At 72.9% G+C, this 42,106-nt stretch carries 39 protein-coding genes, 3 tRNA genes and 1 pseudogene; 25 read left to right on the forward strand and 18 right to left on the reverse strand.

Annotation, left to right across the window (positions count from 1 at the left end):
- Window positions 1-95: 95 nt before the first annotated feature.
- Together GA0070564_RS28080 and GA0070564_RS28085 are read right to left on the reverse strand one after the other, a co-directional pair.
- On the reverse strand, window positions 96-1,670 hold the full coding sequence (locus tag GA0070564_RS28080; RefSeq protein WP_176730885.1) for a sugar transferase: 1,575 nt from the start codon (window positions 1,668-1,670) through the stop codon (window positions 96-98).
- Between the two features lie 267 nt (window positions 1,671-1,937).
- The gene (locus GA0070564_RS28085) at window positions 1,938-2,798 is read right to left on the reverse strand and encodes an Fpg/Nei family DNA glycosylase (protein WP_091616063.1); all 861 of its coding nucleotides are present in this window, start codon (window positions 2,796-2,798) and stop codon (window positions 1,938-1,940) included.
- Between the two features lie 24 nt (window positions 2,799-2,822).
- Here GA0070564_RS28085 and GA0070564_RS28090 point away from each other — a divergent pair, with 24 nt between their 5' ends.
- Window positions 2,823-4,106: a glycosyltransferase family 4 protein gene (locus GA0070564_RS28090; RefSeq protein WP_091616067.1), complete on the forward strand. Its 1,284-nt coding sequence runs from the start codon at window positions 2,823-2,825 to the stop codon at window positions 4,104-4,106.
- A gap of 198 nt (window positions 4,107-4,304) precedes the next feature.
- On the opposite strand, the gene GA0070564_RS28095 is transcribed toward GA0070564_RS28090, so the two are convergent.
- From GA0070564_RS28095 to GA0070564_RS28120, 6 genes are all read right to left on the reverse strand, one after another.
- Window positions 4,305-4,640, reverse strand: a complete 336-nt coding sequence (locus GA0070564_RS28095) for a type II toxin-antitoxin system PemK/MazF family toxin (RefSeq protein ID WP_091616071.1) — start codon at window positions 4,638-4,640, stop codon at window positions 4,305-4,307.
- Window positions 4,634-5,053, reverse strand: a complete 420-nt coding sequence (locus GA0070564_RS30095; protein WP_245670339.1) for a hypothetical protein — start codon at window positions 5,051-5,053, stop codon at window positions 4,634-4,636. Before GA0070564_RS30095 ends, GA0070564_RS28095 begins: the two co-directional genes overlap by 7 nt.
- A gap of 64 nt (window positions 5,054-5,117) precedes the next feature.
- Window positions 5,118-5,837 carry a CDP-alcohol phosphatidyltransferase family protein gene (locus tag GA0070564_RS28105; RefSeq protein ID WP_091616079.1) on the reverse strand — a complete coding sequence of 240 codons (720 nt, stop codon included), beginning with the start codon at window positions 5,835-5,837 and terminating at the stop codon, window positions 5,118-5,120.
- Entirely contained in the window at window positions 5,812-6,879 is a 1,068-nt protein-coding gene (locus GA0070564_RS28110; RefSeq protein WP_091616082.1) for an iron-containing alcohol dehydrogenase family protein, read from the reverse strand. Before GA0070564_RS28110 ends, GA0070564_RS28105 begins: the two co-directional genes overlap by 26 nt.
- Window positions 6,867-7,598, reverse strand: a complete 732-nt coding sequence (locus GA0070564_RS28115) for a phosphocholine cytidylyltransferase family protein (protein WP_091616085.1) — start codon at window positions 7,596-7,598, stop codon at window positions 6,867-6,869. Before GA0070564_RS28115 ends, GA0070564_RS28110 begins: the two co-directional genes overlap by 13 nt.
- A gap of 69 nt (window positions 7,599-7,667) precedes the next feature.
- Entirely contained in the window at window positions 7,668-8,486 is an 819-nt protein-coding gene (locus GA0070564_RS28120) for a helix-turn-helix domain-containing protein (protein ID WP_245670340.1), read from the reverse strand.
- Between the two features lie 121 nt (window positions 8,487-8,607).
- Here GA0070564_RS28120 and GA0070564_RS28125 point away from each other — a divergent pair, with 121 nt between their 5' ends.
- The 3 genes from GA0070564_RS28125 to corA all read left to right on the forward strand — a co-directional run bounded on the left by GA0070564_RS28125 (window position 8,608) and on the right by corA (window position 11,664).
- Window positions 8,608-8,997: a CBS domain-containing protein gene (locus GA0070564_RS28125; RefSeq protein ID WP_091616090.1), complete on the forward strand. Its 390-nt coding sequence runs from the start codon at window positions 8,608-8,610 to the stop codon at window positions 8,995-8,997.
- A gap of 122 nt (window positions 8,998-9,119) precedes the next feature.
- Window positions 9,120-10,214 (forward strand): aminotransferase-like domain-containing protein, encoded by a 1,095-nt coding sequence (locus GA0070564_RS28130; RefSeq protein ID WP_091616093.1) that lies wholly within the window; start codon window positions 9,120-9,122, stop codon window positions 10,212-10,214.
- A 298-nt stretch (window positions 10,215-10,512) separates the two neighbouring features.
- A complete protein-coding gene (corA, locus tag GA0070564_RS28135; RefSeq protein ID WP_091616097.1) occupies window positions 10,513-11,664 on the forward strand; it encodes a magnesium/cobalt transporter CorA in 1,152 nt (383 codons plus the stop codon).
- Window positions 11,665-11,794: 130 nt separating this feature from the next.
- Here corA and GA0070564_RS28140 read toward each other — a convergent pair whose 3' ends face one another.
- Window positions 11,795-12,598 carry a hypothetical protein gene (locus GA0070564_RS28140; protein WP_176730883.1) on the reverse strand — a complete coding sequence of 268 codons (804 nt, stop codon included), beginning with the start codon at window positions 12,596-12,598 and terminating at the stop codon, window positions 11,795-11,797.
- 116 nt (window positions 12,599-12,714) lie between these two features.
- Between GA0070564_RS28140 and GA0070564_RS28145 the strand changes: the two genes are divergently transcribed.
- Both GA0070564_RS28145 and GA0070564_RS28150 read left to right on the forward strand, forming a co-directional pair.
- The gene (locus GA0070564_RS28145) at window positions 12,715-13,245 is read left to right on the forward strand and encodes a peptidylprolyl isomerase (protein WP_091616105.1); all 531 of its coding nucleotides are present in this window, start codon (window positions 12,715-12,717) and stop codon (window positions 13,243-13,245) included.
- 110 nt (window positions 13,246-13,355) lie between these two features.
- The gene (locus GA0070564_RS28150; protein WP_091616177.1) at window positions 13,356-14,267 is read left to right on the forward strand and encodes a rhomboid family intramembrane serine protease; all 912 of its coding nucleotides are present in this window, start codon (window positions 13,356-13,358) and stop codon (window positions 14,265-14,267) included.
- Between the two features lie 41 nt (window positions 14,268-14,308).
- Here the strand turns inward: GA0070564_RS28150 and GA0070564_RS28155 are convergent, their stop codons facing one another.
- Window positions 14,309-14,752 carry a PH domain-containing protein gene (locus GA0070564_RS28155; protein ID WP_091616110.1) on the reverse strand — a complete coding sequence of 148 codons (444 nt, stop codon included), beginning with the start codon at window positions 14,750-14,752 and terminating at the stop codon, window positions 14,309-14,311.
- 90 nt (window positions 14,753-14,842) lie between these two features.
- Between GA0070564_RS28155 and GA0070564_RS28160 the strand changes: the two genes are divergently transcribed.
- From GA0070564_RS28160 to GA0070564_RS28185, 6 genes are all read left to right on the forward strand, one after another.
- Window positions 14,843-16,015, forward strand: a complete 1,173-nt coding sequence (locus tag GA0070564_RS28160; RefSeq protein ID WP_091616114.1) for a thiolase family protein — start codon at window positions 14,843-14,845, stop codon at window positions 16,013-16,015.
- Between the two features lie 64 nt (window positions 16,016-16,079).
- On the forward strand, window positions 16,080-17,075 hold the full coding sequence (locus GA0070564_RS28165) for an aminoglycoside phosphotransferase family protein (protein ID WP_245670341.1): 996 nt from the start codon (window positions 16,080-16,082) through the stop codon (window positions 17,073-17,075).
- Between the two features lie 106 nt (window positions 17,076-17,181).
- On the forward strand, window positions 17,182-17,658 hold the full coding sequence (locus tag GA0070564_RS28170; RefSeq protein WP_091616118.1) for a hypothetical protein: 477 nt from the start codon (window positions 17,182-17,184) through the stop codon (window positions 17,656-17,658).
- A gap of 53 nt (window positions 17,659-17,711) precedes the next feature.
- The gene (locus GA0070564_RS28175; RefSeq protein ID WP_091616121.1) at window positions 17,712-18,404 is read left to right on the forward strand and encodes a response regulator transcription factor; all 693 of its coding nucleotides are present in this window, start codon (window positions 17,712-17,714) and stop codon (window positions 18,402-18,404) included.
- Window positions 18,397-19,845 (forward strand): sensor histidine kinase, encoded by a 1,449-nt coding sequence (locus GA0070564_RS28180; protein ID WP_091616124.1) that lies wholly within the window; start codon window positions 18,397-18,399, stop codon window positions 19,843-19,845. Before GA0070564_RS28175 ends, GA0070564_RS28180 begins: the two co-directional genes overlap by 8 nt.
- Before the next feature lie 56 nt (window positions 19,846-19,901).
- On the forward strand, window positions 19,902-20,507 hold the full coding sequence (locus GA0070564_RS28185; RefSeq protein ID WP_091616128.1) for a hypothetical protein: 606 nt from the start codon (window positions 19,902-19,904) through the stop codon (window positions 20,505-20,507).
- A gap of 42 nt (window positions 20,508-20,549) precedes the next feature.
- Here GA0070564_RS28185 and GA0070564_RS28190 read toward each other — a convergent pair whose 3' ends face one another.
- Entirely contained in the window at window positions 20,550-22,604 is a 2,055-nt protein-coding gene (locus GA0070564_RS28190; protein ID WP_091616131.1) for a hypothetical protein, read from the reverse strand.
- A 122-nt stretch (window positions 22,605-22,726) separates the two neighbouring features.
- Here GA0070564_RS28190 and GA0070564_RS28195 point away from each other — a divergent pair, with 122 nt between their 5' ends.
- On the forward strand, window positions 22,727-23,425 hold the full coding sequence (locus tag GA0070564_RS28195; protein WP_091616186.1) for a glycosyltransferase family 2 protein: 699 nt from the start codon (window positions 22,727-22,729) through the stop codon (window positions 23,423-23,425).
- 56 nt (window positions 23,426-23,481) lie between these two features.
- On the opposite strand, the gene GA0070564_RS28200 is transcribed toward GA0070564_RS28195, so the two are convergent.
- Window positions 23,482-24,363 (reverse strand): transketolase family protein, encoded by an 882-nt coding sequence (locus tag GA0070564_RS28200; protein WP_091616189.1) that lies wholly within the window; start codon window positions 24,361-24,363, stop codon window positions 23,482-23,484.
- A gap of 5 nt (window positions 24,364-24,368) precedes the next feature.
- The gene (locus tag GA0070564_RS28205) at window positions 24,369-25,061 is read right to left on the reverse strand and encodes a transketolase (protein ID WP_091616134.1); all 693 of its coding nucleotides are present in this window, start codon (window positions 25,059-25,061) and stop codon (window positions 24,369-24,371) included.
- Between the two features lie 47 nt (window positions 25,062-25,108).
- Here GA0070564_RS28205 and soxR point away from each other — a divergent pair, with 47 nt between their 5' ends.
- Window positions 25,109-25,573, forward strand: a complete 465-nt coding sequence (gene soxR / locus GA0070564_RS28210; protein WP_091616139.1) for a redox-sensitive transcriptional activator SoxR — start codon at window positions 25,109-25,111, stop codon at window positions 25,571-25,573.
- Here soxR and GA0070564_RS28215 read toward each other — a convergent pair.
- A complete protein-coding gene (locus tag GA0070564_RS28215; protein WP_091616143.1) occupies window positions 25,560-26,537 on the reverse strand; it encodes an NAD(P)H-quinone oxidoreductase in 978 nt (325 codons plus the stop codon). The two genes, soxR and GA0070564_RS28215, sit on opposite strands and share 14 nt — an antisense overlap.
- A gap of 306 nt (window positions 26,538-26,843) precedes the next feature.
- Between GA0070564_RS28215 and GA0070564_RS28220 the strand changes: the two genes are divergently transcribed.
- Together GA0070564_RS28220 and GA0070564_RS28225 are read left to right on the forward strand one after the other, a co-directional pair.
- A tRNA-Ser gene (locus GA0070564_RS28220) sits at window positions 26,844-26,930 on the forward strand.
- A gap of 107 nt (window positions 26,931-27,037) precedes the next feature.
- Window positions 27,038-27,571 (forward strand): YbhB/YbcL family Raf kinase inhibitor-like protein, encoded by a 534-nt coding sequence (locus GA0070564_RS28225; RefSeq protein WP_091616146.1) that lies wholly within the window; start codon window positions 27,038-27,040, stop codon window positions 27,569-27,571.
- Between the two features lie 63 nt (window positions 27,572-27,634).
- Here GA0070564_RS28225 and GA0070564_RS28230 read toward each other — a convergent pair whose 3' ends face one another.
- Entirely contained in the window at window positions 27,635-28,345 is a 711-nt protein-coding gene (locus GA0070564_RS28230) for a class I SAM-dependent methyltransferase (protein WP_088968921.1), read from the reverse strand.
- Window positions 28,346-28,562: 217 nt separating this feature from the next.
- On the opposite strand from GA0070564_RS28230, the gene GA0070564_RS28235 reads away from it, so the two are divergent.
- The gene (locus GA0070564_RS28235) at window positions 28,563-30,380 is read left to right on the forward strand and encodes a DUF6311 domain-containing protein (protein WP_091616149.1); all 1,818 of its coding nucleotides are present in this window, start codon (window positions 28,563-28,565) and stop codon (window positions 30,378-30,380) included.
- A 27-nt stretch (window positions 30,381-30,407) separates the two neighbouring features.
- On the opposite strand, the gene GA0070564_RS28240 is transcribed toward GA0070564_RS28235, so the two are convergent.
- Window positions 30,408-31,187 (reverse strand): IucA/IucC family C-terminal-domain containing protein, encoded by a 780-nt coding sequence (locus tag GA0070564_RS28240; RefSeq protein WP_091616153.1) that lies wholly within the window; start codon window positions 31,185-31,187, stop codon window positions 30,408-30,410.
- A gap of 308 nt (window positions 31,188-31,495) precedes the next feature.
- Between GA0070564_RS28240 and GA0070564_RS28245 the strand changes: the two genes are divergently transcribed.
- Window positions 31,496-33,016, forward strand: a complete 1,521-nt coding sequence (locus tag GA0070564_RS28245; RefSeq protein ID WP_091616157.1) for a peptide deformylase — start codon at window positions 31,496-31,498, stop codon at window positions 33,014-33,016.
- A gap of 130 nt (window positions 33,017-33,146) precedes the next feature.
- On the opposite strand, the gene GA0070564_RS28250 is transcribed toward GA0070564_RS28245, so the two are convergent.
- Window positions 33,147-34,265, reverse strand: coding sequence for a globin domain-containing protein (locus GA0070564_RS28250; protein WP_091616162.1), 1,119 nt, complete (start codon window positions 34,263-34,265; stop codon window positions 33,147-33,149).
- A gap of 147 nt (window positions 34,266-34,412) precedes the next feature.
- On the opposite strand from GA0070564_RS28250, the gene GA0070564_RS28255 reads away from it, so the two are divergent.
- Window positions 34,413-35,189 carry a CPBP family intramembrane glutamic endopeptidase gene (locus GA0070564_RS28255; RefSeq protein WP_091616193.1) on the forward strand — a complete coding sequence of 259 codons (777 nt, stop codon included), beginning with the start codon at window positions 34,413-34,415 and terminating at the stop codon, window positions 35,187-35,189.
- 12 nt (window positions 35,190-35,201) lie between these two features.
- Here the strand turns inward: GA0070564_RS28255 and GA0070564_RS29655 are convergent, their stop codons facing one another.
- Window positions 35,202-36,233, reverse strand: coding sequence for a hypothetical protein (locus tag GA0070564_RS29655; RefSeq protein ID WP_218105017.1), 1,032 nt, complete (start codon window positions 36,231-36,233; stop codon window positions 35,202-35,204).
- Window positions 36,234-36,915: 682 nt separating this feature from the next.
- Here GA0070564_RS29655 and GA0070564_RS28265 point away from each other — a divergent pair.
- The 6 genes and pseudogenes from GA0070564_RS28265 to GA0070564_RS28290 all read left to right on the forward strand — a co-directional run.
- Window positions 36,916-37,006: transfer RNA gene (locus GA0070564_RS28265), tRNA-Ser, on the forward strand.
- A gap of 35 nt (window positions 37,007-37,041) precedes the next feature.
- Window positions 37,042-37,114, forward strand: a tRNA-Arg gene (locus GA0070564_RS28270).
- Window positions 37,115-37,881: 767 nt separating this feature from the next.
- On the forward strand, window positions 37,882-38,361 hold the full coding sequence (locus tag GA0070564_RS28275; protein ID WP_091616165.1) for a peptidase inhibitor family I36 protein: 480 nt from the start codon (window positions 37,882-37,884) through the stop codon (window positions 38,359-38,361).
- A gap of 89 nt (window positions 38,362-38,450) precedes the next feature.
- Complete coding sequence (locus GA0070564_RS28280; protein ID WP_091616168.1) at window positions 38,451-39,149, forward strand: ABC transporter ATP-binding protein; 699 nt, start codon at window positions 38,451-38,453, stop codon at window positions 39,147-39,149.
- Between the two features lie 2 nt (window positions 39,150-39,151).
- The gene (locus GA0070564_RS28285; protein WP_091616171.1) at window positions 39,152-41,419 is read left to right on the forward strand and encodes an ABC transporter permease family protein; all 2,268 of its coding nucleotides are present in this window, start codon (window positions 39,152-39,154) and stop codon (window positions 41,417-41,419) included.
- A gap of 495 nt (window positions 41,420-41,914) precedes the next feature.
- Window positions 41,915-42,106, forward strand: a pseudogene (locus tag GA0070564_RS28290) (IS701 family transposase); the annotation flags it as partial.

Here is a 42,106-nt window from a genome sequence, read left to right on the forward strand (position 1 = left end):
ATGATGTGTCCACAACGCACAGACGATCACGCGGTGGCCGCCTCGCGTCCACCCCGGTTCACCAGCAAGATCTCAAACGGCGGCTGCCGTACTAGTCAGTACGCGCCCTTGCGGGCCAGCACCACGCCCACCGTCCGCCACAGGATGCTCAGGTCGTACGCCAGCGACCAGTTGTCGACGTAGTAGAGATCCAGCCGGACCGCCTCGTCCCAGGACAGGTCGGAGCGGCCGGAGACCTGCCACAGCCCGGTGATGCCGGGCCGGACCAGCAGCCGGCGTCGCACGTCGCCCAGGAAGTCACCGTCGTCGGCGGGGAGCGGACGCGGCCCGACCAGGGACATCTCCCCCCAGAGCACGTTGATCAGCTGGGGCAGCTCGTCCAGGGACGAGGCGCGCAGGAAGCGGCCCACCGGGAAGACCCGCGGGTCCTGCTTCATCTTGAACAGCAGGCCGTCGGTCTCGTTCTGGTCGACCAGGCCGGCCAGCCGGTCCTCGGCGTCGCAGTACATGGTCCGGAACTTCCAGACCCGGAAGGTACGCCCCTCGTGGCCCACCCGGGGCTGCCGGAAGAAGACCGGGCCCGGGTCGGAGAGGCGGATCGCCACGGCGACGGCGAGGAAGAGCGGGACCAGCAGCAGCAGGCCCAGCCCGGCGGCGACCTTGTCCATCACGTTCTTGGCCAGCAGCGCCGGCCCGGACAGGGTCGGCTCCTCGACGTAGAGCAGCGGCAGGCCCTCGATGGGGCGGATGTGCACCCGGGGGCCGGCGATGTCGGTGAGCTGCGGGGCGACCACCAGGTCGACGCCGGAGCCCTCCAGCTGCCAGGCCAGCCGGCGCAGCTCGCCCGGCTCGGCGCTGGCCGAGCCGCAGACGGCGATGGTGTCCCCGCCGACCTCGCGGACCAGGGCGAGCACGTCCCGGCCGGCGTAGACCGGGACGGGCGTGCGCATGCCCCGGGCGGCGGCGTAGCCGTCGGTGATCTGGATGGCCACCGGCACCAGTCCGGCGCCCGGGTTACGGGTCACCGCGGTGTAGACGTCCAGGCACTCGGGCAGGGTGCCGACCAGCACCATCCGGTGCCCGGCCTGACCGGCCCGGGCGCGGACCAGGTGCAGGACCAGCCGGGCGAGCATCCGCCCGAGCAGGATCAGCAGCAGGGCACCGAGCAGGGCCGTGCCGACCGTCCAGCGGGACAGGTTGGTGGTCTTGGTGGCGAAGGCGAGGAAGGAGACCGTCGCGGCGACCGCCACCCCACCCCGGGTGACCCGCTTGAACTCGTCCGGGCCGAGACCCAGGTAGCGCCGGTCGTACGCCCGGTTGCCCCAGAGCAGGACCAGCCAGCCGAGCGGCAGCAGCAGGAACGCGACGGTGTAGAACCAGGTCGGATCCTCCCCGGCGTTGTAGAAGCCGGAGGAGGCCTGCTGGAAGATCTGGATCGAGATGAAACTCGCCAGGGCCGCCGCGCCGAAGTCGAGCAGCAGCAGCGCGGCGATGTAGGGGCGGTGCCAACGGGACACCCGACGGCGGGCCCGGGCCCATGCCGACCGGGGCACGCCGTTGTGCGACGGCGGTGTCGGCGGCTGGATCTCGAAGCTGTCGACGTGCCGCACTTCTTTGCTCCGGCCTGTGTAGGTTCCCGGGCGCTGGAGGCTTGTCGTCACCTCACCCATGTCCTCCCGCATGACTCGCGTCGCTCACTCGCCGTGAGGACACGGGTCGCCCACCGTTCCAGTCTCCCACGTGCACCCGACCCTCACTGAGGTCCGGAAGGACCTCGTCCACGCCGTCGTCTGCCTGGGATCCGGCCGGCTCCGCGCATTTCTGGTAGCCGGGGACCGGGCCACTATACCGATGGATGGTGGGCCCGCCAGGGGTGCGGATGGGCAGGTTCGCCCCGGTCGGGGCGATATCTCTGCGTAACCGGGGAGTGGTGTCACTCACCGTACGAGTCGGGACAACCGACGGTCAGCGAGCGGTTTACCGCCGGTCTGGCAGGTGGGGCAGTACTGGAGGCTGGAGTCGGCGAACGAGACCTCCCGCACCGTGTCGCCACAGACCGGACAGGGCAGCCCGGTCCGGGCGTGGACCCGCAGGCCGGAGCGCTTCTCGCCCTTCAACTCGGCCGCCCGCTGCCCGGCGGAGCGGGCGACCGCGTCGCCGAGCACCTGCCGGGTCGCGGCGTGCAGCGCGGCCACCTGGTCGTCGGAGAGCCGGTCGGTGATCGCGAACGGCGACAGCTTCGCCGTGTGCAGGATCTCGTCGGAGTACGCGTTGCCGACCCCGGCCAGCACGGCCTGGTCGGTCAGCACCCCCTTCACCTGACCGCGTCGGCTGCGGATCCGCTCGGCGAAGGTGGCCAGGTCGGCGGCGAGCGCGTCCGGGCCCAGCTTCGCCACCCCGGGCACCACGGCCGGATCGGTCACCAGGTAGGCGGCGAGCTTCTTCTGGGTGCCCGCCTCGGTCAGGTCGAAGCCGGAACCGTCGTCGAGGCGGACCCGCACCGCGATCGGACCCTTGCCGGGGCGAAGCGGGGTGGTCGACCCGAACGCCTCCCGGTAGTGCAGCCACCCGGCCCGGGCCAGGTGCACCACCAGGTGCAGGTCCCCGTCGAAGAGCACGTCGAGGAACTTGCCGTGCCGGCCGGCGCCGATCACCGTCCGACCGGACACCGCGCTCGGCGGCGGATCGTACGTCTTCAGCGCGTTGATCGCGGCGACCTCGAGGCGTTCGACACGCCGGCCCACCGCCCGCTCGCGCAGGTAACCGGCGAGCGCTTCCACCTCCGGTAGTTCGGGCACCGTACAACGGTAGCCTTCTTTCCCGTGAGAATCGTGGTGGCGCACAACCGGTACCGGGAGGCTCAGCCGTCCGGCGAGAACACCATCGTCGACGCGGAGATCGCCCAGCTCACCGAGGCCGGGGTCGAGGTGCTGCCGTTCCTGCGCAGCTCCGACGAGATTCCGTCGATGTCGAAGGCGGCCAAGGCGCTGCTGCCGATCTCTCCGATCTGGGCGCCGAAGGCCCAGCAGGACCTGGGTCGCCTCCTCGACGAGCACCGACCGGACGTGCTGCACCTGCACAACCCGTACCCGCTGCTCTCGCCCTGGGTGGTGCGGACCGCGCACCGGCACGGCGTGCCGGTGGTGCAGACCGTGCACAACTACCGGCAGGTCTGCTCCTCCGGGCTGTACTTCCGCGACGGGGTGATCTGCCAGGACTGTCGGGGTCGGGCGCTGGGCGTGCCGGCGATCGTGCACCGCTGCTACCGCGGCTCCCGGGCGCAGAGCGCGCTGATGGCGACCACCCTGGCGGTGCACCGCCCCACCTGGCGGTCGGTGGACCGGTTCATCGCGCTGACCAGCGCGGTCGCCGACCACCTGCGCGACTACGGCGTCCCGGACGAGCGGATCGTGGTCAAGCCGAACGCCGTCGGAGACCCGGGCGTGCCGGCGCCGCTCGGTGACGGGTTCCTCTTCATGGCTCGGCTGAGCCCGGAGAAGGGGCTGGACCTGCTGCTGGAGGCGTGGCGACGGCACCCGGTCGGCGCCCTGGGTCAGCTGCGGGTGGCCGGCGACGGCGAGCTGCGTCCGCTGGTCGAGGCGGCCGCCGCCGAACGCGCCGACGTGACGTACCTGGGCCAGCTCGACCGGGCCGGGGTACGCGCCGCTCTGTCCGCGAGTGCCGTGGTGCTGGCCACCTCGACCTGGCACGACGTTCTGCCCACGGTGATCATCGAGGCGCTGGCCAGCGGCCGGCCGGTGCTCGGCACCGCGCTCGGCGGCATCCCGTACCTGGTCGGCGCGGACGCCCCCCGCGAGCCGGCCGGCACCGGCCCGGCGTTCGCCGCCTCCGCCGTCGCCGGTCACGTGCCGCCGCCGGCGGGTCCGCCGGCACTGCTGGCCGGGCTGGTCACCGGCGAGGCCGGCTGGGTGGTCCCGCCCGACGCGGCGGCGCTGGCCGCCGCGCTGCCCGTCGCCCGGGCCGGCGCACCCCGGCTCGCGGCGACCGCCCGGTCCCGCTACGAGCGCACCTTCCACCCGGATGTGGTCATCAAGCAGCACCTCGACATCTACGCCGCACTGACCCGCAAGGGGGGCGTGGAGTGAGTGCCCTGTCGCCGTCGGCTTCAGGAACGCTCGGCAGATACGAGTCCCTGGTGGCCAAAGGGGTGATCCGTCTCAGAACTACCACCATGAGTGACATCCCCCGGTACGACGTGCGGCTCGATTTCTCGCCCCTCGAGCTACTGCTGACCGAGCGCGAAGACGATCAGCGGTGATCCAGTGGGCTTCATGGAGCCGATGTCAGAGGCCGAGGATCTGCCGGATGCGCTCTTCGACGTGACGCAGCTCGGCGGGTGCCAACCGGCCAAGTCTTCGGCGGAGGCGAGGTTTGTCAACGGTGTGCAGGTCCGTGCAGTTGATGTACGACTGGTCGTATCTGGTGAGGCCAACCTCGCGCCCAACCGGTACGTGGGTGGCCGGGGGTCCGGCGGTGCCGGTCACCAGCGCGACCGTGACTGACGACAGGGGCAGGGCAATGCGGTTGGCGGTCAGCACGAGCGCAGGGTGTGGCCCGATCGGCTGAGGCATCGCACACACCCACACCTCACCTCGCAGGGCGGTCTCGACAGCTACCACTGAGTATCGTCCGCTGCACGTAGCTCGGCCTCAGTGGCAGGGACAACGCCGTCGGGGCGGGAAGCCTGTTCACCGTGGTAGTACGCGCGAATCTCCTCCGCTGCCCGCTCTTCCGCCGCCTCGCGGACCAGCAGGCGCAGCCCTTCCCGTAGGGCTTCGGAGGTGGAGCCGAGGTTCAGGTGGCGCACCACCATCTCCAGGTCGGCCACCTCATCCGCTTGGAGGCGGACCTGAGCGACCTTGCTGCCGGAAGTCGCGCCTTGTCCTTTCCCGCGTGCAGCGCGGCCTTCCTCGCGCTTCTTGGCCACCCGTCCAGCAGCCGCCCCGCCGTGTCCCAGCTTGGTGGTGCTCTTGGCTGACTTGCGAGCCTTACCGCTGGTGGCGGCGGGCTGGTCTTGTCGTACAGGTGTCATACGGCAAGTGTGGCGCGGTCCGGCCAGTCCGGCAACCACCCCGCCAAAGCTGGTGCCGCTCTCCCTACAGCGAGGCGCGGGCGGAGAAGGCGATGCTGGCCAGCAGGAACCCACCGTTGACGATCGTGAACGCCACGATCACCCAGAAGGTCAGCGCCGGGGCGAAGATCAGCACCAGGCCGGCCACGAAGATCACCGCGCCGTAGTCACGGACCAGCTTCACCACGCGGACCGGAAACGAGGTCGAGGTGACCATGCTGGCCGCGTTCGGGCCGGCCTGCATCACCGAGGTGACCAGGTTGACCATCCAGGTGCCGGCGAAGACCGCGACCAGCCAGGTCGGCATTGACGGGCGCTGCGCCACGGCGGTCGCCGACAGGGCCGCCACCAGGGCGATCTGGGCCGCCACGTCGCAGAGCACGTCGACCCGGGCGCCCGCCGCGCTGCCGGTGCCGGTCACCCGGGCCAGCTGCCCGTCGGCGCAGTCCAGCGCGTACGCCACCTGCCAGCCGACCAGCGCGACCAGCCCGACCACCCAGGCCGGCACGTCACCGGCGGCGACCTTCGGTGCGAGTGCCACCACGGTGGCGGAGGCGGCCAGGCCGAGCACCAGGTTGGCGATGCTCAGCGCGGTCGGCCGCAACCCGAGCCGCTGGGCGACCAGCGCGAAGACCGCGCCGAGCCGCTGGCTGACCGACTCGCTGAACAGGCCGCCACCCCGGTTCACCCGGTAGAAGTCGGCAACGGTGGGACGGGCCTCAGCCACGCTGGTCGCGGATTGCACCGGCGTAGTCTGCCAGCCGCTCCCGCGTCCCGGTAGGCGACAGGGCCAGGTGTTCGAGGATCGTGTACCGGTCCGGCCGGGTGGCCGGCGCGAACTGCACCGCCTCGACGAACTGCTCGTCGGTCAGCCCGACGTCGCCGGGCAGCCGGGGCAGACCGTGCCGGTGCAGGCAGGCCGAGATCTCCGCGAACCGGCGCTCGTCGCCGCGCAGGAAGGTGCAGAACAGCGCGCCGAGCCCGGCCAGCTCGCCGTGCGAGGCGGTGCCGGGGAAGAGCGCGTCGACGGCGTGCATGATCTCGTGGCAGCCGCCGCTGGCCGGGCGGCTGGTGCCGCAGACCGCCATCGCCAGGCCGCTGGAGATCAGCGCCTCGGCCAGCACCGTGACGAACGCGTCGTCGTTCATGTCGCCCCGGTGGGCGAGCACCGCCTCGGCACCCATCCGGGCCAGCGAGGCGGCCAGCCCGTCGACCGGCTCACCGCGTACCTGCCGGGCCAGCTCCCAGTCGGCCAGCGCGCTGATGTTGCTCACCACGTCGCCGATGCCGGCCCGGTTGTGCCGCTCCGGCCCGGACTCGACGAAGTCCAGGTCGACGATCACCGCGATCGGGATGTGCACCCCGTAGGAGCCCTTCACGCCCTCGTTGAGCAGGCTGGCCACCGGGGAGGCGATGCCGTCGTTGGCCAGCGCCGTCGCCACGGTCACCATCGGCAGCCCCCGCCGGGTGGCGGCGTACTTCGCCACGTCGATGGTCCGGCCGCCGCCGATCCCGACCACCGCGTCGTACGAGCGCTGGCGCAGCTTCACGCCCAGGTCGTCGGCGGCGTCCAGGGTGCCGCCGGCCACGGTGAACACGTCCGCCGTACGCAGTGACGGCCGGATCAGCTCGGCGATCTGCTCACCCTGCCCCGGGCCGACCACCACCGCCACGTCCCCGCCGGCCGAGATCCGGCCGTCGACCAGGATCGTGGCCAGGTCCGCCACCGCGCCCCGCCGCACGTCGATGTGCAGCGGGGTGAGGACGGTACGGGCTAGTAGTGGCACGCGATCTCCCGCGCCCGGGCCAGGTCGGCGTGGTTGTCGACCTCGACCCAGGACACGTCACCGATCGGCGCCGCCCGCACCTCGCCACCGCGGTCGGAGAACTCCTGGTAGCCGTCCTCGTAGTAGAGGTTCGGGTCGCGCCGCCAGGTCGCCTCCAGCGCGTCGGCGAGCGGGTCGGCCACCTGCGGCTCGATCAGCGTCGCGCCGATGTACTCCCCGTACGCCTCGCCCGGGTCCATCAGCTTGGTGATCCGGGTGAGCTGGCCGGCGGCGTCGAAGGTGGTCTTCATCTCCTCCTCGGCCAGCGGCTTGATGGTGTCCACCGCGAGCAGGATGCCCGGGCCGCGCTCGGCCAGCAGGGTCTTCTCCACGCTCACCGGGTGCACGGTGTCGCCGTTGACCAGCAGCACACCCCGGGCGAAGTGCTCCCGGGCCAGCCAGAGCGAGTACGCGTTGTTCCACTCCTCGGCCCTGTCGTTGTGCACCAGGGTGATGGTGACGCCGTACTTCTTCTCCAGGTCGGCCTGGCGGTCCCGGACCGCCTCCGCGGCGTACCCGACGACGATCACCACCTCGGTCAGCCCGACCTCGGCGAGGTTGCGCAGCGCGATGTCCAGGATGGTGATCTCACCGTCCACCGGCACCAGGGCCTTGGGCAGGGTGTCGGTGTACGGGCGCAGTCGACGCCCCGCACCGGCCGCGAGCACCATCCCGATCATGCGGAACTCCTGTTCGTCCGGGTCCGGGTCACCGGTGGAGGATAGCTCCGGGGGAGATCGGCGCTGAGGTCAACCGGGCAGCGCGGCCAGGTCGGCGAGCATCGCCAGCCGCTCCTGCGCGGTCAGCACCGCGTACGGGCCGGCGGCCCGCCGGTCGGTCTCCAGCTCGATCGCCCGTCGTTCCGGCCCCGGCGGCAGGCCGGCCACGCTGGTCGCGGTGTGCCCGGCGGCGGTCCACGCGGCGGCGTGCGCGTCGGCCCGGTGGTAGCGCAGCGCGCCGAGCCGGTTGAGCAGCAGCACCCCGTCGGGCGACCCGTCCGGCTCCCACGGCGGGGCCATGGTGGCGAAGGCCGGTCCCGGTTCGGCGTCCGGCTCCCCGGCGAGCAGCAGCGCGTACGCCAGCAGCCGCCCGCACGCCTCGACCAGCCGGGACACCCGGTCCTCGTGCCCGGCCCACAGCTCCTCGGTGACCTCGGCGTGCACCTGGTAGATCTCGGCCAGGAACCCGGCGCCGCGTTCGGTGGCGGTGAAGCCGCCGTCCGCCCGGCGGGTGATCATGCCGTGCGCGACGTGCTTGTCCAGCGTCCGTTGGGCGACCGCCGGTTCCCGGTAGCGGGTGACGGCGGCGAAGCCCGGCCCGTCGACCGTCCCGCCGGGCGCGGCCAGCCGGGTGCGGAACTCGACCAGCAGCCCGGTGGCGGCCGGCCCGCCGTACCGTTGGCTCAGCTCCGCGCCGCCGCCGTCGCGGCCGGCGAGCATGCCGGCGACGAAGGTCCGGTCGATCGCCGGGGCGACCAGCCCGGCGAACCGGTGCGGCGCCAGCTCGACGTCCTGGCTCACCGACCGGTCGATCAGCGCGCCTGCGCAGCGGAGGGGCTCGGTGGGCACGCCATCGACAGTAGCGAGACCGGCGGATTCCCGCCGCCGTGCCGGTGCCTCTTGTCCCGGTACGCATCGAGGGCCCACCATGTCAGCAGCGGTGCCGCCCTCGACGAAGAGGTGATGCGTGATGCAGGTTCGTGAAGCGATGTCCCACGAGGTGCTCGTCGTCGGACCGGAGCACACGCTCCGCCAGGCGGCCCGGATGATGGCGGCCCGCCGGGTCGGCTCGGCGGTGGTGGTCGATCCCGAGTCCGAGGGGGTCGGCATCATGACCGAACGTGACGTGCTCAACGCCATCGGGGCCGACCTGGACTGCGACACCGAGCGCGCCCGGGCGCACGTCAGCTGGGACGTCGTCTACGCCGGTCCGGACTGGACGGTGGAGGAGGCGGCCGCGGCGATGGCCCGCGGCGGGTTCCGGCACCTGGTGGTGCTGGACGGCCGCGAGGTGGCCGGCGTGATCTCGGTACGCGACCTGATGCGGGTCTGGTCGGAGCAGCGGCTGGCGGTCCGCTGACCCGCCCACGACCGGCCGGAACGTGACCGTCGCTCGGGTCCGGCCGGTGTTCCGCCGCCCACCTGTTGAACTTGGCGTGTATGCCGGTCGGAGCGCGGGGGGCAGGCCCTAGGCTCGTGCGCATGACCGCCGAGCAGCTGATCTCGTTCGCCCGTGGAGCGCCCTCGCTGGACATCGTGGATGTCGAGGGGCTCAAGGCCGCCGCCGTCCGCGCCTTCGACGCCGACCCCGCCGGGGTGACCGCGTACGGCACCTCCGTCGGCTACCCGCCCCTGCGGAAGTGGATCGCCGACAAGCACGGTGTCGAGGCGGATCAGGTGCTGATCACCAACGGCTCGTTGCAGGCCGACGCGTTCCTCTTCGACCACCTGGTGCGGCGCGGTGACGCCGTGGTGGTGGAGCGCCCGACGTACGACCGGACGCTGCTCAACCTTCAGAAGATGGGCGGCGAGGTGCACGGGGTGACCATCCAGCCGGACGGCCTGGACACCGCCGAGCTGCGCAAGCTGCTGGAGTCCGGGGTGCGCCCCCGGCTGGCCCACGTCATCCCGAACTACCAGAACCCGGCCGGCGTCACCCTCTCCCTGGAGAAGCGTCGGGAGCTGCTCGACCTGGCCGCCGAGTACGAGTTCACGATCTTCGAGGACGACCCGTACGCGGACATCCGGTTCCGGGGCGAGCCGCTGCCGTCGATGCTCTCCCTGGACAACCGGGACGTGGTGGTGCACGCCTCCAGCTTCACCAAGACCGTCTGCCCGGGCGTACGGGTCGGCTACCTGGTCGGCCCGGCCGGCCTGATCGCCGACATCGCCAAGAGGGCCACCAACCTCTACATCTCGCCGGGCATGGTCTCCGAGGCGATCGTGCACCAGTTCTGCGTCTCCGGTGACGTCACCCGGTCGATCCAGACGGTCAGCCGGGCGCTCGGCGAGCGGGCCGGGGTGCTGGCCGAGTCGCTGCGCCGGCACATCCCGGAGGCGAGCTTCGTCGAGCCCGACGGTGGCTACTTCCTCTGGGTGGAGCTGCCCGAGGACGTGGACGTCGACCGGCTCGCCCCGGCCGCCGCGGAGCGGGGCGTGGCCGTGGTGAAGGGGAGCGACTTCATGGTCGACGGCGGGCGGCACGCCCTCCGGCTGGCCTTCTCGGCGGTTACCGCCGACCGGATCGACGAGGGCGTGCAGCGGCTGGCCGCCGCCATGGCGGCCGTCCGCGGCTGATCCCTCCGCCGGTTCGACGAGATCGGTCGCCCCGGGGGGCTTCCCTCGGGGCGGCCCACGGCCGCACAATGCTGCGAGCGTCACCCCGGGTCACGCCGGTCGGCCGACCACGCCCGGGCGACGCCCGCAGCATCACCCCCGCCCCCCGCGGCGCCGGGTGGGCCGTGTCGCCCCTCACCCCCCTGACGCGGCCCGGCCCGCCCGGCGCCACCCTGGAGTGACGCGGCCCACGTCCCGTCCGGCCGAACCTCGCGGCCCGGCGTAACCTGCAAGCCGCGGCATGCAGGGGAGGGGTGGGATGAGCGACCGGACGCAGCGGGGAAACTCGACACCGCAGGACGGCGGGCGGGTGCTCCGGCCCCGGGCGTGGGCGGCGCCGGTGCGGGCCATGACCCGCATCCTCAACGCCGACGGCTCGCCCCGCGACGCCACCGGGCCGGTCGATCCCCGGCGCAGCTCGGTGGTCGACTGCGCGCTCTACGTCGAGGGAGTACGGCAGCCGGGCGAGTGGACGTACACCGACGCGCTGGCCGCCGCCGCCCGGGAACCGGAGGGGTTCGTCTGGCTCGGGCTGCACGAGCCGGAGCTGGCCGAGATGACCGCCATCGCCGAGACGTACGGCCTGCACGAGCTGGCCGTCGAGGACGCGGTGAAGGCCGAGCAGCGGCCCAAGCTGGAACGCTTCGGCGAGGTGGCCTTCCTGGTGCTGCGGACCGCCCGGTACTGCGAGCACACCGAGCTGACCGAGACCTCCGAGGTGGTGGAGACCGGCCAGGTGATGCTCTTCATCGGCCCGAAGTTCCTGATCAGCGTCCGGCACGGCGACGCCTGCCGGCTCGCCCCGGTTCGGGCCGACCTGGAGGCCAAGCGCGACCTGCTGCTGCACGGGCCGTGGGCGGTCGCGTACGCGATCACCGACCGGGTGGTGGACCTCTACCTGGAGGTGGCCGACCAGATCGAGGACGACCTGGACGTGCTGGAGGCCGACGTCTTCGACCGGTCCGGCACCGGGCGGGTCCAGCGGATCTACCAGATGAAGCGGGAGCTGGTCGAGTTCAAGCGGGCGGTGGTCCCGCTCCAGCGGCCGATGTCCACCCTCACCTCACAGGTCAACCGGGACGTGCCCAAGGAGATCCGGCGGTACTTCCGCGACGTCCAGGACCACCTCACCCGCACCGTCGAGCAGGTCAACTCCTACGACGACCTGCTCAACTCGATCCTCCAGGCGCGGCTGGCCCAGGTCACCGTCGAGCAGAACAACGACATGCGCAAGATCGCCGCGTGGGCCGCGATCGGCGCGGTCTGGACGGCCGTCGCCGGCATCTACGGCATGAACTTCGAGAACATGCCGGAGCTGAAGTGGACGTACGGCTACCCGGGTGTCTGGGCGGTCAACCTGGCGCTCTCCTTCTTCCTGTACCGCTGGTTCCGCCGCAACGGCTGGTTGTAAGCAGGGGCCCCCTCTTAACGCCTCCGGTATAGCAAGGGCCCCCTGTTAACACCCCGGCAGACCGAGCCGGGACAGCCGGAAGCGCCGGCCGCGCGGGGTCTCCCCCGCACGCCGGCGCTTCCCGGAGGGGTCAGCGACCGCTGGCCTTGGCGCCGTTCCTGCCGGCGCCGACCGCCTTGCTGATGTCGTCGGCCGGCCGGCCGGAGACGTCCCGGGCACCCTCGGCGACCGAGGGGACCTTGTCGTTGGAGTGGATCACCGGCTGCGCGCCCACGGTGGTGGTGGAGGCGCTGTCGCCGCCGGCCACCGCCGAGCTGCCGGCGCCGGTCGGGCCACCGGCCACACCGGAGGAGCTGGACATGGTCGAGGCGTCGGTGACCTTCGCGCTCGGGTCCGGGGTCTCCACCACGATGGTGTCCTCGTCCTCCCGCATCGGCGACAGCGTCGCCGCCGGGTCGTACTCGGCCCACTCCTGCTGCTCGCGGCGGCGGCGCATGGCGACCGCGCCGGCCAGACCGGCGACGGTGCCGGCGGCCAGCAGGCCGGTCATCAGCCCGCCCCGCGACTTCTTCTGCTTCTTCTTCGCGGCCTTCATGTTCTTCGCCTTGACCTTCTTGCTCGCGGCGGCCTGCTTGGTGACGGCTGCCTTACGGTCGGCGAGCGCCTTGGCCGCACCCTGGGCCTGGGCGTTGCGCAGGGCCACGGCCAGCGGCGCGAGGGCCGCGGCGGTCGACGCGAAGCCGCTGGTGGCGCGGTCGCGCACCACGATCGCGGTGGGCGCGACGGCGCCCCGGGCTGCCTGGACCCGCGGGCCAACCGTGGCGCCGGCACCCCTCGCCGCGTACGTGGCAGCCTGCTTCAGGTGACCGATGCCCTGGTTCAGCTCGACCTTCGCGAGCTGCCCCTGGGTCTTACGCCGCCCGATTCCAAACACGGTCCCACCTCCTGGGAGTTGTCCTTCGTCATCCTCCACCTTCGGATGCCTCCGCGATGCCAGATCGGGCACATGGGAGGATCCGCATGGAACTGACCAACGAGTGAGGAGTACCCGTGGCCGAGGCTGTCTACGCCACCTTGCACACCAACGCTGGCCCGATCCGGCTGGAGCTCTTCCCGAACCACGCGCCGAAGACGGTCCGGAACTTCATCGAGCTGGCCGAGGGCACGAAGGAGTACACCGACCCGCGGACCGGCCAGCCGGGCAGTGGGCCGTACTACGACGGCACCATCTCGCACCGCGTCATCAGCGGCTTCATGGTCCAGATGGGCGACCCGACCGGCACCGGTCGCGGCGGCCCGGGCTTCAAGTTCGGTGACGAGTTTCACCCCGAGCTGCGCTTCGACCGGCCGTACCTGCTCGCCATGGCGAACGCCGGGCCGGGCACCAACGGCTCGCAGTTCTTCATCACCGTGTCGCCGACCCCGCACCTGAACAACCGGCACACCATCTTCGGTCAGGTCGCCGACGAGCAGTCCGCCAAGGTCGTCGACCAGATCGCCAACACCCCGACCGGCCCGAGCGACCGTCCGCTCCAGGACGTCGTCATCGAGCGGGTCGAGATCGAGCGGCAGGCTGCCTGACCCGCGCCGCGAGGTACCTTTGCTCGCATGACTGAGCGCCCCGGCCGGGTGGCCGGCAGCAGCCGGGTGGTGGGTACGCGATCCGCCGTCACCGTCGGGCGGTGCCCGTGGTGAACGAGTCGCCACCCACCACCCCGGTCTGCTATCGGCACCCCGACCGGGAGACGTACGTCCGCTGCACCCGCTGCGACCGGCCGATCTGCCCGGACTGCATGCGGGAGGCGTCGGTCGGGCACCAGTGCCCGGAGTGCGTCAACGAGGGCCGGCGCAGCGTACGCCCGGCGCGGACCGCGTTCGGCGGCGGCGAGACCGGCCGGCACGGCTACGTGACCAAGGTGCTCATCGGCCTGAACGTGCTGATGATGCTCCTCTCCATCGCCTCGGACCGGGGCGGTGACGCGGCGGCCGGCGGCTCCGGCTTCGGTGGCCTGCTCGGCGGCAGCACCCCGCTGACCGACTGGGGTTCGGTGCTCGGCCTCGCGGTCTTCTCCGACGGCACCGTGGGCGGCGTCGCCGACGGGGACTGGTACCGCCTGGTCACCGCGATGTTCCTGCACTACGGCGTGGTGCACCTGCTGCTCAACATGTGGGCGCTCTGGGTGCTCGGCCGGACCCTGGAGGCGGCGCTCGGCCCGCTGCGCTTCCTGGCGCTCTATCTGATCGCCGGGCTCGGCGGCAACGTCGCGGTCTACCTGTTCAGCCCGGTCAACCAGCCGTCGGCCGGCGCGTCGACGGCCATCTTCGGGCTCTTCGCCGCCATCTTCGTGATCATGCGCCGGCTGGGCCGGGACACCTCGGCCATCGTGCCGATCCTGGTGGTCAACCTGATCTTCACCTTCACCGTGCCGGGCATCTCGATCGCCGGGCACCTCGGCGGCCTGGTCGTCGGCGCGCTGATGGGGCTGGTGCTCGCGTACGCGCCGCGCAGCCGGCGGACCCTGTTCCAGGCGGCCGGCAGCGCGATCATCCTGGTGGCGCTGATCGGCGCGGTGCTGGTCCGCACCGCCGCCCTCACCGGCTGACCGTGACCTGTTAAGAAGGGGCCCCTGCCATACCGGAGGCGTTAATAGGGGGCCCTTCCTTCGCCTCGGGCGGCGCGGAGGGTGGCGGCGACCTCGGTGAGCGGGGCGTCGACGTCGTACCGGCCGACCACGTGCAGTGACTCGCCCGCGTCGATCTCCAGCGCCTCGGCGGTCAGCCCGCGCCGGGTCCGCCGGTCCACCGTGATCGCCTCGACCGCCGCCCACGGCAGCCGGCGCCGCCCGGCGAAGCCCTCGACCACGGTGATCCCCTCCGGGTCGACCGCCAACCGGACCGGAACCGCCAGGTCGCGTACGCCCCAGCCGGCGAGCGCCAGGCCGGCCGCGACGGCCAGCACCAGCTGGACCGGGTCGCCGTCGGCGAAGAGCAGGCCGATCGCGGCGATCACCACGGCGCCGGTCAGCTTGGCCGCCGGCAGGACGGTCGGTACCCGCCACTGCCGGACCGGGGACGACTCATCGACCATCGCCCCAGCATGCCAGCCGACGGCGGGGGAGGACGGCCGGGCCGACAACGACGTAGGATCTCAGCAAGCCGAGGTTACCGGGGAGTAAAGATGAGTGACGCGGTCATCGTCGCAGCGGTACGCACCCCGGTCGGCCGGCGCAAGGGCAGCCTGGCCGACGTGCATCCGGTCGACCTGTCGGCGCACGTGCTGCGCGCCCTCGCCGAGCGGACCGGCATCGACCCCGCCCAGGTCGACGACGTGGTCTGGGGTTGCGTGTCGCAGGTCGGCGAGCAGTCCTGGAACGTCGCCCGCAACGCGGTGCTGGCCGCCGGCTGGCCCGAGTCGGTCCCCGGCACCACCCTCGACCGGCAGTGCGGCTCCAGCCAGCAGGCCCTGCACTTCGCCGCCGCCACCGTCCTGTCCGGACAGGCCGACCTGGTGGTCGCCGGTGGGGTCGAGTCGATGACCCGGGTGCCGATGGGCGCCAGCATCGCCGGCGGCATGCCGTTCAGCGACGCGATCTTGGAGCGCTACCGGGGGGTCGAGGGCGTGGCCGCCGACTCTCCGCTCCCGTTCAACCAGGGCGTCGGCGCCGAGCTGATGGCCCGGCGCTGGCACTTCTCGCGTACCCAGCTGGACGAGTTCGCGCTGGCCAGCCACGAGAAGGCCGCTGCCGCGCAGGACGCCGGAGCGTTCGACCCCGAGCTGGCCCCGGTGGCGCTTGCCGACGGCGGCAAGTTCGCCGCCGACGAGGGCATCCGGCGGGACACCACCCTGGCCAAGCTCGGCGAGCTGAAGACCCCGTTCAAGGACGACGGTGTCGTCACCGCCGGCTCCGCGTCGCAGATCTCCGACGGCGCGGCGGCCCTCGCCGTGACCACCAGCGAGTGGGCCAGCCGGCACGGGCTGCGCCCGCTGGCCCGGGTGCACACCGCCGTGGTCGCCGCCGCCGACCCGGTCACTATGCTGACCGCGCCGATCCCGGCGACCGCGAAGGCGCTGCGCCGCGCGGGGCTGGGCATCGAGGAGATCGGGGTGTACGAGGTGAACGAGGCGTTCGCCCCGGTGCCGCTGGCCTGGCTGGCCGAGACGGAGGCCGACCCGGAGCGGCTCAACCCGCGCGGCGGGGCGATCGCCCTGGGTCACCCGCTCGGAGCGTCCGGCGCCCGGATCATGACGACCATGCTCCAGCATATGCGGGACAACGGGATCCGCTACGGCCTGCAGACCATGTGCGAGGGCGGCGGCATGGCCAACGCCACCATCGTCGAGCTGCTCTGATCCTCGGCGGGGCCGGGCGATATTCGCGTGCCCGAGCGGGCCGGGGTTGGCTAGCCTGCGCACCGTGACCACCGCCTCCACCACCGACCGGTCCAGCCCGCAGTGGCATGACGCCGCCCTGACCTGGGTCGGTGACGCGCTCGCCCGGCACGGCCGCCGGATCACCGGCCCGGTGCAGGAGCGGGTCCGCCCTTGGTCGCTGGTCTGGCAGGTCCCCACCGACGCCGGCGACGCCTGGTTCAAGGCCAACAACTCCGGCACCCGCTACGAGACGGGCCTGCTGGCCACCCTGTCCCGGCTCACCCCGGACGCGGTGCTGCACCCGCTGGCCGTCGACCCGGAGCTGGGCTGGACGCTGCTCCCCGAGGGCGGGCCGAGCCTGCGGGACGTGCTGGCCGGCGGGGACGACCGGGTGGCCCGGTGGGAGCGGGTGCTGCCCGCGTACGCGGAACTCCAGCGGACGGTGGCGCCGCGGGCGGGCGTACTGCTCGACGACGGGGTGCCGGACCACCGGCCGGAGCGGCTGCCGGGGCTGCTCGACGAGCTGCTGGACGACCGGGAGTCGCTGCGGCTCGGCCAGCCGGACGGGATGGACGCCGAGCTGCACGAGCGGCTGCGGGCGTACCGGGCCGAGTTCGGCGTGCTGTGCCGGCGGCTCGGCGGGACCGGGATCCCGGCCACCGTCCAGCACGACGACCTGCACGACGGGAACGTCTTCGCGGGCGCCGACGGCTACCGCTTCTTCGACTGGGGGGACGCCTCGGTGGCCCACCCGTTCGGCACCCTGCTGGTGACCCTGCGGTCGGTGGCGCACGCCGCCGGGCTGGCCGACGACGACCCGGCGCTGCCCAGGCTGCGGGACGCGTACCTGGAGGCGTGGACGGACCGGTACGACCGGGCGACCCTGCGCGAGGCGGCCCACCTGGCGACCCGGGTGACCACGGTGAGCCGGGCCCTGTCCTGGCGTCGCGCCCTGGCCACCGACGACCCGGCCCGGGCGGAGTACGCCGAGGCGGTGCCCGGCTGGCTCGGCGAACTCTTCGCTCCCGTCCCGATCTGAGCCACGCCGGCGGAGAGCCGCACAGCCGGTGCGACACGCACGCGTGGAACTTCCAAAAGTTCGGCGTGACCCACATCACCCCTGGTCACGGGTCGTTGGGCAGGTCATGGACGTGTTCTCCCGGACCTTCCTGCCCGCCGCCGCCGAGACCGGCCTGGCGGCCCAGACCGTCACCCGGCACATGCCGATCTTCCGCCGCTGCGTGGGCTCCGGCGACGCGCCGGTGCTCGTCACCCGGTGCAGCCGACCCGGCCGGCCGGTCGCCGGCGACTACCTGCTGCTGCTGACCCACCGTCGGCTGGTGGTGACCCGGCAGTCCCGGGTGCTGCACCGCCTCCAGCTGCACCTGAACACCGAGCTGCGCGAGCTGAGCAACGTCACCTGGAGCCCCGACCCGCGGCTGCACGCCGTCGAGCTGGCGGCCACCGCGATCGACGGCGTCCGCGAGCGTTTCCTGATCCGCACCGGCAACCCGAAGCAGGTGTGGCAGCTGGATCAGCTGCTCCACCACGCCTTCCGGACCCGGCTGCGCAGCCCCCGCGAGCGGGTGGTCACCACCGTCGGCGCCCGAGTCCTTACCTGATCCGAACACGCACCTGACGCCGGCCGCACCCACCGGTCGCGCATCATGGGCCGGTGACCGTCGACGTACCGCAGCGCGGCCTGGTCCTCGTCGTCGAGGACGAGCCGGCCATCGCCGACCTGGTCCGGCTCTACCTGAGCCGGGACGGCTTCGGCGTACACCTGGAACGCGACGGCGCGGCCGGGCTGGCCGCCGCGCGGCGGCTGCGCCCGGTGGCCTGCGTGCTGGACATCGCCCTGCCCGGCCTCGCCGGCACCGAGATCTGCCGGCGGCTGCGGGCGGCCGGTGACTGGACGCCGGTCATCTTCCTCACCGCCCGCGACGACGAGGTCGACCGGATCGTCGGGCTGGAGTTGGGCGCGGACGACTACGTGACCAAGCCGTTCAGCCCCCGTGAGCTGGTGGCCCGGGTCCGGGCGGTGCTGCGCCGGACGGCCGGCCCACCGGCCGGCGCGGAACAGCCCCGGACGGTCGGCCCGGTCACCCTGGACCCGGCCCGCCGCACGGTCACCGCCGCCGGAGCGCCGGTGCAGCTCACCTCGACGGAGTTCGACCTGCTCGCCCACCTGATGGCCCGGCCCGGTCGGGTCTTCACCCGGGAGGAGCTGCTCGCCGCCGTCTGGGGCTACGCCGCGCACGCCGGCACCCGCACCGTCGACGTGCACGTCGCGCAGGTGCGGGCGAAGCTCGGCCCGGCCGGGGTGATCCGCACCCACCGCGGCGTCGGGTACGCGGCCGATGCCTGAGCAACCCACCGTCGCGCTGCCGGTGCTCGGTGCGCGCCCCACGCCGGCGCCGGTGCGCCGCGGGCCGGGCCGGACGCTGACCGCCCGCGCGGTGCTGGTGACCTGCGCGGTGGCCCTGGTGTCGGTGCTGGTCACCGCCCTGGTGGCGGTGCCGCTGGCGGTCCGCGGCGCCGAACGGCGCGACCAGGAGGCGCTGGCCGCGCAGGCCCGGCTCGCCGCCGACGTGCTCCGGGTGCGCGCCCCCCGGCAACGGGACACCGCCGGGGACCGGCTGATCCGCCAGCTCCGCCAGCAGGAGATCGAGGTGTACCTCATCCGGGGCGGGGCCGCCGACCGGGCCGGCCTGCCCCGTCAGGTGGTCAACCGGGTGGCCACCGGCCATCCGGTCTCCGGCCGGCGGCTGGTGGCCGGGAAACGCGCCCTGGTGGAGGGTCGGCCGTTGTCCGGCGGCGACGGGGTGGTGCTCGCCCGGGCCACCGGCGGCGGGCCGTGGCGGTCGGTCCTGCGTACCCTCTGGCTGCCGTTGCTCGCCGGGTTGGCGGCCGGGGCGGCGGCGGGGCTGCTGCTGGCCCGCCGGCTGGCCCGGCCGATCCGGACCGCGGCCACGGCCGCCGCCCGGTTGCGGGCCGGCGACCGGACCGTGCGGGTGCCGGTCGAGCCGCCCGACGAGGTGGCCGACCTGGCGTACGCGTTGAACGGGCTGGCCGCCGCGCTGGCCACCAGCGAGGGCCGGCAGCGGGAGTTCCTGCTCTCCGTCTCGCACGAGCTGCGCACCCCGTTGACCGCGATCCGGGGTTACGCCGAGGCGCTCGCCGACGGGGTGATCGACGGCGACCGGGTGCCGGAGACCGGGCGGACCGTGCTGGCCCAGGCCCAACACCTGGACCGGCTGGTCAGCGACCTGCTGGCGCTGGCCCGGCTGGAGGCCGCCGACTTCCCGCTGGAACCGGTGCCGGTGGACCTCGCCGGGCTCGCCGCCGACGCCGCCCGCACCTGGTCCGACAGGTGCACGGCGGTCGGGGTGCCGTTCCGGCTGGAGGTGCCGGCGGCGCCGGTGCCCGCGTACACCGATCCGGGGCGGATCCGGCAGGTGGTGGACGGGCTGCTGGAGAACGCGCTGCGGGTCGTACCCCCGGGGGCGCCGATCGTGCTCGCGGTCCGGCCGGCCGGTCCCGACCCGGCGGCCGGCGGGATCGTCGAGGTCCGCGACGGCGGACCCGGCCTCGCCGACGACGACCTGGCGGTGGCCTTCGAACGCGGCGCGCTGCACCAGCGGTACCGCGGGGTACGCAAGGTGGGCAGCGGACTCGGGCTGGCGCTCGCCGCCGGGCTGGTCCGCCGGCTCGGCGGGGACGTCACCGCCGGCCACGCGGCGGAGGGCGGCGTGGCATTCACCGTCCGGCTCCCCGGCAACCCTTACCTGACCCGAACATCGGGCTGACGTTGCTCCCACCGGAGTGCGCGAGGCTGGTTGCACCACCGACGAGAGGGAGACTCATGGCACGTCACGGAATCGCCGCCGGGGCCACGTCACTGTTCGCAGCGGTCGCACTGGGGGTCGCCGGCTGCGGGCCGGCGCAGGTGGCCCAGGGCCCGGCGACGCAGACCGCGGTCGACGTGGCCGCCGCGATGGGCGTGGAGGGTCAGGCGCTCGCCGCGATGGGCTTCGACCCCGCCGAGCTCGACCCGAGCGGTGCGGCCTCGACCGACGCCGAGGATCCGGCCGGTGCGGCGCCCTCGGCCAGCGCGGCGCCCAAGGGCGAGCGGGTGAAGGAGTGGCGCAAGCGGCACGGGGCCCGGGTGCTGCTGCGGAGGAACACCCTGCACGGCGAGGCGGTCGTGCAGACCAAGGACGGCGGCACCCGGACCGTCGTGGTGCAGCGCGGTCAGGTCACCGCGATCGACGGCGACTCGATGACCGTGAAGTCCACCGACGGGTTCACCCTGACCTGGGCCTTCGGCGAGAAGCTGCGGGTGGTCGAGCGGCGGGCCACCGTGCAGCCGACCGCGGTGAAGGTCGGCACGACGGTCGGCGTGGCCGGCGCCAAGGACGGCGACCGCGACGTCGCCCGGCTGGTCCTGATCCCGCTCAAGCAGAAGTGAGCCAGCCGGAGGGCCCCCGTCCCGGGGGCCCTCCGTGCCGCGTCAGCGGCCCGGCGGCAGCGCGTACCCCACGTAGCCGCGCCAGCGGACCGTCCACCCGGGCGGGACGAGTTTCGTGCAGGCCGGACGGCTGCCGGTGCAGACGATCGCGTCCACCGAGGTCGGGTCGGCGGGCGGCCGGTCCGGCAGGACCGACTGCAGCGCCACCAGCTCCGGTGGCCGGCCACCGCCCTCGCGCAGCAGCACCCACCACGGGTACTCCCAGTTGTCGTACTGCTGGCCCAGGCCGACCCGGCGGGCGCCGCTGGCGCGTACCGCCTCCGCCGCCCAGCGGAACTCCGCCGCCCACTGCGGCCGTCGGACGAACCGGTTCTCCCAGTCCGACGAGGTGAGCACCGACGCCGAGCCGACCAGCCGGCGCGGATAGCCGTACACCAGGCTCAACGTCCCGGCCAGCGCCGAGGCGGCCAGCACCGCCACCACCAGCCCGGCTGCCACCGGCCGTCGCCCCGGCCGCGCCCGCCGGTGCAGCAGCGCGTCCAGCCAGAGCCCGGCCAGCGGGATCGCCAGCACCAGGGCGTAGAGCAGCAGCCGGTTCCCCCAGGTCTGCCACTTGATCAGGCTGGCGTGCAGCAGCACGGTGGTCACCGCGACCGCCGCGTACGCCCGCAGCTCACCCGCCCACCGCGGGCTGACCCGGCGCGGCCGGGCCAGCGCCAGCACCGCCCCGACCAGCGCCAGCGTGCCGGCCACCGGGAAGGCCGCCCGGTCCTCGTCCGGATACCAGGCGGGCACCGGGAACCGCTCGTTGCCGAAGGTGATCGCCCGGTCCTGCGGGTCCACCCCGATCGCCCGGGCGCCGTCGTCGATGGCCGTGGCCGCCGCCCGGCTCAGCGGGAACAGCGGCGTGTCCAGCGCGGTGTGCCCGGTCCGGGCCAGGTTGACCAGGATCGAGGCCGGGTCGTGCCGTTCCATCGGGATGGACTCGCGCAGCCGGGGCGGCCCGAGCGGATGCCCGAACTCGGCCGTCTCCCGGGCCAGGAACGGCCCGACCAGCACCGCCGCCACCAGCACGATCAACAGCGAGCCGCCGACCGTCCCGGCCATCGCCCGGCCCCGCAGGCCGCCGGCCGGGGCCTCCCCGTCGACCGGGGTACGACCCGACGCCCCGACCCGGGCCAGCCGCAGCTGCGCCACCCCCCAGAGCAGCAGCAGCGGGCCGACCGCGATCAGGCCGCTGGTCTTGGTGACCGCGGTGAGCCCGGTGGCCGCGCCGAGCGCCAGCAGGTCACCGAGGCCGGCCCGGCGGCGCAGCCCGTCCACGACCAGCGTGGCCGCTCCCGCCACCCAGGCGGCCACCACCAGGTCGGTCTGGGTGCTGGTCGCCTGAAGCACCACCATCGGCGTGCTGGCCAGCACGAACGCGGTCAGCAGCTGGGCCCGCCGGCCGCCGCCGAGCTGGGCGGTGATCCGGGTGACGGCCAGCAGGCAGCCCAGCCCGGCGCCCCACTGCACCAGGTTGTGCAGGGCGTCACCGCCGGTGAGCAGGCGCAGGTGCAGCAGCAGGTACTCCGCGCCGGGCGGGATGGTCACCTGCCGGTGGATCGCGGTCGGCCAGAACTCCAGACTCCGCTGCGCCACCCAGTGCTCCACCTTGGGCAGGTGGTAGGTCTGCGAGTCGTAGTTGTTCGGCGATGCCAGCAGCGCCACCACCAGCTCGACCAGGACCAGCAGCAGCACGGTGCCGGCCAGCAGCAGCTCGCCCCGCCCGGCCGTACGCCGGAAGTCGCGGACCTCCGTCGCGCGGGCCCGGACGATCCGCTCGGCGCCGGAGCGGACCCGGCGCCACCACGCCGCCAGCGCCACGACGGCGAGCAGGAGCAGCCAGGCCAGGGCGAAGGCCGGCAGCGTCAGCGCGTGCAGCGCGCCGAGCAGTTCCACGGTGAGCACGGCGAACGCCCCGACGGCCAGCGCGGCGCGCAGCACCGCCAGCCGGACCGGCGCCACCGCCTCCGCGTCGCGCGGTCGGAGCAGGGCGGAGAGGAGGGCCAGCGCCGCGACCGGCGCCAGGACGAGCAGGGACCCGGCCACGGACATGCGCGGAAGTAAACACCATCAACCTGCGGAGCGCGCGAATCCTCCCCCGGTGGGTGACTCCACCTCGACGGACGGCCAAGCTACGCTAGGGCCGACTTATCGTCGCCACCGTGGAGATCCCCGTGAAGCTCTCGATCCTCATGCCGGTCTACAACGAGGAAGAACGCATCGCGGATGCCCTCAAGCAGGCATTGGCGGTCGACTACCCCTGCGAGATCGAGCTGGTCGTGGTCGACGACGGCAGCCGCGACGGCACCGGCGAGATCCTCGGCCGGGTCGACGACGCCCGGCTGCGGGTGATCACCCACCAGCGCAACGCCGGCAAGGGCGCGGCGATCAAGACGGCGGTGGACTCCGCCGAGGGTGAGTACATGGTCATCCTCGACGCCGACCTGGAGTACGACCCGCAGGACATCCCGCGGCTGCTCGCCCCGGTCCTCGACGGCCACGCCACGGTGGTGTACGGAAATCGGACCTTCGGCAGCCACAGCGCCTACAGCTTCTGGTACGTGATGGGAAACAAGGGCGTCACCATGGCGGCCAATGTGCTGTTCAACTCGTACATCGGCGACCTGGAGACCTGTTTCAAGCTGATGCCGGTGGCGTTGTACCGCTCGCTGAACATCCGTTCCCGGGGCTTCGGCATGGAGGCGGAGGTGACCGGCAAGCTGCTCCGCCAGCGGATCCGCCCGTACGAGGTGCCGATCAGCTACCGCGCCCGGGGCCGCGAGGAGGGCAAGAAGATCACCTGGAAGGACGGCGTCGAGGCGATCTGGATCCTCGGCCGGGAGCGGGCCCGCCGCCGCCCCACCGCCGGCTGACCCGGCCCGATCCCGGCCGGCGGCGCGGACCCCCGTGCGCCCGCGCCGCCACCCGGTCAGTCCAGGAACGCGTCGATCGACCGGCGCAGCCCCGCCGCGTCCAGCCCGTGCCAGCGCTCGTGGTCGGCGGGGTCGCCGTACCGGCGCAGGTCGGTGGCGCCCACCCCGAGGGCCAGCAGCCGGTGCGGCACGTCGGCCAGCGCCCGGGCGGCCACCGCGGCCGACGTCCCGGCCAGGTACGGCTCGACCAGCACCACCTCGGTCCCGGCGAGCGCCCGCAGCCCCGCCGCGTCGAACGGGCGCGGCGTGTGCGTGTACGCCACGGTGACGTCCCGCCCCCGGGTGGCGGCCAGCGTGGCGGAGAGGGTCGGCCCGACCGCCACCACCACGGGCGCCCCCGCGCCGCCCCGACGCACCACCCGCAGCCGGTCGGCGTCCGGGTACGCGTCGCCGTTGCGTCGCTCGCTGAGCCGCAGGTAGACCCGGTCGTCGTCCCCGGCGGCGGCGCGCAGCAGCGGCGGCACCTCGTCCGGGTGACCGGGCACGTGCACCCGCCAGCCGTCGCCGAGCGAGTCGAGGAGCGCGACGTCCCCCGGTGACATGTGCGTCCGGCCCGACCGCGACCCGTCGTACGACGCGCCGACGCTGACCAGCACCGCCCCCACCCCCTGGTGCCCGAGGTCGAGCTTGATCTGCTCGTACGCCCGGTCGACGAGGAAGGTGGCGTACGAGTGGACGATCGGGCGCAGCCCGGTCAGGGCCAGCCCGCCGGCCACCCCGATCATCAGTTGTTCGCGGATGCCGACGTTGAGCACCCGGTCCGGGTGCCGCCGGGCGGCCGGGGCGAACGCGGTGGCGGAGATGTCCGCCAGCACCAGGGCGGTACGCGGGTCGGCGTCGAGCAGGTCGGCCGCGGTGTTCAGGAACGTGGTCCGCACGGCGGTCACCCCTGGCTCTCGACGCGGGCCACCACGACGTGCGGCCGGTCGGGCCGGTGGCCGGTGAGCGCGGCGTGCAGGGCGGTGTGGTCCCGGCCGTCGACCGTCTCGCCGGTCCAGCCGTTCACGGTGAACCGGGCGGCGATGCCGCCGGGCCAGCCGTGGGTGGCCGAGGCGTTGTCGACGACGATCGCGGTGACGGTGTCCAGGCCGGTGGCGCCGGCGTAGGCGATCGCCTCGTGGTTGGAACCCTCGTCGAGTTCGGCGTCGCCGAGCAGGACGTACACCCGGGGGTCGGTGCGGCCCTGGGCCCGCAGCCCGAGGGCGGTGCCGACGCCGAGCCCCAGCCCGTGGCCGAGCGAGCCGGAGCCGATCTCCACGCCGGGGACGAGCCGCCGGTCCGGGTGGTGGCCGAGTCGGCTCTCCGGTCCGGCGAGGTCGTCCAGCCAGTCGGCCGGGATGAAACCCTTCGCGGCGAGTACGGCGTAGTAGGCGGCCGGTCCGTGTCCCTTGGAGAGCAGGAAGCGGTCCCGGTCGGGGTCGTCGACGGTCTGCGGGGTGACCCGCAGCACCCGGTCGTAGAGGACCCAGAGGACGTCGAGGGTGGAGTGGGCGCTGGGCCCGTGCTTCTCGTCGCCGGTGATCCGGCGCAGCAGCGGCCCGAGTGGGGCGGTGCCGCTGGAGGTGAGGGTGTCCATGCGGATAGCGTGTGAGTTGAAGTGCGCTTCAACTCAAGGACCGGGTGATGCAGGACTCACTGACGATCGGGGAACTCGCCGCCCGCTCCGGGGTGGCGCCCTCCGCGTTGCGCTACTACGAGCGGCTCGGCCTGGTCCGGGCCGAGCGCACCGGCGGCAACCAGCGCCGGTACGCCCGCTCCGAGCTGCGCCGGGTGTCGTTCATCCGGATCGCCCAGCAGGTCGGCGTGTCGCTGGACGAGATCAGGGCGGCGCTGGAGTCGCTGCCCGCCTCGCGTACCCCGACCGCGTCCGACTGGGCGGAACTCTCCGCGAGCTGGCGCAGCCGGCTGGACGAGCGGATCCGGCTGCTCAGCAAGCTCCGCGACGACCTGGACGGCTGCATCGGCTGCGGCTGCCTGTCGTTGCAGCGCTGCACGCTCTACAACCCGGACGACAGCCTGGCCGCCGAGGGCACCGGGCCGCGGCTGATGCTGCCCCGCCCGCCGGGGGGTGCCGTCACGCCGTCGTGAGCAGCACCTTGCCCACGTGGTCGTTGCTCTCCACCAGCCGGTGCGCCTGCGCCGCGTCGGTCATCGGCAGCCGCCGGTCCACCACCGGGCGGACCTTCCCGGCCTCGACCAGCGGCCAGACCTCCTCGCGTACGCCCCGGACGATGGCCGCCTTGTCGTCGAGCGGCCGGGAACGCAGCGCGGTGGCCGCCACCGACGCCCGCTTGGCCAGCAGCGCGCCCAGATCCAGCTCGGCCTTGCGACCACCCTGCATGCCGATCACCACCAGCCGGCCGCCGTCGGCCAGCGCCGCCACGTTCCGTCCCAGGTAGGACGCGCCCATGATGTCCAGGATGACGTCCGCGCCGTGCCCGCCGGTGGCCCCGGCGACCTCCTCGACGAAGTCCTGTTCCCGGTAGTCGATGGTGTGCGCGGCGCCCAGCTCGCGCAGCCGGTCGTGCTTGGCCGCGCGGGCGGTGACCAGCACGGTCGCCCCGAGCGCCCGGCCGAGCTGGACGGCGAAGGTGCCGATCCCGCTGCCGCCGCCGTGCACCAGCAGCGTCTCCCCCGCAGCGAGCCGGGCCAGCCGCACCACGTTCGACCAGACCGTGCAGGCCACCTCGGGCAGCGCCGCGGCGTCGACCGGGTCGACGCCCGCCGGCACCGGCAGCAGCTGTCCGGCCGGGACGGCGACCCGCTCCGCGTAGCCGCCGCCGGCCAGCAGCGCACAGACCTCCTGGCCGACCGTCCAACCGGTCACGTCGCGGCCGATCGCGCTGATCACCCCCGAGCACTCCAGCCCCGGGTACGCGGGCGCGCCCGGCGGCGGCGGGTAGTGCCCCTGCCGTTGCAGCAGGTCGGCCCGGTTGACGGCGCTGGCCCGCACGTCGACCACCACCTCGCCGGGGCCGGGCTCGGGGTCGGGGACCTCCGCCCAGACGAGTGCCTCGGGTCCGCCGGGTTCCGGGATGGTGATCGCACGCATGGCTCGTTCATACCCGATCCGGCCCGCGGGGCACCTGGCACCCGCCGGTCGGCCCAAGTTCGGCGGTCGGCGTCTGGCGTCCGGCGGCGATGCTCGCGGGAGCGCGATGGCCGGCCGGGGACAGGTTTTCGGGCGAGCCTGATGACCGAGAGGCATATTGATGACCGAGAGGTATCACGCTCGCGGAGCAATCGACTTCCCGCAGCGTCGGGGCGGCCATGGTGTGCCGGGGCGGTGGCGCGGGCGGCGGCCGACACGTCATGGCAGACTAGGCACCGCCGCCGCGGCCCTCGGGACGCGGTGCCGGGAGGGTTCGCCTAGTGGCCGATGGCGCTGGTCTTGAAAACCGGTAAGGCAGCGATGTCTTCGTGGGTTCGAATCCCACACCCTCCGCCCATGGGCACCAGCCCCGACGCGACCGCGCGGAGTGCGTTCGACGAGGGGCTCGGGCGGGGTATGAAGAGCGCAGGATTCACGCGCAACCGGAAGGACCCGTCCCGATGACCTTGGAACGACCGATCGCCCCGGACCCGTACGAGCTGCTGCCGACCGTTCCGTCGTTCAACCTGACCAGCGACGACGTGGTCAACGGCGAGCCGATGGACGCCGCCCACGCGCACGGCAGCGCCGGCGGCGACAACGTCTCCCCGCACCTGGCCTGGTCGGGCTTCCCGGCCGAGACGCAGAGCTTCGTGGTGACCTGCTTCGACCCGGACGCCCCCACCGGCAGCGGGTTCTGGCACTGGGTGCTGGTGAACCTGCCCGCCTCGGTGACCGAGCTGCCCCGTGGGGTGGCCGAGGACAAGCTGGGCGGGGCGTTCTCCGTCCGCAACGACTACGGCGAGCAGGGCTTCGGCGGTGCCGCGCCGCCGCCCGGTGACCGCCCGCACCGGTACGTCTTCGCGGTGCACGCCCTCGACGTGGAGCGGCTGGACGTCGGCCCGCAGGCCAGCCCGGCCTTCGTCGGCTTCAACCTGGCCTTCCACACCCTGGCCCGGGCGGTCATCCGCCCGTCGTACCAGGTCAAGGAGTGAGCTGAAGGGTTTGCTGGGCCCCTTGTCGTCGCGCGGGCGTCGACGAGGGGCCCGACTCCGGTCTCAGGCGGGGACGCGGGCCACGGCGAAGACGGACTGCCCGAACGGCGGGCGGACCCGCTGCTCGGCGGCCTTGGTGACCGGGAGGACCAGGCTGTCGTAGACCTTGACCATCGGGCCCTCCTTCGGCATCAGCCGGAAGACCTTGGTCGCCATGAAGTAGCCGATCAGGCCGAGCGCGTTGGCGTAGTGCAGCTCCTCGACCTCCAGGCCCGCCTCGGTCAGCGCGGCGCCCAGCGTCTTCCTGGTGTAGCGCCGCACGTGGCCGGTGGCGATGTCGGCGGGGCCCATCGCGAACTGGAACGCCGGCACGATCAGCACGATCCGGCCGCCCGGCCGGACCAGGTCGCGCATGCTGCGCAGCGCCCCGACGTGGTCGTCGATGTGCTCGAGGACGTTGTACGACACGGCGGCGCTGTAGTCGCCGCGCTCCGAGTGCGGCAGCAGCATCTGCCGGACCTCGATGTTCGGCCGGTCGGCGAGGCGCTCCTTCAGCGAGACCAGCCGGTCCGGGTCGGCCTCGGTGGCGGTGAACCGGGGAAAGTGCTCCGCCCACTCCAGCGCGTAGTCACCCAGGCCGCTGCCGATCTCGATCGGGTTGTCACCAAGGTGGGGCACGGCCAGTTCGACGAACCAGCGGCGGTGGTTCACCGCCGTCGCGAGGCCTTCGAGCACCTCCGACTGGACGCGCTGATCACCAGTGATTTCTGCCATGCGTCGATTCCTCACGGTATGACTCGACCCGCGCCTGGACCGAATGAGTGAACCAGCTACCGGCACGGCAGCAAAATCGGGTCGGTCGGGACCGGATTTGTGGTCCCGGGGGCGGCACGAGATCGGCGGTCAGCGAACCCGGCAGATAGTACCCAGAAAGCCAGAAGGCCGAAACAAGTCACGGTCTGGTCATAGTCTGACTACGCTCTGAATTGTCATGACTGCTGCTGAATCGGACCGGCCGGCATTCGATTCGGAGGCCGGCCCGTCGGCCGCCCGCCGGGTCCAGCCGGCCGGCCCACGCTGGATCGACGCCGCCGCCGTCGCAAGCTTCGCGCTGCTCGCGCTCTGGGTCACCGCCCGCTTCTGGGTGAGTCCGGCTGCCGGCGTACGGGCGAACCCGGCCGATCAGGCGCAGTTCGAGTGGATGATGGCGCACGGTGCCCGGGTGGTCACGCATTTCGCATATCCGTTCGCCAGCAACCGGATGAATGTCCCCGACGGCGTCAATCTCATGGCAAATACCTCGGTATTGTCCATTTCGCTGCCGATGACACCGGTGACCCTGCTGTTCGGGCCGCACGTCACCTTTCTGCTGTTCCTCACCGGTGCGCTGTTCGCCACCGGTGTCACCTGGTATTTCGTGCTTTCCCGGGTGGTGGTCCGGGCCCGGGCGCCGGCCTGGCTGGGCGCCGGTTTCTGCGCCTTCGCGCCGGCGATGGTGTCGCACGCCAACGCCCACCCGAACATCGTCGCCCAGTTCCTGGTGCCGCTGATCGCCTGGCGGACCCTGCGCCTCGCCGAGCCCGGCCGGTGGCTGCGCAACGGGGTGCTGCTCGGGCTGCTGATCGTCTGGCAGGCCTTCCTCAACCTGGAGATCCTGCTGATGACGGCGATCGGGCTGGGCGTCCTGGTCGGGGCCCTCGCGCTGGGCCGTCCACCGCTGCGCGGGGCCGCCCGCCCCTTCCTCGCCGGCCTGGGGGTGGCCGCGGCGTTCTCCGTCGTGCTGCTGGCGTACCCGCTGTACGTGCAGTTCTTCGGGCCCGGCGCGTACCAGGGGCTGTCCCGGCTGATCCGCGGCTACCGCACCGACCTGGCGTCCTTCCTCGCCTGGTCCGGCGAGTCGGTCGCCGGTGACCCGCGGGACGCGGCCCGGCTGGCGAAGAACCCGACCGAGGAGAACGCCTTCCTCGGCTGGCCGCTGGTGGTCCTGGTGGCCGCCCTGGTCTGGTGGCTGCGGCGGGACGTCGTGGTCCGCGCGTTGGCGGTGCTCGGCGCGCTCTTCGCGCTGCTCTCCCTCGGCCGGGAGGTCCGGTTCAACGGGCGGGACACCGGGGTGCCCGCCCCGTGGGCGCTGCTGGAGGGGCTGCCCGTGCTGCACTCGGTGGTGCCGACCCGGTGGTCGCTGGCGCTCACCCCGATCGTCGGGGTGCTGCTCGCGCTCGCGGCCGAGCGGGTCCGGCGGCTCGCCGGCCGGCACCCGGCGGCCCGCCCGGGCATCCGCTTCGGCACCGGCACCGTGCTGGCCATGGCGCTGCTGCCGATCCTGCCCACCCCGCTGCCGGCGGTCCGGCTCGATCCGGTGCCCGCGTTCGTCACCTCCGGCGCCTGGCGTGCGTACGCCGCCGGCGGGCGCAGCGTGGTCACCCTGCCGCTGCCGGACAACGTCTACGCCGAGCCGCTGCGCTGGTCCGCCCGGACCGGGCTGGACCTGCCGCTCGCCCGGGGCTACTTCCTCGCCCCGGACACCCGGCCGTACGCGCCGGAGGGCAGGATCGCGCTTTTCGGCGCCCCGCCCCGGCACACCAGCACCTTCTTCGTCACCATCCGCAACACCGGCGCGATCCCACCGATCACCCCGGCGGACCGGCTCGCCGCGATCGAGGACCTGCGGTACTGGCGCGCCGGGGTGGTGATCCTCGGGCGGCACCCGTACGCGGACGCGCTGCGGCGGGGGATGACCGCGCTGACCGGCGTCACACCGACGTACACAGGTGGGGTGTGGGTGTGGGACGTGCGGCCGCTGGTCGGCTGAGGCGCCGCCCGCGGCGGGCGCCGAGGGTCAGGCCGGACGGACGCAGCAGCCCTGGCAGATCTTCGGCCGGGGCAGGGTGAAGGCCAGGCAGCAGGTGCGCCGCTGCACGGTGGGCCGGCCGCCCGGGCCGGGCACCAGCTCCACCAGGTCGGCCAGGTCGAGGGCGCCGAGCAGGGTGTCGACGCTCGCGGTGGCCGAGCCGGGCAGCGCGTCGGCGGCCCGCAGCACGGCGTGCGCGACGCCCGAGGCCACCGAGCCGAGGAGGGTACGCGTGCCGATCCGGACCTCGGCCTGGATCGCCGTGATCAGCGGGGCGAGGTGCGCGTCGAGCAGCGAGGCGCGGAGCGCCGCGAGCAGGGCGGTCTCGTCGGCCACCACCCGCACCTCGGGCCGGCCGGAGACGGCCAGCGGGTCGTTCGGGAGCACCGCGACCGGGGTGGACCGGCGCAGGCCCAGGGTGACCAGCGGCCGGTGGTCCTCGAAGTGGATCAGCACGTCGGCCGGGTCGAGCAGCGGCACCCGGCGGGCGGCGGCCCAGCCCAGCACGGCCGGCAACGCCGCCCAGTAGCTGTAGGCCTTCCAGGCCAGCGCGGCGCAGGCGTGCGGGGTGCCGCCCCAGCGGAGGGTGGCCGCGTGCAGCAGCTCCGGCAGCCGGCTGCCGTCGACCAGGGTGCTGGCCGGGGACCAGCCGAACTCGTCGGCCACCACCAGCCCGGGGGCCAGCCCGGGCAGGTCGTCGGTGCCGAACATGGCGCGCAGGGTGGCGGTCACCGGGGCGAGCGGGGCGAGGGTGTCGCACCCGGGCATCACCGCTGTCACCTGACCGTCCCCTCGTCCCAGTTCCCGCGCTTACAGATAAGGCTAGCCTAACCACACTCGGGGGCCCGGGGGAAGATGCGGCGGGGGTGGAACCGGGAGGCCCGGGTCACTCCGTGGGGTCGTACTACCCGGCGGCGACGAGGGGAAACGGCACCCGACCTGTCGGTGGAGCGACGACGGCGAAAGCATCGAAAGATCTACCTGCGTTGTCAATACTCCTGTCGACATGATGCCAGTCCGGTACCCGTCCGGACACGGAACGTGAAACCTGGTACTTCCCGGCCACGAGGAAGCTGATGACGACCTCCCCCATCGAACGGGCAGCCGACTCGTTCGCGGCGGAACTCGCCCGGCGCCGCACCGGCCGCGGCCTGTCCAAGAAGCAGCTCGCCACCCTGATGGGCTTCGACCCCTCCTACATCAGCCACGTCGAAGGGCGCCGGCACCGCCCCACCGAGGACTTCGCCCGCCGCGCCGAGGCCGTCCTGGAGGCCAGCGGCGCGATCTGGCAGCGCTTCCGGGAGTACGACGAACTCCGGCACGCCCGCTCCGCCCCACCGCACCGGGAACCCCCACCCCCCGGCCAGTGGATGCCCCCCGGCACCGGGCTCATCGTCGAACGCGAACAGGCCCGGCTCCGCTACGCCGAGGACGCCTACCACTGCGTCATCCGCCGGGAGCTCTACAACGCCGGCACCGAACCGGTCACCCGCTACCTCGTCCGGGTCGCCGTCGACCGCTACCCCAACGACCCCGGCCGCTCCAACCGGCACCACCGGGAACACCCGCTCAGCTTCGCCGAGCTGCGCCTGCGGGCCTACCGGGAGGACGCCGGCGAACGCGAACCGCTGCACTGGCGGGCCAAGCACGACCGGGACGCCTTCAAGGAGATCTGGTTGCTCTTCGAGAACGGCGACGGCCGGTTCCCGCTCTACCCCGGCGACCGGGCCACCATCGAGTACGCGTACCAGGTCGGGCGGGAGAAGTGGGGGCCCTGGTTCCAGCGCGCCGTCCGGGTGCCGACCCGCCGGCTGGAGGTCCGCCTCGACCTGCCCGCCGGCCTCGACCCGCAGGTGTGGGGGGTGGAGACCTCCCTCTCCGCCGAGGAGGGACCACTGCGTACCCCGGTGGCCCGGCACGACGACGGCGACCGGGCGATCTTCGACTGGGGGACCGACGAGCCCCCGCTCAACGCCCGGTACCGGATGCAGTGGCGGTTTCGAGGCGGGCCGCCCGACGACCCCGCCGACCGCCCCGAAGGGGTCCGGGCCAGCGACCGGATGCGTGCCATCGGCATCGTCCAACGCGGCGCCGATCTGCTCCGCCAGCCGGCCCGCCAGTTCGACCTGCCCCGCGAGGAACGGACCGCCCGCGAGGTCGTCGCCCGGCTTTCCGGCACGCTGGCCCGCCTCGACGAACTGCACCCGTTCAGCAAGGGCGTCGGCATCGCCGCGCCGCAGCTCGGCATCGGCTGGGCCGCCGCCCTGGTCCGCCCCGGCGACCGCGGCGCCGAACCGGTCGTCCTGCTCAACCCGCGGGTGGTCGACGCCGCCGGGGACACCGACGAGCAGTACGAGGGCTGCCTCTCCTTCTTCGACCACCGCGGTCTGGTCCCCCGACCGCTGCGGATCGACGTGGAACACACCCAGTGGGACGGCAGCCGGGTGATCACCTCGTTCGAGTACGCCATGGCCCGGCTCGTCGCCCACGAGATCGACCACCTGGAGGGGCGGCTCTACGTCGACCGGATGGCCCCCGGCGTGCCCCTGGTGCCGGTCGAGGAGTACCGGCAGACCGGCAGCCCCTGGCGGTACTGACCGGCCACCGGCCGTGCCCCGCTCCGGCGCGCGGGCCGGTTGCCGGCCCGGACCGCGCACCGGAGCGGGGGACCGGGCCGCGTGCCCCAGGGGGCAGGGGCACGCGGCCCGGTTGGGGGGAGGAAAGTCGTCACACGTTGCCGAACGTGTCGTACCGGATGTGCTGCGGCGGGACCTCGTCCTCGGCGAGCGCCCGCAGGGTCGCCCGGACCATCCGCGCCGAACCGGAGACGTAGCAGTCGTGCGACGTCCACGGGCCGTAGCGGGTCACCACCTCCGAGATGTCCCCCAGCTCCCCGTCGAAGTCCGGGTCCTCGCTGCACGCCGGGGTCACCGACAACCACGGGTACGTCTCCACCAGCTCCTGGAGGGCCGGCAGGGCGTACAGGTCCTCCGGGCGGCGCGCGCCGTAGAAGACGTGCACCCAGCGGGTGCGGTTGACCTTGGTCAGCTCCTCCACCAGCGCCTTCACCGGGGCCAGCCCCACCCCACCGGCCACGCAGAGGATGTCCCGCGTCGACTCGGTGTCCAACGTCATCGAGCCCATCGGCGCGGCCAGCCGCAGCAGGTCACCCGGGCGGGTCCGCCGGACCAGCGCCCCGGAGACCCAACCCGCGCCCTCCGGCGTACGGACGTGGAACTCCAGCACGTTGTCGTCGTTCGGGGCGTTCGCCACCGAGTAGGTGCGCCAGACCCGGGGGTGGTGCCGGGGCGCTTCCAGGCTGACGTACTGGCCGGCCCGAAAGGGCAGCGGATGTTGCAGGGCCCGGACGGTCAGCACCGCCGTGTCCGCGCCGTGCCGCTCGTGGGTGAGCACCTCCGCGTGCCAGAACGGCGGGTTGTCGTCGGCGTCCGCGCCGGCCACCATCTTCGCCGTGATCGCCTGGTACGCCTCCCGCCACGCCTGGTCGTACTCCAGGTTCCAGCCGTCGCCGGCGGTGCTGCGCAGCGCGTCCAGCAGGGCGACGCCCATCGTCGCGTAGTGCGCGGCGTCGACGTGGTACTTCCGGTGGTCCCGGCCCAGCGCGCGCAGGTACTCGTCGAAGCTCTCCGGATCGTCCACCGTCTGCGTGGCGGTGACGATCGCCTCCAGGATGCGGTCGCCCTGGCCGGACATCTGCACCGGGAAGAGCTGCCGCAGGGCGGGGTCCAGCAGGAACAGCCGGGCGTAGAAATGACCACTGAGCCGGTCCCGGTCCTCCTCCACCAGGGTCCAGCTCTCCTTCAGCAGCCGTGCGAAGTTGTCCACGGGGGTGCGCTCCTTCGGGGACTGCGGATCGGGGCCCCCATAGAATGTCCACGGAGCGTGCACACCGGTCGCACAGACTGTGCGACCGCCGCGCATCGTCGGATCGGCCCGTGTCGGCGGGCCATCCGGTGGGGCAGAGTGGTGGGCGTGACGGTCGACGAGCTCACCCGGCCGGCGGTGTCCCGCCGCACCCTCGGCACCGAGACCCTGCTGGTGCTCGGGCTCTCCCTCGGGCAGTCCGCGATCTACGCCCTGGTGTCGATCATCGCGAAGCTGACCGCCGACGGGCCGCTCTCCAGGCAGACCGCCTCGCTCAACACCTCCCAGTCGGCCCGGCCCTGGCTCGACCTGACGTACCAGCTGCTCGGGATCGTCTTCGCGCTGCTGCCGGTGCTGCTCGCCGTACACCTGCTCGCCCGCACCCCCGGCGACCCGGCCCGGACCCTCGGCGTCGACCTGCGGCGGCCCGGCTCCGACCTGGCCCGCGGCGCCGGCCTCGCCGCGCTGATCGGCCTGCCCGGCCTCGCCCTGTTCTGGGTGGCGGCGCACCTCGGGATCAACGCCACCCTGGTGCCGGCCGGCCTGCCCCACCTGTGGTGGGCGGTGCCGGTGCTCATCCTCGCCGCCGTGCAGAACGCCGTCCTGGAGGAGGTGATCGTGGTCGGCTACCTGGTCACCCGGCTGCGCCAGCTCTCCTGGCGGCTCGGCGCGGTGGTCACGGCCAGCGCCCTGCTGCGCGGCTCCTACCACCTCTACCAGGGCTTCGGCGCCTTCGTCGGCAACGCCGTGATGGGTGTGGTGTTCAGCCTGTTCTACCTGCGCACCCGGCGGGTGATGCCGCTGATCGTCGCGCACACCCTGCTCGACGTGGTCGCCTTCGTCGGCTACGCCGTGCTGCCCCGAGCCTGGTTCAGCTGGCTCTGACCCCCCGGGCGGTCAGCGGGGCCGGTAGGTGCCGATCGCCCGGGCGGCCAGCCGTTCGGCCGCTGCCGCGTCCCCGGTGGCGGCGGCGAGCACAGCGGCCCCGGGCAGCAGCCGGGAGGCGAGTCGCAACGCCAGCCAGCCGCCGGCCTGCGCGGCCAGCGGGAGGGCCAGCCGCCACGCCGCCTCGGCGGCCCACGGCCACGACCGCTCCGCGGGCCCGTCGGCGGCCCGGGCGGCGTCCAGCGCCGCGCGGGCGCTCGCCGCGTCCGGGTGCACCTGCGTGAGCACCAGCAGCTCGACCGCGCGCTCCGGGTCGAGCGGGTCCCGGCCGTACGTCGCGGCCAGGTGCAGCACCAGGTTGGCCTGGGTCCAGAGCACCGCCGCCAGCTCGGCCACCGGCGCGAAGAGTCCCGCCACCGCTGCGCCCGCGCCACCCACTCCGGCGGCCCGGACGAACCGCCGGCTGGCCAGCCGGGCCAGGGCGTCCGACTCCGCCTGCGGGTACGCGGCCCGCAGCCGTTGCGTCCAGTCCCGGGCCCGCGGCCCGAGCGCCTCGACGGCGGCCAGGGCCAGCAGCTCCGGCGCGAAGCCGGGGTGGTCGCGCAGCCGCCCGGTGAGCGTCGCCAGCTCCCACTCCCGGGTACGCCCCGACGCCGGCATCTCCGGCACCGACGGGTACGGCAGTTGCGCCGGCACCCGGACCGGCGTCGCCGTCACCTGCTCCTGCTGCACGGCTGCCGGCACCTGCTGCGGCTCAGCCGGCGCTGGCGTGGCCTTCGTGGCGGAGGCGGCCTTCCTGGGCGCGGAGCTCTTCCTGCCGGCGGCCACCTTCGGTGCCGGCGCAGCCTGCCCGGTCGCCCCCGTCGTCTTCTTCGCCGGCGCGGCCTTGGCCGACTGCGGCCCGGCCTTCTTCACCGGCGGCACCGCAGCGGACGATCGGGCCGTCTTCGCGGGCGGCACGGCGGCGGGCGACCCGGCCTTCTTCGACGTTGCCCTGCGCGCCCGGGGTGCCACTCGTGGGGCCTCCTCGGTGATCCCGCTCACCGCTGGCACGGTGCCGGCACCGGATGTGGCCGGTGGGACCGCCGGCTCGGCGGCACCCGCCCGGACCGGCGCCCCCGGTTCACCGGTCGGCACGTCGACGGTCGCCGCCTCGGGTCGACCGTGTGCCGGATCACCACCTCCGGCCTCCGACGCGGCATCCTGTGGTCGGGGCGGGGCCGCCCGACGAGCGGCCGGTGCGGGCCTGGGGACGGGTGGCCGCTGCGCGGGCGCCGGCCGTACTCCCGCAGGGCCGGCGTCGCTCCGGTCGCCGACGCCCGCAGGCGACCCACCGCCACCGCCCGCCGCGGGCCGGTCGGGCGGCTGGAAGAGGACACCGGGGGCCGGCCTGGTCCGGGGCGCCCGTCCCGGCGCGTCGCTGCCGTCGCCCCGCTGCTGTTCCGCCGGCCCCGGATCCGCCGGTGCCGGCGTCGCGGGCGGCGTGAAGGTGGCCTTGGGTGAGCGGCTCCGCCGGGGCTTCTCCGCAGGCTCGCGGCGGGGCGGATCGCTGGGCGGCTGCTCCTGCATATCGACGGAGCCTAGTCCGGACAGCGCCCGGGCACAGGATGGAAACGCGGGATGGCGGTGGACGCCGACGAGGGCTCACCGCACGGGGTAGGAAGTCGCTTTGCTCCGGGTGGGGACGGACCTGTATCCTCGGCCGCGGTGGTCTCCGGACCACCAGGGAGACTTCGCCTAGTCTGGTCTATGGCGCCGCACTGCTAATGCGGTTGGGGTCTTAAAGCCCCTCCCGGGTTCGAATCCCGGAGTCTCCGCGCGAAAGTCGGTCGTGTAGGCTGGCTGAGCACGAGCGCCCGTAGCTCAATGGATAGAGCATCTGACTACGGATCAGAAGGTTAGGGGTTCGAGTCCCTTCGGGCGCACTTCACGATCAAGGCCGTTACCAGCGGAAACGCTGGTAACGGCCTTGATCTCGTTCCAGTATGTGGTGCGAGCTTCCATGATGTGGACGCTTGGTGCTCCGTTGGTGCTCCTGTTTGGGACCACACCAAGATCAACCACAAAGTTTCTGACAGGCTCTCCGGCGGCGGGGGCAGTGTTGCTTGAGCCGCTTCTTGGTGTCGCGGCAGCCGCACCGCTTGTAGACCTTGCCTTGACCAGCCTGACCTTCTCCAGGTTTGGTGTGATTTACCAGAAGTGTGAGCATCGGTAGTGCTCCCGCCAAGGGTTCGGCGCAGACGGCGACCGATTGCCTGTCGTGGTGGTCGATCGGGTGCATCGTCGGCTCTGGGCTCGGGCTGAGCTGTGCCGGTGAGGGGGTGCACCACGCCACGCCGGAGGGCAGTGGTGCCATCGCTGCCGCCAGGAGGGCCGGCTGTCGACCTGCTTCTCGCCGCCAACGGTGGAGTCACCAGCCACGACCGCCGAGCGCGTTGATGGGGAACACGTTCCGCAGCCACTCGCATTCGGGCGGTTGTATCGAAGGTCGTCTTCTGCGAAAATCGTGATCTCAGCGAAGCGGCTACACGGGGATTCATCGCATGACCGCAGTTCACTTCCGGCGTGACACGTTCTCGTAGAACTCCGCCGCGCTGACCGATCACGGGCCTTACTTCGGGGCTTGCAGATTCCAGCGCCTCCATATTGTGGGCACCTCACTCCTTGGCTGGATTACGTCGACTGCAGCGACGTGTTCCCGGTCAATGAGGCGCGCCGATACACCCTTTCCGAACTGGTGATGGCGGACTTCTCCGACATCCACCGCAGCAGAATGAGGAGCGTCATGTCGCACCTTGTCAAGCGGCTCGTAGCCGCGACATCCACCGGGCTTCTCCTCGGCGTGGCAGGGCTTGCTGCCCCGGCCTACGCCGCCGGCACCTGCAGCAGTGGCAAGATCTGCATGTGGGAGGACTTCTCCTACAACGGCAGCAAGTACGTGGACTACACCCCCGGCAGCATCTCGAACGACAAGTACGAGATAAACGGCTTCAACGGCGACAACGAGATCAGTTCTGTCATCAACAACACGGACAAGTGCGCCGTGTTGTACGACAACGACGGCTTCTCGGGGACTCGCATCACGATCGGCAAGAAGACATCGGTCAGCAACTTGCGGACCTTCGCCAACTTCGACAACGAGGCGGAGAGCTTCGCGCTCGTGAGCTGCTGATCGCACAGAGCGGGCGGTCGCCGATCGACGACCGCCCGCTCGGCGATTTCTACCCCCATGCCGCCGAGGAAGGGTTATAGGGTCCATCCATGGAACTGTCTGGTTCGAAGTCCACCGGTCTTGCGGGATGTCGCGGCGTGCGGCTCGCCTACGGCTCCACCATCGCTCTGGACGACGTGTCGTTCGCCGTCGAGCAAGGCGAGACCGTTGCGGTGACCGGCCCGTCCGGCTGCGGCAAGACAACGCTGCTTCACGTTCTGTCGGGTCTGCTGCGTCCGGACGCTGGTGAGGTGTACTTCGAGTCGGAGGACTTTTCGACAAGGTCGGACGCGGCGCGTAGTCGTCTGCGGTTGACCTCGTTCGGTTTCGTGTTGCAGTTCGGGGATCTCGTGCCGGAGCTGACGCTGCGGGAGAACGTGGAGTTGCCGTTGCGGGTCACGGGCACGCGGGCGCCGGTGGCGCGCCGGCGGGCGGAGGATCTTTTGGGCGAGTTGGGTATCGGGGACTTGGCGGACCGGCAGGCGGGTGCGGTGTCCGGTGGGCAGGCGCAGCGGGCGGCGGTGGCTCGGGCGTTGGTGCATGAGCCGCGGGTGGTGTTCGCTGATGAGCCGACCGGGGCGTTGGATTCCGGCAGCGGCGAGGCGGTGCTCGATTGCTTGTTTGCCGCGGCGCGGGAGCGGGGCGCGGCGGTGGTGATGGTGACGCACGCGCCCGAGGTGGCCGAGCGGGCGGATCGGGTTGTGCGGATGCGCGACGGTCGGGTGCTGCAGGCGGTGACGGTTCGATGAGAATGTTCGGACGCTACGTGCCGTGGCTGTGGTTGGGTGCGCGGTTGACGGTGCGCGGTGGGCGGCAGGCGCTGATTCGCACGGTGTTGCTGGGGACTGGCGCGGCGGTGGGGATCGTGCTGGTTCTCGGGGCGCTCGCGGTTCCGGCTGTGGTCGACGCGCAGGATCTGCGGATCATCGGCCGCACGCCGGTCACCGCTTCTGGGTCTGAACAGACGCTGCGGGCAGTGACGATCGACGACGCGGTGGCCGGGCGGATTCTGCGGCGGGTCAATGTCAGTGGCGTCACCGCTGGCGGCCCTGTGCCGCCGGGAGTGAGCGCACTGCCCTCTGCCGGTGAAGTGGTGGTGTCCCCGGCGATGCGGAAGCTGATCGCCGATAACCCGCACGCCAAGCGGCGCTTCCCGCAAACCGTGGTCGGCACGGTCGGTGCGGCAGGTTTGGTCGCCCCGGACGAGCTCATCGCCTACGTCGGTGTGACCAGCGCGCAGATGCCCACCGACGCCGACCCGGTCACCGGTTTCGGTGATTCCACCGCCGACCGGCAGCTCGCCGCGCAGCGGGGCACCTCGGATCTGGAGCGTCTGCTCACTCCCGGGCGCGTTGTCGGCTTCGCGTTCGCCTTTTTCATGCTGGCGCCACTGGCGGTGCTGCTGTCCACCGCGGCGGGGCTGTCCGCGGCGGCACGAGAGCAGCGCCTCGCCGCACTCAGGCTGCTGGGCGCGTCGGCCCGGCAAGCTCAGGCGGTCAACGCGGTCGAGACCGGGGTCGCGGCAGCGTTCGGGGTCCTGCTCGGCTACGCTGCGTTCCCGGTGCTGCGCGCCCTCACCGCCGACTGGTCGATCGGCCGGTTCCACTGGTACGCCACTGATGTCGCCGTGCCCGCCGGTCGCGCCGCAGTCGCGGGGGTGCTGATCGTGGCATTCGCGGTGGTGGTTGGGGTGGTCGGGGCGGCGCCGGCGGTGCTGCGGCCGGTCGCTACCCGCCGTCGGATCGTGACCGGGGCGGCTCGGCTGTGGCGACTGGTCGCCTTCGCAGCGTCAGTCGTGGCGTTGCTGGTCGCGGCGATGCTCGCCGAATCAAGTACGGCGGCGCTGGCGTTGCTCGGCGTCGGGATGATCGGTGTCGCACTCACCCTGCCACTGCTGCTGCCCGCGCTGCTGCCTCGGCTCGCCGCCCCTCTCCTGCGATGGGCAGGCCGACCGGCGTGGCTGACTGTCGCGGTCCGCAGGATCCGCCAGGCCCCCAGTACGGTGTTCCGACTGGCGGGGACGCTGATGGTCGCCCTGTTCATCGGCGCGGTCGGCACGATCGGCGCCGCCGCCTACAGCGCCGCCAACACCGCGACGCAGGTCTCCGACACCGGCTGGCTGCCACAATCGATCCTCGGCGCCGACGAGCGCCTCGCCGAGCAACTGGTTCCCACTGTCGGCGCTGACAACATGGCCTACTACGACACCCTCAGCGGTTCTGCCACGATCGACGGGCGACAACAGCCTGTCCTGGTCGTGCGAGGCAGCTGCGCCAGCCTCGCGGTGTTGTTCGACACCACCTGGTCCTGCGCCCCCGGCAAGGCCTACCGGGCCGCCTGGTCCGACCAGCTACCCGCCGGAACTCCACTCACCGCATCCGAGGGCGGAGACACCGAGGTGGCGGCCTACGCGATCCCGGCAGACACCGCCCCGCTGAACATGTCCCCGTTCGGGCAAGGTACCGACATCGTCGTCGCCGAACCGCCAAAGGCCGGCACCATCGTCGCCAAGGTCGACGCCAACCAGTCGGCCCTGGAAAACTGGTACGCCACCGCCGCCGCGCTCGCCCCCACCGCCGTCGTGCAGGGCTACCGCGAGATACCCACCGGATTCGACGCCGACGCGGTCACAGCGCTCGTCACCGCCGGGCTGCTCATCACCGCCACCATGGGCTTCATCGCCTTCGCCATGTCCACCGTCGACCGCACCATCACCACGCGCCGGGCCAACGTTCCACTCGCTGTGATCGGCGTACCCCGACGCACCCTTACCGCTGCGAATGTCACCGAATCTATCAGCGGCCTCCTCCTCGGCCAACTGACCACCGCCGCCGCCGTCCTGCTCACCGCCTGGGCCGGAGCAACCGTCATGCGCACCACCAGCTTCGACAACCTGCTCGACACGGTCATGCCCGTGCTCACCCTCGCCGCGGCCGGAGTCGCGCTCGGCATCCTCGTCACCGTCCTCGCCACCACGTCCACTGGACGGCCAACACCCGAACTACTCCGACGTCAATAACCGACAGTGGTTGGCCGGCGGCGACGCGACCTCGTCGCCGCTGCCACCATCGGGGTCATTCGCTGCAGGGCTGAGCGAGACCGCCCGAGAGGGCGACCTCGCCGCCGCTGCCCAAGGCGTCGGCAAAGCGGCCGACCGCCGTGCCCTCGCTGGCACCCACCCGAATACGGCTCGTGGCAGCAGCTGCCGGCCTGGGTAATCGCGGTCGGCGTACCCGTGGTTCTCGCCGCCGATGACCGCTGCCGCTGCATCTGGATCGCCCTCGCCTGGTGCGCCGGCCTGCTCGTGGCCGCCGACGCCGCCGCCACAGCGATCTACCGCAATAAGATCAGCTAGTACGGCAGCCGCCGTTTGAGATCTTGCTGGTGAACCGGGGTGGACGCGAGGCGGCCACCGCGTGATCGTCTGTGCGTTGTGGACACATCATCAGATCTGGCGGTGGCCGCGTGCCACAGCGTAGCTGTTGGTCGGTGGGAGCGGGTGTTGGCCGAGGTGCTGGGCTGCTTCGCGGGCCGGTTTGGTCGCGTGGAGCCGCGTCGGGCGGCGGGACAGTTCGTGACCGGGCTGCTGTCCGAGCTTGAGGTGAAGACGTGCTGGCAGTTGGCCGAGCAGGCCGGACATGCCCGGCCGGACGCGATGCAGCGCCTGTTGTATCGGGCGGTGTGGGACGCCGACGCTGTCCGTGAC

The sequence above is a fragment of the Micromonospora mirobrigensis genome, assembly GCF_900091555.1.
Lineage (GTDB): Bacteria > Actinomycetota > Actinomycetes > Mycobacteriales > Micromonosporaceae > Micromonospora > Micromonospora mirobrigensis.

What these genes read in the sequence shown, in the direction of transcription:
- GA0070564_RS28215 (WP_091616143.1), bottom strand. Translation starts at nt 26,537, where the DNA reads ATGCGTGCGATCACCATCCCGGAACCCGGCGGACCCGAGGCACTCGTC.
- GA0070564_RS28130 (WP_091616093.1), top strand. Translation starts at nt 9,120, where the DNA reads ATGACCGCCGAGCAGCTGATCTCGTTCGCCCGTGGAGCGCCCTCGCTG.
- GA0070564_RS28115 (WP_091616085.1), bottom strand. Translation starts at nt 7,598, where the DNA reads ATGATCGGGATGGTGCTCGCGGCCGGTGCGGGGCGTCGACTGCGCCCG.
- GA0070564_RS28245 (WP_091616157.1), top strand. Translation starts at nt 31,496, where the DNA reads ATGACGACCTCCCCCATCGAACGGGCAGCCGACTCGTTCGCGGCGGAA.
- GA0070564_RS28285 (WP_091616171.1), top strand. Translation starts at nt 39,152, where the DNA reads ATGTTCGGACGCTACGTGCCGTGGCTGTGGTTGGGTGCGCGGTTGACG.
- GA0070564_RS28230 (WP_088968921.1), bottom strand. Translation starts at nt 28,345, where the DNA reads ATGGCAGAAATCACTGGTGATCAGCGCGTCCAGTCGGAGGTGCTCGAA.
- GA0070564_RS28155 (WP_091616110.1), bottom strand. Translation starts at nt 14,752, where the DNA reads ATGGTCGATGAGTCGTCCCCGGTCCGGCAGTGGCGGGTACCGACCGTC.
- GA0070564_RS28240 (WP_091616153.1), bottom strand. Translation starts at nt 31,187, where the DNA reads ATGCCCGGGTGCGACACCCTCGCCCCGCTCGCCCCGGTGACCGCCACC.
- soxR (WP_091616139.1), top strand. Translation starts at nt 25,109, where the DNA reads ATGCAGGACTCACTGACGATCGGGGAACTCGCCGCCCGCTCCGGGGTG.
- GA0070564_RS28125 (WP_091616090.1), top strand. Translation starts at nt 8,608, where the DNA reads ATGCAGGTTCGTGAAGCGATGTCCCACGAGGTGCTCGTCGTCGGACCG.
- GA0070564_RS28185 (WP_091616128.1), top strand. Translation starts at nt 19,902, where the DNA reads ATGGCACGTCACGGAATCGCCGCCGGGGCCACGTCACTGTTCGCAGCG.
- GA0070564_RS28160 (WP_091616114.1), top strand. Translation starts at nt 14,843, where the DNA reads ATGAGTGACGCGGTCATCGTCGCAGCGGTACGCACCCCGGTCGGCCGG.
- GA0070564_RS28080 (WP_176730885.1), bottom strand. Translation starts at nt 1,670, where the DNA reads ATGGGTGAGGTGACGACAAGCCTCCAGCGCCCGGGAACCTACACAGGC.
- GA0070564_RS28205 (WP_091616134.1), bottom strand. Translation starts at nt 25,061, where the DNA reads ATGGACACCCTCACCTCCAGCGGCACCGCCCCACTCGGGCCGCTGCTG.
- GA0070564_RS28180 (WP_091616124.1), top strand. Translation starts at nt 18,397, where the DNA reads ATGCCTGAGCAACCCACCGTCGCGCTGCCGGTGCTCGGTGCGCGCCCC.
- GA0070564_RS28190 (WP_091616131.1), bottom strand. Translation starts at nt 22,604, where the DNA reads ATGTCCGTGGCCGGGTCCCTGCTCGTCCTGGCGCCGGTCGCGGCGCTG.
- GA0070564_RS28235 (WP_091616149.1), top strand. Translation starts at nt 28,563, where the DNA reads ATGACTGCTGCTGAATCGGACCGGCCGGCATTCGATTCGGAGGCCGGC.
- corA (WP_091616097.1), top strand. Translation starts at nt 10,513, where the DNA reads ATGAGCGACCGGACGCAGCGGGGAAACTCGACACCGCAGGACGGCGGG.
- GA0070564_RS28225 (WP_091616146.1), top strand. Translation starts at nt 27,038, where the DNA reads ATGACCTTGGAACGACCGATCGCCCCGGACCCGTACGAGCTGCTGCCG.
- GA0070564_RS28170 (WP_091616118.1), top strand. Translation starts at nt 17,182, where the DNA reads ATGGACGTGTTCTCCCGGACCTTCCTGCCCGCCGCCGCCGAGACCGGC.
- GA0070564_RS28280 (WP_091616168.1), top strand. Translation starts at nt 38,451, where the DNA reads ATGGAACTGTCTGGTTCGAAGTCCACCGGTCTTGCGGGATGTCGCGGC.
- GA0070564_RS30095 (WP_245670339.1), bottom strand. Translation starts at nt 5,053, where the DNA reads ATGACACCTGTACGACAAGACCAGCCCGCCGCCACCAGCGGTAAGGCT.